The sequence below is a fragment of the Oxalobacteraceae sp. CFBP 8761 genome (genome assembly GCA_014841595.1).
GTDB lineage: Bacteria > Pseudomonadota > Gammaproteobacteria > Burkholderiales > Burkholderiaceae_D > Telluria.
The window spans coordinates 1663834-1721504 of record JACYUE010000001.1; the positions used below are offsets into that span (position 1 = coordinate 1663834).

Annotated in this window: 44 protein-coding genes (2 of these 44 only partly in view); 19 read left to right on the forward strand and 25 right to left on the reverse strand. The window is 65.3% G+C overall.

Annotated features, from left to right (window positions below; translation table 11 throughout):
• Positions 1–261, forward strand: partial view of a hypothetical protein gene (locus IFU00_07430; GenBank protein MBD8542105.1) — the 3' portion only. It extends 126 nt beyond the left edge of the window; only the last 261 of its 387 coding nucleotides appear in the window; the start codon falls outside the window, past its left edge; it ends in the stop codon at positions 259–261.
• Positions 262–321: 60 nt separating this feature from the next.
• On the opposite strand, the gene IFU00_07435 is transcribed toward IFU00_07430, so the two are convergent.
• Together IFU00_07435 and IFU00_07440 are read right to left on the reverse strand one after the other, a co-directional pair.
• Positions 322–3063, reverse strand: a complete 2742-nt coding sequence (locus IFU00_07435) for a TonB-dependent receptor (protein ID MBD8542106.1) — start codon at positions 3061–3063, stop codon at positions 322–324.
• A 169-nt stretch (positions 3064–3232) separates the two neighbouring features.
• The gene (locus IFU00_07440; protein MBD8542107.1) at positions 3233–3685 is read right to left on the reverse strand and encodes an RcnB family protein; all 453 of its coding nucleotides are present in this window, start codon (positions 3683–3685) and stop codon (positions 3233–3235) included.
• Positions 3686–3881: 196 nt separating this feature from the next.
• Here IFU00_07440 and IFU00_07445 point away from each other — a divergent pair, with 196 nt between their 5' ends.
• Complete coding sequence (locus tag IFU00_07445; protein ID MBD8542108.1) at positions 3882–4838, forward strand: hypothetical protein; 957 nt, start codon at positions 3882–3884, stop codon at positions 4836–4838.
• Here IFU00_07445 and IFU00_07450 read toward each other — a convergent pair.
• Positions 4813–6021 (reverse strand): helix-turn-helix domain-containing protein, encoded by a 1209-nt coding sequence (locus IFU00_07450; GenBank protein ID MBD8542109.1) that lies wholly within the window; start codon positions 6019–6021, stop codon positions 4813–4815. The genes IFU00_07445 and IFU00_07450 overlap by 26 nt on opposite strands.
• A gap of 245 nt (positions 6022–6266) precedes the next feature.
• Between IFU00_07450 and IFU00_07455 the strand changes: the two genes are divergently transcribed.
• The gene (locus IFU00_07455; protein MBD8542110.1) at positions 6267–7580 is read left to right on the forward strand and encodes an MFS transporter; all 1314 of its coding nucleotides are present in this window, start codon (positions 6267–6269) and stop codon (positions 7578–7580) included.
• Between the two features lie 12 nt (positions 7581–7592).
• The gene (locus IFU00_07460; protein MBD8542111.1) at positions 7593–8732 is read left to right on the forward strand and encodes a glycerate kinase; all 1140 of its coding nucleotides are present in this window, start codon (positions 7593–7595) and stop codon (positions 8730–8732) included.
• Between the two features lie 275 nt (positions 8733–9007).
• Here the strand turns inward: IFU00_07460 and IFU00_07465 are convergent, their stop codons facing one another.
• On the reverse strand, positions 9008–9937 hold the full coding sequence (locus IFU00_07465) for a LysR family transcriptional regulator (protein ID MBD8542112.1): 930 nt from the start codon (positions 9935–9937) through the stop codon (positions 9008–9010).
• A 179-nt stretch (positions 9938–10116) separates the two neighbouring features.
• Between IFU00_07465 and IFU00_07470 the strand changes: the two genes are divergently transcribed.
• Genes IFU00_07470 through IFU00_07485 form a run of 4 tightly spaced genes read left to right on the forward strand, consistent with a single transcriptional unit; the run spans position 10117 to position 14179 of the window.
• On the forward strand, positions 10117–10914 hold the full coding sequence (locus IFU00_07470) for a CoA ester lyase (GenBank protein MBD8542113.1): 798 nt from the start codon (positions 10117–10119) through the stop codon (positions 10912–10914).
• A gap of 26 nt (positions 10915–10940) precedes the next feature.
• Complete coding sequence (locus tag IFU00_07475) at positions 10941–11783, forward strand: MaoC family dehydratase N-terminal domain-containing protein (GenBank protein ID MBD8542114.1); 843 nt, start codon at positions 10941–10943, stop codon at positions 11781–11783.
• A 29-nt stretch (positions 11784–11812) separates the two neighbouring features.
• On the forward strand, positions 11813–12970 hold the full coding sequence (locus IFU00_07480) for an acyl-CoA/acyl-ACP dehydrogenase (GenBank protein ID MBD8542115.1): 1158 nt from the start codon (positions 11813–11815) through the stop codon (positions 12968–12970).
• Positions 12971–13000: 30 nt separating this feature from the next.
• The gene (locus IFU00_07485; protein MBD8542116.1) at positions 13001–14179 is read left to right on the forward strand and encodes a CoA transferase; all 1179 of its coding nucleotides are present in this window, start codon (positions 13001–13003) and stop codon (positions 14177–14179) included.
• Between the two features lie 65 nt (positions 14180–14244).
• Here the strand turns inward: IFU00_07485 and IFU00_07490 are convergent, their stop codons facing one another.
• Positions 14245–15228 carry a tripartite tricarboxylate transporter substrate binding protein BugD gene (locus tag IFU00_07490; protein MBD8542117.1) on the reverse strand — a complete coding sequence of 328 codons (984 nt, stop codon included), beginning with the start codon at positions 15226–15228 and terminating at the stop codon, positions 14245–14247.
• A gap of 253 nt (positions 15229–15481) precedes the next feature.
• Between IFU00_07490 and IFU00_07495 the strand changes: the two genes are divergently transcribed.
• The 3 genes from IFU00_07495 to IFU00_07505 all read left to right on the forward strand — a co-directional run bounded on the left by IFU00_07495 (position 15482) and on the right by IFU00_07505 (position 20823).
• Positions 15482–17599: a TonB-dependent siderophore receptor gene (locus IFU00_07495; GenBank protein ID MBD8542118.1), complete on the forward strand. Its 2118-nt coding sequence runs from the start codon at positions 15482–15484 to the stop codon at positions 17597–17599.
• Positions 17600–17610: 11 nt separating this feature from the next.
• Positions 17611–20163: a PepSY domain-containing protein gene (locus IFU00_07500; protein ID MBD8542119.1), complete on the forward strand. Its 2553-nt coding sequence runs from the start codon at positions 17611–17613 to the stop codon at positions 20161–20163.
• Between the two features lie 72 nt (positions 20164–20235).
• On the forward strand, positions 20236–20823 hold the full coding sequence (locus IFU00_07505) for a nitroreductase family protein (GenBank protein MBD8542120.1): 588 nt from the start codon (positions 20236–20238) through the stop codon (positions 20821–20823).
• A gap of 202 nt (positions 20824–21025) precedes the next feature.
• On the opposite strand, the gene IFU00_07510 is transcribed toward IFU00_07505, so the two are convergent.
• On the reverse strand, positions 21026–21235 hold the full coding sequence (locus IFU00_07510; protein ID MBD8542121.1) for a cold-shock protein: 210 nt from the start codon (positions 21233–21235) through the stop codon (positions 21026–21028).
• A 214-nt stretch (positions 21236–21449) separates the two neighbouring features.
• Positions 21450–21770 carry a quaternary ammonium compound efflux SMR transporter SugE gene (sugE, locus tag IFU00_07515; protein ID MBD8542122.1) on the reverse strand — a complete coding sequence of 107 codons (321 nt, stop codon included), beginning with the start codon at positions 21768–21770 and terminating at the stop codon, positions 21450–21452.
• Between the two features lie 81 nt (positions 21771–21851).
• Between sugE and IFU00_07520 the strand changes: the two genes are divergently transcribed.
• Both IFU00_07520 and IFU00_07525 read left to right on the forward strand, forming a co-directional pair.
• Complete coding sequence (locus IFU00_07520; GenBank protein MBD8542123.1) at positions 21852–22745, forward strand: LysR family transcriptional regulator; 894 nt, start codon at positions 21852–21854, stop codon at positions 22743–22745.
• A 141-nt stretch (positions 22746–22886) separates the two neighbouring features.
• Entirely contained in the window at positions 22887–25088 is a 2202-nt protein-coding gene (locus tag IFU00_07525; protein MBD8542124.1) for an NADP-dependent malic enzyme, read from the forward strand.
• 90 nt (positions 25089–25178) lie between these two features.
• On the opposite strand, the gene IFU00_07530 is transcribed toward IFU00_07525, so the two are convergent.
• The gene (locus tag IFU00_07530; GenBank protein ID MBD8542125.1) at positions 25179–26072 is read right to left on the reverse strand and encodes a LysR family transcriptional regulator; all 894 of its coding nucleotides are present in this window, start codon (positions 26070–26072) and stop codon (positions 25179–25181) included.
• 96 nt (positions 26073–26168) lie between these two features.
• Here IFU00_07530 and IFU00_07535 point away from each other — a divergent pair, with 96 nt between their 5' ends.
• Positions 26169–27335 (forward strand): mandelate racemase/muconate lactonizing enzyme family protein, encoded by a 1167-nt coding sequence (locus IFU00_07535; protein ID MBD8542126.1) that lies wholly within the window; start codon positions 26169–26171, stop codon positions 27333–27335.
• Here the strand turns inward: IFU00_07535 and IFU00_07540 are convergent, their stop codons facing one another.
• Both IFU00_07540 and IFU00_07545 read right to left on the reverse strand, forming a co-directional pair.
• Entirely contained in the window at positions 27336–27818 is a 483-nt protein-coding gene (locus IFU00_07540) for an RDD family protein (GenBank protein ID MBD8542127.1), read from the reverse strand.
• 63 nt (positions 27819–27881) lie between these two features.
• Positions 27882–28964: a tartrate dehydrogenase gene (locus IFU00_07545; protein MBD8542128.1), complete on the reverse strand. Its 1083-nt coding sequence runs from the start codon at positions 28962–28964 to the stop codon at positions 27882–27884.
• A 94-nt stretch (positions 28965–29058) separates the two neighbouring features.
• On the opposite strand from IFU00_07545, the gene IFU00_07550 reads away from it, so the two are divergent.
• The gene (locus IFU00_07550; protein MBD8542129.1) at positions 29059–29976 is read left to right on the forward strand and encodes a LysR family transcriptional regulator; all 918 of its coding nucleotides are present in this window, start codon (positions 29059–29061) and stop codon (positions 29974–29976) included.
• Positions 29977–30341: 365 nt separating this feature from the next.
• Positions 30342–30980: a YitT family protein gene (locus IFU00_07555; GenBank protein ID MBD8542130.1), complete on the forward strand. Its 639-nt coding sequence runs from the start codon at positions 30342–30344 to the stop codon at positions 30978–30980.
• Between the two features lie 448 nt (positions 30981–31428).
• Here the strand turns inward: IFU00_07555 and tssA are convergent, their stop codons facing one another.
• From tssA to IFU00_07630, 15 genes are all read right to left on the reverse strand, one after another.
• The gene (tssA, locus tag IFU00_07560; GenBank protein ID MBD8542131.1) at positions 31429–32538 is read right to left on the reverse strand and encodes a type VI secretion system protein TssA; all 1110 of its coding nucleotides are present in this window, start codon (positions 32536–32538) and stop codon (positions 31429–31431) included.
• 123 nt (positions 32539–32661) lie between these two features.
• Positions 32662–34035 (reverse strand): HAMP domain-containing protein, encoded by a 1374-nt coding sequence (locus IFU00_07565; GenBank protein MBD8542132.1) that lies wholly within the window; start codon positions 34033–34035, stop codon positions 32662–32664.
• 14 nt (positions 34036–34049) lie between these two features.
• Positions 34050–34730 carry a response regulator transcription factor gene (locus IFU00_07570; GenBank protein MBD8542133.1) on the reverse strand — a complete coding sequence of 227 codons (681 nt, stop codon included), beginning with the start codon at positions 34728–34730 and terminating at the stop codon, positions 34050–34052.
• A gap of 7 nt (positions 34731–34737) precedes the next feature.
• Positions 34738–37911: an efflux RND transporter permease subunit gene (locus tag IFU00_07575; protein ID MBD8542134.1), complete on the reverse strand. Its 3174-nt coding sequence runs from the start codon at positions 37909–37911 to the stop codon at positions 34738–34740.
• Positions 37912–37917: 6 nt separating this feature from the next.
• A complete protein-coding gene (locus IFU00_07580; GenBank protein ID MBD8542135.1) occupies positions 37918–39114 on the reverse strand; it encodes an efflux RND transporter periplasmic adaptor subunit in 1197 nt (398 codons plus the stop codon).
• 121 nt (positions 39115–39235) lie between these two features.
• A complete protein-coding gene (locus IFU00_07585; GenBank protein MBD8542136.1) occupies positions 39236–40081 on the reverse strand; it encodes a CPBP family intramembrane metalloprotease in 846 nt (281 codons plus the stop codon).
• Positions 40078–40554: a MarR family transcriptional regulator gene (locus IFU00_07590; protein ID MBD8542137.1), complete on the reverse strand. Its 477-nt coding sequence runs from the start codon at positions 40552–40554 to the stop codon at positions 40078–40080. The genes IFU00_07585 and IFU00_07590 overlap by 4 nt, the downstream gene beginning before the upstream one ends.
• Positions 40555–41113: 559 nt before the next feature.
• On the reverse strand, positions 41114–42706 hold the full coding sequence (locus IFU00_07595; GenBank protein MBD8542138.1) for a PAS domain S-box protein: 1593 nt from the start codon (positions 42704–42706) through the stop codon (positions 41114–41116).
• A 23-nt stretch (positions 42707–42729) separates the two neighbouring features.
• Positions 42730–43377: a response regulator gene (locus IFU00_07600; protein MBD8542139.1), complete on the reverse strand. Its 648-nt coding sequence runs from the start codon at positions 43375–43377 to the stop codon at positions 42730–42732.
• Positions 43378–43464: 87 nt separating this feature from the next.
• Positions 43465–45087 carry a PAS domain S-box protein gene (locus IFU00_07605; protein MBD8542140.1) on the reverse strand — a complete coding sequence of 541 codons (1623 nt, stop codon included), beginning with the start codon at positions 45085–45087 and terminating at the stop codon, positions 43465–43467.
• A 13-nt stretch (positions 45088–45100) separates the two neighbouring features.
• Complete coding sequence (locus IFU00_07610) at positions 45101–45760, reverse strand: response regulator (protein MBD8542141.1); 660 nt, start codon at positions 45758–45760, stop codon at positions 45101–45103.
• A gap of 227 nt (positions 45761–45987) precedes the next feature.
• Positions 45988–47667, reverse strand: coding sequence for a DUF11 domain-containing protein (locus IFU00_07615; GenBank protein ID MBD8542142.1), 1680 nt, complete (start codon positions 47665–47667; stop codon positions 45988–45990).
• 14 nt (positions 47668–47681) lie between these two features.
• Positions 47682–52505: a DUF11 domain-containing protein gene (locus IFU00_07620; protein ID MBD8542143.1), complete on the reverse strand. Its 4824-nt coding sequence runs from the start codon at positions 52503–52505 to the stop codon at positions 47682–47684.
• Positions 52506–52589: 84 nt separating this feature from the next.
• The gene (locus IFU00_07625) at positions 52590–53900 is read right to left on the reverse strand and encodes a DUF11 domain-containing protein (GenBank protein MBD8542144.1); all 1311 of its coding nucleotides are present in this window, start codon (positions 53898–53900) and stop codon (positions 52590–52592) included.
• Positions 53901–54028: 128 nt separating this feature from the next.
• Positions 54029–54580: a DUF11 domain-containing protein gene (locus IFU00_07630; protein ID MBD8542145.1), complete on the reverse strand. Its 552-nt coding sequence runs from the start codon at positions 54578–54580 to the stop codon at positions 54029–54031.
• Between the two features lie 318 nt (positions 54581–54898).
• On the opposite strand from IFU00_07630, the gene IFU00_07635 reads away from it, so the two are divergent.
• The 3 genes in view from IFU00_07635 to IFU00_07645 are tightly spaced (at most 17 nt apart) and all read left to right on the forward strand, a layout consistent with a single transcriptional unit that may run on beyond the window.
• Positions 54899–56596: a PAS domain-containing methyl-accepting chemotaxis protein gene (locus IFU00_07635; GenBank protein ID MBD8542146.1), complete on the forward strand. Its 1698-nt coding sequence runs from the start codon at positions 54899–54901 to the stop codon at positions 56594–56596.
• Positions 56597–56613: 17 nt separating this feature from the next.
• The gene (locus tag IFU00_07640; protein MBD8542147.1) at positions 56614–57432 is read left to right on the forward strand and encodes a protein-glutamate O-methyltransferase CheR; all 819 of its coding nucleotides are present in this window, start codon (positions 56614–56616) and stop codon (positions 57430–57432) included.
• Positions 57429–57671: the start of a chemotaxis protein CheD gene (locus IFU00_07645; GenBank protein ID MBD8542148.1), read on the forward strand. It continues 249 nt past the right edge of the window; only the first 243 of its 492 coding nucleotides appear in the window; the start codon lies at positions 57429–57431; the stop codon falls past the right edge of the window. The genes IFU00_07640 and IFU00_07645 overlap by 4 nt, the downstream gene beginning before the upstream one ends.

Genomic DNA, 57671 nt, shown 5'->3' on the forward strand with positions numbered 1-57671 from the left:
GACATTTCATTTTTCATTCAGCGATTTTCCAGCGATGAGGCGGTGCAACGCAGCTACACCACGGTCCAGTCGACTGCATTTCCCGTGATGCCTCTGGTGCAGGAGCGCAAGGACAATGCGCTTGTCATGCAATTGGAAGACGTGACGGCATCGAATGCGCGGGTCAGTCTGGCCAACCCCGATACCGATTACCTGGTGTCGTATTATTTCAAGATGGACGATTGCTGGAGACTGGTCCGCATCGAGAACCGGTCTCTCTGACGCCGCCCGTCAAACCCGGATCCCACTGTTTGGTGGAATTCCGGGAAAACCGATCATGCCTTATCTGAACGAGTAATTGGCACTCGCATAAAAACGGCGCCCGCGCGGATCCGTATAGCTTGGATCATATCCCGACAAAAAGTAATACGCCTGGTTCGAATAAGGCGGACTCGTGTCGAACAGATTCTGGATACCGACGCGCAGTTTCAGGTTCGCATTGACCCCATATGCGCCCGACAAATCCCACAGCGAATAATCCTTGACCCGGTTGGCCGCCACCACGCTGCCATTGTCGATATTGATCGCCGTGTTCTGGTCTTCGTAGCCGCTCGAGAACGTATTTTGCAAGCTGGCCGACAGTGGCCCGCGATCCCAGTCAACGCTCACCGTATGGCGCCAGCGCTGGACCACGCCTTTCGTCACGAAGCGGTTCAGATTGCTCACTAACGCATCGCCAGGCGCATTCTGGATTTTCGACGTCAGCACATAAGTGCCGTTCAGACGCCCGCCAAAGCGGCCGATGGCGGTGTCGACGCCGCGTACCGTGAGCGCCAGGTCGAGGCCACGCGCCAGTTGCGCGCCGCGGTTGTCCTTGCGCAGTTCGATGTAGTCGATCAGCCCATCCTCGTCGCGATACACCAGGTCGCCATACTTGGCCAGATTGCCGAGGATGATGTCGTCGCCGATTTCACTGATGAGGTTCGTGCGCTTGATGTTCCAGTAATCGAGCGATGCGCTGACATGTTTGCCGGCGGCGAACACGGCGCCCAGCGAGAACTGGCGGCTGCGCTCGGGTTTCAGCGCGTCGTTGCTGTAGCGGCGCGTGTCCCAGTTGTCGGCGCAGTCCGAGTAATTGTTCTCGACCGTGGCGCAGTAGACAGGATCGGGCAGGGTGGCCGTGCTGCTGTAGACGGTCGGGCGGTACAGCTCCGTCATCGACGGCGCGCGGAAGCCCCGGCCGGCCGAGCCGCGCAGCAGCAGCGCGTCGCTTGGCCGGTAGGTCAGGCCGATCTTCGGACTGGCCGCACCGCCCACGTTTTCGTAATGGTCGTAGCGCGCCGACAGCTGCGCTTCCCACTGTTTTGCGAACGGCACCAGCACTTCGCCGTAGACCGCCGCCACATCGCGGCTGTCGCTGGTGGCACGGCCGCCTTCCGGCGCTGCGTCATTGTTGATGTTGTCGCTCAGGAGCAGGGCCGATGGTGTAAATTGGTTTTTCTCGCGCCGCGCTTCGCCACCGATGGCCACCGCCAGGTCGCCGCCGGCCATCGGCATCAGGGCGCGCGACAACTTGACGTCGACGGCGTCGAGCGTGCCGCGGGCGCGGCGCACGACATCATCGACCTGGATGCTGTCGATCAGCGCCTGGCCTTCCGGGCTCGATGGGCCAAACGGGTTGATGCGGCCGTCGGCGATTCCTTCGAGCAGCTCGTTGTAGAGCAGGTAGCCATGGGTGTCGCGGTCCTTGACCGTATTGACGCTGTGGTTGTAAGCGGTGTCGTAATCCCAGCCGCCCACGGTGCCCGTCACGCCAACGACAAAACGCACGCCTTCGCTGGTGAGGGTGCTGGTGCGCTGGCCCGCTTCGTTCAGGCGCATGCGCAATTCCAGTTCGCCCGGGATGTCGTCGTCCAATTGGTCCAGGCCAGTGCCGGCCAGTTGCGGCACCCGCGAATAATCGATGTAGCCAGCCACGCGCGCCGACGAGCCGGTGTAGTCGGTCTTGGCGCGGCTGAGCGCCACTTCGGCGTAGGCCTGGTGCGAGCCCCCCAGCTTGATGACGGCGCGGCTGAGCACGCTGGCCTTTTCGGACTTCGGATACAGCTCGGTGTCGCCCATATAGTTATAGGTACAGGCGTCGACGCCGCCCGTGCCATCCGGCAGGTACACATTGGCCGGCGGCGCGCAGCCCGGGATCGACAGGTTGATCAGGCGGTTCGTGATCGGCTTGCCATTGAGCGTGAAGCCGATTTCCTGCAAGTGGTCGCGCTGGGCCGAGGTCAGGCGGATATTGGCCGGACTCGTGTAGCTGGAGAGCAGGTGACCGAGGCGCTGCTCGACCTGCAGGCCCGGGATGAAGCTGCGCTGCGATGTGCTCAGGGGATTGGTGCGCTGGAAGTCGGCCACGGCAAACACGTTGTAGCCATCGCGCTCGAGCACGCCCTTGCCGGCGCTGAGACTGGCGGTGCGCTTGCCTGCGCCGCCTTCATCGGTCGTGCCGACGTACACGTTCGCTTCCAGTCCCTGGAAGTCCTTGCGGGTGATGAAGTTGATGACGCCGCCGATGGCATCGGTGCCATACAGCGCCGATGCGCCGTCGAGCAGCACTTCGACGCGCTCGAGGGCAGCCGCCGGAATATTGTTCAGGTCAACGCCGCTGTCGTCGCCGGGCGAAGCGAAGTTGGCCATGCGCCGGCCATTGAGCAGCACCAGCGTCGACGAGGTGCCGATGCCGCGCAGGTTGGCGCTGTTGAAGCCGCGCTGGTCACCGCCGACATTGATGCTGGCGCCGTCGGTCAGGCCGTTGCTGTTGGCCGAGACCCGGCCCATCAGCTCGGCGGCGGTGGTCACGCCGGTTTTCTCGATTTCGGCACGTGAAATCGTTTGCACCGGCAGCGCAGTTTCAGACTGCACGCGGCGGATCGCCGAGCCCGTGACTTCGACGCGCGGCAATTCGACTGCCGGGACTGCTGGCAACGTCTGCGCGGCCAGGGGCAGGCTGGCCAGGGCGATGGTCGTTCCAGCGCATGCCAGGAGCACGCCACGCACGGCGCGGGCGCCTGGTTTCAGATTCAGTTTCATCAATTCTCCGTTATTACATCAAGCATATTGATTGATAGTAAACGTGCGCAGGGTTGAAGGGATGCAACAGTTGGCGAGGGATGAATGAGTGTTGTAAATATGGTACGCGCATGCGTAAAAAAACCGCCACGTCTTTCGACGGGCGGTTTATAGGGGCATCAGCCAGCTTTTAATTCGCAAACAATACCTGGGCAATAATTCCGGTGGCAATCGTCGCCAACACATAATCGTTACCGGTCTGGACCCAGTGATATCCACGGGGTGGCGCGCTCAGGTGGCGACCGCGCCAGTCATTGACCACGTAGCGATCATGGCGGTATTCCTTGTGCAGCTTGCCGCCGCGGCGCAAGTCGTGGCGTGGACCGCCACCGCGGGAATCGTCACGCCGATAATACTGGGCGCTGTCGTTGCGGTGCTTGCCATGATTGGCGCGCGGGCCGTCGTGGCGGTCATTTCGTTTGTCGTCGCGGCGATCATCGTCACGGCGATCATGATGCTGTTGTTGCGAATAGCCGTTGCGGTCGTGATCGCGATCGTTACCGTGATCGCCGCGTTGTGCAAAAGCGCTGCCACTGGCGGTAAAGGTCAATGCAATCAGTGCTGCGATGAACTTCGTTTTCATTATTGTTTCTCCTGGTGGCCGATCCGTTGAATCGATGAGTTCATTAGACTATGGGCGCCGCCTAACATGTTAAGAATTCCAGTAAGCAATGCTACAAAGTGTGTCCGTGCCGGCTGTCGCCATAATGTGTGAGAAATAGCGCATCGGCGCTGGATATACTCGGTTCGATCGATGCATTCAACCGGGAGGCGCTGTGATGGAAAAACGTCTGCAACAATGGCTGGTCGCGGCGCTCGTGGTGGCCGGCATTGGCGCGGCAGGGCTCATGTGGAGCAGCTCGACACGTGAAACGGTCGTCGATGTGGCCGGCGCAACGCCGCCGGATGCGCCACGTGCCGCCGTGCCCGAGCCGGCGCAGGCAGTGTCGGCAGCAGTGCCGGCGTCGGTGCTGGCTGCTGCCGTGAACCCGAACCTGAGCGCGCACGTGGCCGATCTGCTGGCCTCGCACGATCCGAACGATGCCTACGCGGCCTATATGCTCGTGTCGACCTGCGCGTCATTCAACCGGCGGCAGGATCTCGAGGTCCACGACAGCAAACTGGGTGCGAAACGCGCGCTGAACGCCGATGAACGCCGGAACATGACGCGCATGTGCGGCGCGATGACCGAGCGCGAGCGGCTGGCGCGGCTCGATTACCTGGCCACTGCCGTCAAGGCCGGCGTACCGGGCGCGGCCTGGATGCATGCTGTCGAAGGCCCGTTTGGCGATCCGAGTGCGTTGACGACGCGGCCCGACGATCCCCTGGTGCGCGAATGGAAGGCGACGGCGGCCAGCCAGCTCGACACGGCGGCCGAGGCGGGGGACACGACCGCATTGCTGCTGTGGGGGATGCAGAAGCTGACTGGCTCGGATCTGACGGACAAGCATCCCGTGCAGGGGTATGGCTATCTGGTCGCGGTTGGCCTGATCGACGCCCAGGTCGCGCAGCCTGGCGACCGGTCGCCGCAGATCTTCGCCGAGGGCAGCGGATTGCTGACCGCGCTTGGTGGACAACTGACGCAGGAACAGCGTGCGGCGGCGTTGGTGGAAGCGCGTCGCATCGCTGCGGCGGCAAAAGCGCGGCGTGAGCGCAGCGACAACAAGTCGGGCGTCATGCCGGCGTCGTTGGCGACCGGCGGATTGTCGGCTATGCCGGCGGGTCGTCGGGGCTGACCGTCGCGTTCAATATCGGGCTCAGTGTCGGGCTCAGAGTCGGGCTTAACAACGACGACACATACAGCAGCAGCTTGTCTTCGCTCGCGCCGAGGTCGAGGCCCGTGAGCTCGCCGATGCGGCGCAGCCGGTAGTCGAGGGTGTTGCGGTGGATGCCCAGCGCCTTCGCGGTGGCAGCCGAATTTTCGTTCTGCTCAAACCATGCGGACAGTGTCGCGCGCAGCATGGTGCGGCTCTTGTCGTGCGCGAGCCGCGCGATCGGCATGCGCAACTGGTGGGCTTGCCAGCCGCTGTCCAGGCCCGACAGCAGTACCGGCAAGGCCATCTCGTAATAGCTGAAGACCTGCTGCTGCGGATGGCGCGCGCGCCCAAGCCGGCTGGCGGTGCGCGCGCTGCCGTACGAGATCGCGGCGCCGTCGATGCCGGGCAGCGCAATGCCCATCGACAGCGTGAACGGCAGCGTGCATTCTTCGCGCAACAGCTGGGCCAGGGCATCGAGACGGCGCTGCGGCGGTGTCTCGAGTCCTTTGCGGGACGGCTCCCAGGCTTCGAGCAGCACCAGTTCGGCGGGGCCGACGGTGGCGGTGAGGGCATCGTCGCGGCGCGCCAGCAGCCGCATCTGCAGCAGCTGCACGGCGCTCGGCGCATGGTCCACCGCCGCCGGCACCCCCTGCAGTTCGACCAGAAACACGAGCTGCATGCGCTCGATGTCGATCCCGAGACGCTGCGCCCAGCCTTCGAGTTCGGCCCGTGCGCCCGGCTCGTAGCGGATCAGGTTGAGCACGAACGCTTCGCGGTAGCGTGAATGGCTTTGCAGCGTTTGGGTCAAGGCGGCCTGCTCGAGGATCATCTCGGCGCTGAGGCGTACCAGCTCGCCGAACTGGCGCACCGCGTCGGGCGCGCCGGACAAGCCCACCGCCCCGCAGATCTCGCCGCCGACGCACAGAGGCAGATTGATGCCCGGCTGGGCGCCGTGCAGCTTGTGCGCGGCCGCTGCATCGATTTCGGTGGTGAGCTCCTTGGCCAGCGCCAGAAGGGCGCCGGCATGCAGCTCGCCGACCCGCGCCGCGTTGCCGCTGGCGAGGATCACGCCGTGGGCGTCCATCACGTTGACGTTGAACGGGATGATGCGCATGGTGCGGGCGACGATTTCCTGGGCGAGGCCGGTGTCGAGAATGTGCATGGCGATCTCTGGATGGGAAGGGGCGTTTGTGATTATGCACAATTATGCCGGGGCGGTGGGCGATCCGGGCGGGTGGGGTTGGCATGCTGATTGGGTATGTCGACACTGGTTTTGTCATCAACTTGTGCACATGCCTGAAAAAAGGCAGGAATCAGGCGGCTTGAATTGTGCGTGTCGCCGACGCTTGCCAGCCCTTGTTTGGTTGATAATCTCGATGATTACATGACCATATATTCGGAGACAGCATGAGTACCATTGCCAGCACCCCCGGCGCGAGCCTGCTCGAAGGCGCCTATCGCAAGGCCACGTGGCGCCTGATCCCCTTCATCTTCGTCTGCTACTTCTTCAATTACCTGGATCGCGTCAACGTCGGTTTCGCCAAGCTCGAGATGCTCGACGCGCTGCAACTGAGCGAGACCGTGTATGGCCTGGGCGCCGGCATCTTCTTCATCGGCTACGTGACCTTCGGCGTGCCGAGCAATCTCATCCTGCACAAGCTGGGCGCGCGGCGCTGGATCGCGGTGATGATGATGACCTGGGGTGCGCTGTCGGCCTGCATGCTGTTCGTGAGCACGCCGGTTGAATTCTATGTGCTGCGCTTCTTCACCGGTGTGGCCGAGGCAGGCTTCTTCCCGGGCATGGTCCTGTACTTCACCAAGTGGTTCCCGGCGCACAAGCGCGGCCAGGTGATGGCGCTGTTCATGTCGGCCATTCCCGTCTCGGGCCTGATCGGCGGCCCGCTGTCGGGCTGGATGCTGAGTCACTTCTCGGCCGGCCAAGGCGGCATGGATGGCTGGCAGTGGCTGTTCCTGCTGCAGGGCATCCCGACCGTGCTGTTGGGTGTCGCGGTGCTGTTCTACCTGAACGACAGCCTGGCGCAGGCGCCATGGCTGACTGCCGAAGAAAAAACGGCGATGCAGACGGCGCTCGACGAGGACGAGGCGCAGCGCTCGAGCGGCACGCATGCGGTGCATTCGTTTGGCGCCGTGCTGCGCGACTGGCATGTGTGGATGCTCGGCTTTATCTACTTCAGCATCCAGATGGGCGTGTATGCAATTAACTTCTGGCTGCCGTCGATCATCAAGTCGCTGGGCTTCGAAAGCGCCACGACGGTCGGCTGGCTCAGCGCGATTCCTTACCTGTTCGCCGGCGTCTTCATGGTGCTGGTGGGCCGCTCGGCCGACCGCCGGCGCGAACGCCGCTGGCATCTCTCGGCACCGCTGCTGATGGCGCTGGCCGGCCTGCTGCTGGCTGCGAACTTCTCGGATAACGTGGTGCTGGTGATGATCGGCCTGAGTCTGGCGACGATGGGCGCACTGACCGGCCTGCCGATGTTCTGGCCGCTGCCGGCGGCTTTCCTGGGCAGCGCGGCTGCGGCCGCGGGCCTCGCCCTGATCAATTCGATGGGCCAGATCGCCGGCTTCCTCAGCCCGTTTCTGGTGGGCTGGATCAAGGACGCCACCGGCAGCACGGACATGGCGCTGTACATCCTGTCGACCGTGCTGTTCATCGGCGCGATGCTGGTGCTCGTGGTGCCTGCGCGCCTCGTCAATCGTTGATCGGAGCGGACCATGTACATCGTGATCGCCCCCGATTCATTCAAGGAAAGCCTGTCGGCGTTGGAAGCAGCCAGCGCCATCGAGGCGGGTTTCCGTGACATCTTCCCTGACGCCAGCTACGTCAAGATCCCTGTCGCCGATGGCGGCGAAGGCACCGTCGACGCGATGATTGCCGCAACGGCCGGCCGCCGCGTCGACCTGCGCGCCACCGGTCCGCTGGGCACGCCCGTCGATGCCTTCTACGGCCTGACGGGCGGCGACGTCATCGCCGTGATCGAGATGGCGGCCGCCAGCGGCCTGGAACTGGTCCCGCCGGCCGCACGCGACCCGCTGCGCGCGACCAGCCGTGGCACGGGCGAATTGATCCTCGCCGCGCTCGACGCCGGCGCCCGCCGCTTCATCCTCGGCGTGGGCGGCAGCGCCACCAACGACGGCGGCGCCGGGATGCTGCAGGCACTGGGCGTGCAACTGCTCGACGCGCAGGACGCGCCACTGGCGCCAGGCGGCGCGGCGCTGGCCAACCTCGCGCGCATCGATATCACGCAGCTCGACGCACGCGTGCTCGATTCGGTGTTCGAGGTGGCCTGCGACGTCAGCAACCCGCTGGTCGGCGTGAATGGCGCCTCAGCCATCTTCGGCCCACAAAAAGGCGCGACGCCGGCAATGGTCGCCCAGCTCGACGCCAACCTGCGCCACTTCGCCGCCGTCATCGCACGCGATCTGGGCCAGGACGTGGCCGATGTCCCGGGTGCCGGCGCCGGTGGCGGCATCGCCGCTGCAATGCTGGTCTTCCTCAAGGGCCGTCTGCGGCCGGGCAGCGAAATCGTCGCCGACGCGGTCGGCCTGGACGCCGCCGTCGCGCTGGCCGACCTGGTCATCACGGGCGAAGGCCGCATCGACAGCCAGACCGTCAACGGCAAGACCCCGATCGGCGTGGCCCGCGTGGCCGTGCGCCACGGCAAACCAGTGATCGCCATCGGCGGCTGCCTGGGCCACGACGCCAGCGCCGTCCACGCCCACGGCATCGACGCCACCTTCAGCACGATCATGAAAGCCGGCACGGTCGCCGAAGCCCTCGCCAATGCCGAATTCAACCTCCGCACCACAGCCCGCAACGTCGCCGCCACACTCAAACTCGGCCAATCCCTCTGACCCCAACCCCTAATTAGGGTCAGAGTAGAATTATTGAGCAATTGATCCGATTTCTCCACAATGAGGGTCAGAGTCGAATTATTGGGCAATTGCTCGGCACCGCCAACAAGTAGGGTCAGAGTCGATTTATTGGGCAATTCCCAAAAGTTGTCAAACAATTCGACTCTGACCCTAATTGTTACATGGCTGCTGAGTCTGCCTGACAATTAGGGTCAGAGTCGAATTGTTGAGCAATTGTTTTGGCAGCTAGCCCGCCAGTGGCTGCTGCAGTGCGGTTAGCGGCCGATCCAGGCGGCGCCGGGCCAGGCGCCGCTCAGGACCATTTCTTTCATCAGGCTAACCAGTTCTGGCGCGGCTGCCACGCTGACCGGGGACGCACGGCGGGTGGCGGCGCGTGCCAGCACGATGCGGCGTGACAGGTCGGGGGTGCCGACCGGTGCGCCTGACAGCGTGCCGTCGCGCAGTTCGTCGAGGATCGCGGAGCTGGGCAGGATGCTGTAGCCGAAGCCTTTGTTGACCAGCGATTTCTGCAGGTCGAGGGCATTCGTTTCGGCCACCACGTCCACACTGATGCCGGCCACCGCCAGCGCGTGTTCGATGATGCTGCGCAGCCCATGCGGTGCGTTCGGCAGGATCATCGGCCGGTCGCGTAGCTGCTTGAGCGGGAACGGCGTCGATGCGTCGATTTCGCCCGGAGGCCCGATCACGTACAGGCGTTCATCGAGCAGCGCTTCGACCTGCAGGCCGTGCGAGGCGCGCGTGTCGTACAGCAGCGCCAGCTCGACTTCACCGGCTTCCAGCCACTGCACGACATTGCCCGCATAACCGACATTGATGCCGACCGTGACAGCGGGGTGCTTCGCGCGTACGCGCGCCACCAGTTCGGTCGCCAGCAGATTGCTGGTGCTGGCCAGCAGGCCGATCATGAGCCGGCCCGAGATCGCATTGGCGGCCGGGCCGATTTCGGCGCGTGCCTTGTCCAGTTCACGCAGCGCGCGCCGGCCGTATTCGGCCAGCGTGCGGCCGGCGTCGGTCAGCACCATGCCATGGCGCTCGCGCTCGAACAGCAGGGCGCCGCATTCTTCCTCCAGCATCCGGATATGGCGCGACACGGCGGGCTGTACCAGGTGCAGCAGCTCCGCAGCTTTGGTGGCACTGCCCGTTTCGGCAATGGCGATGAGCGTGCGGATCTGCTTGATGTCCATGGTCGTCCTTCAACTGATCGAGCCATCAACATAAGCTATTCCTGAGCTACCTGCAATACCGGGCTGTGATCCTCACCAGCCATGCGTCCACGTGATCGTGGAATCACTTTTTTCTATTTCTGCGTGATACCCATTCAAATTTATGATGGATCTCGATCCCACCACGCGACTGGTTCGTCATGCCTGCCATCCCCCGTTCCTACCTGTTCGTCCCCGGTAACCGCCCCGAGCGTTTTGCCCGCGCGGCAGCCAGCGGCGCCGGCGCCGTCATCGTCGACCTGGAAGATGCCGTCCCGCCCGCAGACAAGGATGCTGCGCGCATGCAGGTGGCAGGGGCGCTCGATCCGTCCATGCCCGTCGTCGCGCGCATCAACGCCGAAGGCACGCCCTGGTTCGAAGACGACCTGGCCCTGTGCCGCCACGCGGGCGTGGCCGCCATCATGCTGCCGAAAGCGGAGTCGGTGGAAAACCTGCAGCGCGTTGCGCAGCTTGGCCTCCCGGTACTGCCGCTGATCGAAACAGCCGCCGGTATGGCGGCGGTCGACGCGCTGGCGCGGATAAAAGGCGTCGCGCGGCTGGCATTCGGCTCGATCGATTTCCAGTTCGACCTAGGCATCGAGGGCGATGACCAGGAACTGTTGTACTTCCGCTCGATGCTGGTGCTGGCCTCGCGCGTGGCCGGCCTGGCGCCCCCCATCGATGGCGTGACTGTGGCGCTGGACGATGAATTCCAGCTGCATGCGGACACCCTGCGCGCCCGCCGCTTCGGCTTCGGCGCCAAGCTGTGCATCCATCCGCGCCAGGTGGCGCCTGTCAACGCAGGCTTCCGGCCCACGGATGCTGAGGTGGCATGGGCCACGCGCGTGCTGGCTGCAGCGCGCGAGGCCAACGGCGCCGCTGTCGCCGTGGACGGCAAGATGGTCGACCGCCCCGTGATCCTTAGGGCGCAGCGCATCGTCGACGATGCAGCCCACTAGAACAAGATAACGACAGGAGATACACCATGGACAATCTGACCGCCTGGCAGGGCCGCACCGAAGAACGCCTCGACGTCATCACCGCGGCGCCGATCGCGGCGATGGCCGCGCTGCTCGACCGCGATGACCCGGCCCCGACCCCTGGCAGCGCCGTGTCGCCGCTGTGGCACTGGCTGTACTTTTTGCCCGTGCACCGGCAATCGCAACTCGGCCCGGACGGCCACGCGCTGCGCGGGGGCTTCCTGCCGCCGGTTGATCTGCCGCGCCGCATGTGGGCTGGCGGGCGCCTGCGCTTCATCGCGCCGCTGCAGGTCGGCGACCAGGCGCGGCGCGTGTCGACCATCGCCGACATCACGAGCAAGGAAGGCCGCAGCGGCAAGTTGGTCTTCGTGCTGGTGCGCCACCTGATCGAAGGTGCAGCCGGCGTGGCGATCGAGGAAGAACACGACATCGTCTACCGCGCCAATCCGCAGCCGGGTGATCCGGCGGCGGCCCCGGTGGCGGCGGACCTTGACCACGACTGGATCCGCGAAATCACGCCCGACCCGGTGCTGCTGTTTCGCTACTCGGCGCTGACCTTCAACGGCCACCGCATCCATTACGACCAGCCCTACGTGACGCAGGTCGAAGGCTATCCCGGCCTGATCGTGCACGGCCCGCTGATTGCGAGCCTGCTGCTCGACCTCGTGCGGCGCGAACGGCCGGCCGCTGTCGTGACCGCGTTTTCATTCCGCGCCGTGCAGCCGCTGTTCGACATCCACCGCTTCAGCGTCTGCGGCCGCGTCGAGCCGGACGGCCACACGATCACGCTGTGGGCCAAGACCCACGACGGCCAGCTGGCCATGCGCGCCGAGGCGCAACTGGCGTAAGCCACCCCAATAAAAACCAGGAGACCGCCATGCACAACGAGCACGATTTTGAAGACATCCGCGACGCGCTGCGCGCCCTGTGCGCCGAATTCCCGGCCGAGTACTTCCGCAAGGTCGACGACGAGCGTGGCTACCCCGAAGCCTTCGTCACTGCGCTGACACAAGCCGGCTGGCTCGCGGCGCTGATCCCGCAGGAATACGGCGGTTCGGGCCTGGGCCTGACCGAAGCCTCGGTCATCATGGAAGAGATCAACCGCTCTGGTGGCAACGCCGGCGCCTGCCACGGCCAGATGTACAATATGGGCACCTTGCTGCGCCATGGCTCCGAAGCGCAGAAGCGCCATTACCTGCCGCGCATCGCCAGCGGCGAACTGCGCCTGCAGTCAATGGCCGTGACCGAGCCCACCACCGGCACCGACACCACCAAGATCAAGACGACGGCCGTGCGCAAGGGCGACCGCTATGTGATCAACGGGCAGAAGGTATGGATCTCGCGCGTGCAGCATTCCGACCTGATGATCCTGCTGGCGCGCACTACGCCCCTTGCCGAGGTCACGAAGAAATCCGAAGGCATGTCGATCTTCCTGGTCGACATCAAGGACGCGATCCAGCAGGGCATGGTCGTGCAACCGATCCAGAACATGGTCAACCACGAGACCAATGAGCTGTTCTTCGAGAACCTGGAAATCCCGGCCGAGAATCTGATCGGCGAAGAAGGCAAGGGCTTCAAGTACATCCTCGATGGCCTGAACGCCGAGCGCACGCTGATCGCCGCCGAATGCATCGGCGACGGCTACTGGTTCATCGACAAGATCAGCAAGTACGTCAACGAGCGCGTCGTGTTCGGGCGCCCCATCGGCCAGAACCAGGGCGTGCAGTTTCCGATTGCGCGCGCCTACATCAACGTCGAAGCGGCGAACCTGATGCGCTTTAAAGCCTGCGCGCTGTTCGATGCGCACAAGCCGTGCGGCGCCGAAGCCAATATGGCCAAGATGCTGGCCGCCGAAGCGTCGTGGGAAGCGGCCAACGCCTGCCTGCAGTTCCACGGCGGCTTCGGTTTCGCGTCCGAGTACGACGTCGAGCGCAAGTTCCGCGAGACGCGCCTGTACCAGGTGGCGCCGATCTCGACGAACCTGATCCTGTCGTACGTCGCCGAGCATGTGCTTGGCCTGCCACGCTCGTTCTGAGGAGGCAGGCACATGACACCCATGACACCCCTGCGACCCCTCGACGGCATCACCGTCGTCACGCTCGAACACGCGATCGCGGCGCCGTTCTGCACACGCCAGCTGGCCGACCTGGGCGCGCGCGTCATCAAGGTCGAGCGACCCGGCAGCGGCGACTTCGCACGCGGCTACGATGAACGCGTGAATGGCCTGGCCTCGCACTTCGTCTGGACCAACCGCTCGAAGGAAAGCCTTACGCTCGACGTCAAGCATGCCGACGCCGATGCTGTGCTGGCGGGCCTGCTGGAACGCGCCGACGTGCTGGTGCAGAATCTCGCGCCCGGCGCGGCCGAGCGCCTTGGTCTGTCGTACGACGCGCTGAAGGCACGCCATCCGCGCCTGATCGTCTGCGACATTTCTGGCTATGGCAGCGACGGTCCGTACCGCGACCGCAAGGCCTACGATCTGCTGATCCAGAGCGAATCGGGCTTCCTGTCGATCACGGGCACGCCGGACGAACCATCGAAGGCCGGCTGCTCCATTGCCGATATCGCGGCCGGCATGTACGCGTACACGAACATCCTGGCTGCACTGCTGCAGCGTGGGCGCACGGGCGAGGGCTGCCGCATCGATGTGTCGATGTTTGAGAGCATGGCCGAGTGGATGAGTTACCCGCTGTACTACGCGTATGACGGCGCGGCGCCGCCGCCGCGCACCGGCGCCTCGCACGCGACCATCTTCCCGTACGGGCCGTTCATGGCCGGCGACGGCAAGTCGGTCATGCTGGGCATCCAGAACGAACGTGAGTGGGCAGCCTTTTGCGCCATCGTGCTGGAGGCGCCCGAACTGGCGACCGATCCGCGCTTCAACGCCAACGCGCGCCGGGTCGCAGCGCGCGATGAACTGGCGGCGCTGATCGTGGCAGCGTTTTCGACGTTGACGGCGCAGCAGGTGCGCGAGCGGCTGGAGCTGGCGCACATCGCCAATGCCCAGGTGAACGACATGCACGAAGTCTGGGACCATCCGCAACTGAAGGCGCGCGGCCGCTGGACCGAGGTGGGCACCGCCAACGGTCGCGTGCCCGCGATGCTGCCGCCCGGATTGCCGCACAACGTCACCCCGCGCATGGACGCCGTGCCGGCGCTCGGTCAGCATACCGATGCGATCCTGGCGGAGCTGGGCTACGACGCGGCGGCCATTGTGGCCATGCACGCGCAAGGCGCTGTCTAGCGATCAGCGATAAAAAAAGCCCGCGCCGCCATGATGGCGACGCGGGCTTTTTTACATTTCATGTATCAGTCGGCGAACGCGCCGTTCTTCTTGTAGATCGGGCCCCACTTGTCGATCTCGGCCTTCAGGTGTGTGCGCAGGCCTTCCGGCGTGGCCTTTGCATCCGACACCGGCTCGGCGCCCAGTTCGGCGAAGCGCGCCTTCACGTTCGGATCATTGAGCGCCTCGCGCAGCGCGACTCCGATGCGTGCTACCACCGCTGGCGGCGTGCCTTTTGGTGCGTACATGCCGTGCCACACATACATCTCGAAACCGGCCATCCCTTGTTCGGCCAGCGTCGGCAGGGCCGGCAGCGACGGGATGCGGGTCTTCGTCGTCGCGCCGTACACTTTCACGCGGTTGGTGCGGATGTAGGACGTCGTCTGCGTCGTCTGGTCGCACAACAGGTCGATCTGGCCGCCCAGCATATCGCTCAACGCCGGCGCCGTGCCCTTGTACGGAACGGTCGTCAGCGGTACGCCGACCGCGCTCAGGAACAGCATGCCGCACTGGTGAGACACGGCGCCCAGGCCCGCATGGCCCATTGTCATCGCGTCCTTTTTCGACTTGATCATCGCGATCAGCTCGGGCAGCGTATTGGCCGCCAGGTCCTTGCGCGCCATGAGCACCATCGGCACGTCGGCCACCTGGCCGATGTATTCGAAATCGGTCATGGGGTTGAAGGCCAGCTTGCGGTACAGCGTGGTGCTGGTGGCCATGCCGTTATGGTGCAGCAGCAGCGTGTAGCCATCCGGCGTGGCGCGCGCGATGCGGCCGGCAGCCAGCGTGCCGCCCGCACCAAGGGCGTTTTCCACGATGATCGATTGCTTGAGTGACTTCGCCATGGTCTGTCCGAGGATCCGGGCCACGACGTCGGTGGGCCCCCCGGCCGAGAACGGGACGACGAGGGTGATGGTTTTTTCCGGATAGTCGGCGGCCAGGGCCGCACTTGATGCGAGCAGGGCGATCGCGGTGGTCATTACCCTGCGTGTGATTGCGTGTGTCGGCATGCGTGTCTCCTGTTATAGGCTTTCGTGCTCGAGGCTGCGCCGCGCGAGGCGTTCGATGCAGGCAAGTCATCATAGAATTGAATGTCATGCACACGTAAATAACGTTTTCTGATGCCTCCATCAAAAAAGGCGATAGGTACTGCCGGTGCACGGTGTGCATCTGCAGCAAGTCTCGGTGTGCATGCAGCCGTCATTGAAAATGATTCTCATTCACGATAGAATCCCGGTTTGCTCCTGATTGCTGCTTCCTCTCATGTCCCTGTCCCTTTCCCTGCGTCCATCGCGCCTCGTTCTTGCCCTGTCCCTGGTGTTTCCTCATGCGTTTCCGGCAGCAGCGATGGCGCAGGAAGCCGATGGTGGCGCCATGCCGGCAGTGCGCGTAACCGCCGTAAAGGCGCAGGGGTTCATGCCCAACACGGTCGAAGCCGGGAGCTTTCGCGGCAGTGACGTGATGGATGTGCCATCGACCGTCAACGTCATCACGCGCGACGTGCTTGAGCTGCAAGGCGCTGCCGGCCTGTATGACGCAGTGCGCAATACGGCTGGCGTGACGCGCCAGCAAAACGGTGGCGACACATGGGACCAGTTGGTCATCCGTGGCATTGCTGTCGAAAACCGCACGAACTACCGCCTCAATGGCTCGCTGCCGATCATGAACTTCGGCCAGGTGTCGATGGAGAACAAGGAGCGCGTCGAGGTGCTCAAGGGCGCGACGGCGCTGTATTACGGCTTCACGTCGCCGGCCGGCGTCGTCAACTTCGTCACCAAACGCGCCGGCAGCACGCCGCTGACGACCGTCGGCGCCCAGGTCGACAGCAACGGGACGGTCGTCGCCACGCTCGACGCTGCGCGCCGCTTTGGTGTTGATGACGCGTTCGGCGTGCGCATCAACGCAGCCGGCGGCACACTTGGTTCGCACCTCGATGGCGTCGGCAACGGCAACCGCGGCTTCGCCTCCGGCGCATTCGACTGGCGCGTGAATGCCCGCGTGCGCGTGCGCGCCGATCTCGAATACGACAAGCGCCGCGTGACCGAGCAGGCCGGCGTCAATCTGCCGCCGGCCGTGGGCGGGGTGATCACGCTGCCGCGCGCGGTCGATCCGCGCCGTCCCGTCGGCCCCGACTGGGCCAGGTTTGAAACGCATGCACGCAACGCGCAGCTGCGCGCAGACATCGCACTGAATGACGCCTGGGCCTTGACGCTCGAAGCGGGCCACGCCGAAACGAAGCGCGACCGCTCGCTGCCGATCTTCCGCTTCAATAATGCGGCGAGCGTCGCGACCGGGGCCGGGCGCATCACCGGCAACCTGCAGCATGCCGACGTCGATTCGCGCATGCTGCGCGCTGAACTGGCGGGCCAGTTGCGCACGGGTTCCCTGACGCACGAGGTGACGCTCGGCGCGAGCGATACCGACAAGGGGCAGGCGCCGATCTTCCAGACCAACTACACGATCCCCGCACAGAACCTGTATGCGCCGCTGCCGGTGACGAACTTCTCGGTCGGTGCGCGGCCGGCGACGCCCACGACGGCGGCCCTCGATTCGCGCGACCAGGGCCTGTACCTTGTCGATCGCATCAGCATGGGCAGCTGGCAGTTCATCGGTGGCGTGCGGCGCGTCGACTACCGCAGCACGCAGGGCGTGAACGACTACGACGCGAGCGAGACGACGCCGATGGCGGCCGTCGTCTACCGCCTGCGTGACGATCTCTCCGTGTATGCATCGGCGGCCGAAGGCCTGGAAGAGGGCGAGGCCGCACCGGCCGGCACTGCGAACGAGGGCACGCGCATGGCGCCGGGCGTAAGCAAGCAACGCGAAGTTGGCGCGCGCTGGCGCACGGCCGGCGGCTTGCTGACGCAGGCGGCATTGTTCGAGATCGAGCGCCCCGGTTATTACACCAACACCGCGAATGTCTTCACCGCCGACGGCGAGCAGCGCTACCGCGGCCTGGAGCTGTCGTCGCAGGGCCGCATCCTGCGCAGTGTGGCCTGGCAGGCGTCGGCCCAGTGGCTCGATCCGGCCTTCCGCAATATCAACGCCGCGTACGACGGCAAGCTGCCCGAAAATGCGGCGCGCCGCACCGCCAGCACGTTCGTGGCCTGGGACCTCGATGCGGTGCCCGGCCTGGCGCTGACCGCCGGCGCGTACTACACGGGCCGCCGGCCCGTGAATGACCTGAACCAGGCCTGGCTGGGCGGCACGACGCTGTTGGGCGTGGGCGCGCGCTACATCGGCCAGTTCGCTGGCAAGCGCACCACGTGGCAACTCAATGTCGACAATGCGGCCGACAAACAGTACTGGGCCGGCGCCGGCACGCGCCTGAGCGCAGGCTTGCCGCGCCTGATCAAGCTGTCGATGAAGGTCGCGCTGTGAGTCGCTGGCGCCTGCCGTCGCTGCGCGCGGTCTGGTTCCAGCTGCACTGGTTCGTCGGCATCACGGCCGGCACGCTGCTGGCTGTCATCGGGCTGACCGGCGCCATCATGGCGTTCGAGGACGAACTGCTGGACGTGTTCAATCCGGGCGTCATGACGGTCGACGCCGAAGCACGTCCGCCCCTGGAACCTGCACAGCTGCTGCAGGCGGCGCAGCGTGCACGTCCCGGGGAGCGTGTGGTGAGCATCGTGCTGGAAGCGGATCCGGGCAGCACGGCGCTGGTGCGCTTTGCCGCACCGCCGGGCGAGCGGCGCGGTCCGGACGTGCGCGTGCACCCGTACAGCGGCGCCGTCTTGCCGTCGCTGCGTTTCGAGGCCGCGTTCAACTGGGTCGAGGAACTGCATCGCTGGCTGCTGCTGCCGCGCGCGCCGGGCCGTCTCGTGCTGGGCATTCTGGCGCTGTGCCTGGTGGGTCTCGCGCTCAGCGGCCTGTATCTGCGCTGGCCGCGCAAACCCGCCAACTGGCGCACGTGGCTGACCTTCAATACCAGCCTGCGGGGCCGCTCGTTCCTGTGGGCGCTGCACGCGATTGCCGGCACCTGGGCGCTGGTGGCTTATCTGATCGTCGGTGGCACTGGCATCTACTGGAGTTTTGACGTCGTGCGCGACACGGTGCAGGGCTGGGCCGGCAACGAGCGCCGGGCCGCGACCGAGACGATGGCGAAGCCACGCGAACGCAAGCGCGCAGCAACGCCGGATGGACCGGCCGCACTCGATCCGGCCTGGAACACCTTCCTCGCGCACGCGCCAAACTGGGCCAGCGCGACGATCCGCCTGCCGGAACGGGGCAGCGGCGCCTACCAGCTGACATGGATTGCGCAGGACGGCCCGCACGAGCGCGCCCGTAACCGCATGTCGCTTCGCGCCAGCGACGGCGCACTGCTCAAGAACGAGACCTACGGCGCGCAAACCCTTGGCCAGCGCGCCTTGACCACGATCCGGCCGCTGCACACGGGCAGCTATTTCGGCTTGCCGGGGCGGGTCATCATGATGCTGGCCAGCCTGGCCTTGCCCGGCTTTGCCATCACCGGCTGGCTGCTGTACCTGGGCCGGCGCCGCCAGCAGCGTGCACTGGCGCGCGAACGGGCGCTTGCCATGACGAGCGAACCCATAACGCCAGGCGCCGGCGCACCGATTCTGCTGGCCTTTGCGACCCAGGGCGGCCAGGCTGAACGGATCGCGCTGCACAGCGCCGCGGCGCTGCGCGCCGGTGGCCGCGCGGTCGATCTGCGTGCGGTGTCGGCGCTCAGTCCGGGCGAACTGGCTGGCTACGACCACGCGCTGTTCGTGGCGGCGACCTTCGGCGACGGCGAGGCGCCGGATGCCGCGCGCCGCTTCACACGCGAGCTGCATGCAGGGCCGCTGGTGCTGGCCGGGTGCAAGTACGCGGTGCTGGCGCTGGGCGACCGCAATTACGCGCGCTACTGCGGTTACGGCATCGCGCTTGACGAGCGCCTCGGGGCGCTGGGCGCCACGGCGCTGTTCCCACGGATCGATGTCGACCAGGGCGACGCTGCGGCGCTGGGCCGCTGGATGCATGCGCTGGGCACACTGGGTGCGGCCGCCGGCACGCAGCCCGCTGCCAATGACCCGGCACCGATGACCGACTGGCGCCTTGTCGCGCGCACGCTGTTGAATCCCGGTAGTCTGGGCGCGCCGCTGTATGAAATCGTGCTGCAGACGACGGCAGATCAGCAGTGGCAGGCCGGCGACCTGCTTGATGTCGCGGCGCGCCACACTTCGGCGACCGTCGACGCCTGGCTGGCGGCCAGCGGCCTGGATGGCGCGGCGCGCGTGACCTGGCAGGGCGAACCCCAGCCGCTGCGCGAGGCGCTGGCCTGGAGCGAACTGCCCGGCGTCGGGCATCCATTCGCATCGACGCAGGAATGCGCCGATGCACTCAAACCGCTGGCGCCGCGCCGTTATTCCATTGCCGGCATCCCGCAGGACGGCGCATTGACGCTGCTCGTGCGCCAGCAGCGCCACGAGCAGGGGATGGGCCTGGCATCCGGCTGGCTGACTGCGCATCTCGCCGTCGGCGGGCTGGTCCGCGCAAGGCTGGCGACGAACCCGGGCTTCCATGGTCCGCAGGATGCGCGGCCCTGCATCTATATCGGCAACGGCTCGGGCATGGCCGGCCTGCGCGCGCACCTGCGCAGCCGCGTGCTGGCCGGGCAGCACCGCAACTGGCTGCTGTTCGGCGAACGTCAGCGCGCCTTCGACAGCCTGTGCATCGGCGAGATCGCCGCGTGGCGCGCCGCCGGCGCGCTGCCGGAATGCGATCTGGTATTTTCGCGCGACGACGCGCCCGAGTATGTGCAGGACCGCCTGCGCGCACGCGCCGACACGCTGTACGAATGGGTCGAGCGCGATGCGGTCATCCATGTCTGCGGCAGCCTGCAGGGTATGGCGGGGGAGGTCGATGCGGCGCTCGCGGCGATTCTCGGCGAGACCGGGCGCGATCGCCTCATCGACGCAGGGCGTTACCGGCGCGACGTGTACTGAGCGTGAATTCTCTGCGCACCGTCAGTTCGTCCCATCCCGGCGAATCGGCGGCGCTGTCGCTATACTGGCGCCATGCAAACCGAGTATCCGGCTGGCGCCGACGATTTCCTGACCATCCTGGCCGCGCGGCGCAACTATACGCTGCGCCGTCTCGTTGCGCCCGGCCCGGACGATGCGGATCTGCGGCACATCGTCGAAGCCGGCGCGCAGGCGCCCGACCATGGCCTGCTGCGACCGTGGCGCTTCATCCTGATCCCGCAGCACAAGCGGCATCTGCTGGGTGACGTGTTTGCCGCCGCCGTGCTGGCGCGCGATCCGGCCTGCGGCGACGAGGCGCTCGCCACGGCGCACGACAAGGCCCTGCGCGCGCCATGCCTGCTGGTGGCGGTGCTGCGCGACGAAGCGGGCACCATCATCCCGACACACGAAAAACTCGTTTCGCTTGGTTGCGCGATCCAGAACATGCTGGTGGCTGGTCAACTGCTTGGCTTTGCAAGTGGCCTGGCCAGCGGCGCAGCGATGGATTTTGCGGGCATGCGCACGTTGCTTGGGCTGGATGCGCACGAGCAGGCCATCTGCTTCATTGGCCTTGGCACCGCTTCGACCATCAAGGCGCCGCGCGCGCGGCCGGATGTGAGCCAATTCCTCAGCAGTTTATGAGGGTGATTGAACGCGTGGACGGCGGAGCCGTCCACCCTATGAGCAGACATCGGTAGGGTGGACGGGTTTCCCGTCCACGCGTTCAACGACCCCCGAACGCCCAGACAGCAAAAAGCCCGCCAACAGGCGGGCTTTTCAGTGTGCGCTGCGGCTGCGCCCACGCTATCTGCGTGGTGCGCGCTGCGGCGTCACGACAGCAGCATCAGATTGCGCAGATGTTGCCGGCTTTTTCGCCTTTAGGGCCGGTCGAGCGCTCGAACGACACGCGCTGATTTTCGGCCAGGCTCTTGAAGCCTTCCGATTGAATATCCTGGAAGTGCGCAAACAGATCGTCGCCGCCGCCATCAGGCGTGATGAAGCCGAAGCCTTTTGCGTCGTTGAACCATTTTACGGTGCCGGTTTGGGTAGTCATGTTGAATTCCTTTGCAGTGACATGGGCAAAATCGCCCAATACGCACGTTCAACCAAGAGAAGATAAAAGCGGGGGAATCAAACTGGACTGCCGGAGGAGGCGAGGCGGGAGAGAAAAGCCAACAATAACAACGACTTGATGTGGTGCATCGTTGAAGATACACGGCTTTTCAAGAATGTCCTAGTCATTTCTTGATTGATTCCCCGAATCGATCTCAATGTGAAGAAACGAGCTTGAGCCCGACGATGCCCGCCGCGATCATGCCGATGCACGCCAGCCGCGCCGGTGACGCCGATTCGCCAAGCACGATGATGCCCACCAGCGCCGTGCCGACGGCGCCGATTCCCGTCCAGATCGCGTAGGCGGTACCGATCGGCAGCGTCTTGAGCACGTGGGCCAACAGGCCAAAACTGACGATCATGGCGGCGACCGTGCCGACTGTTGGCCACAGACGCGTGAAGCCTTCCGTGTATTTCAGGCCAACGGCCCAGACAATTTCAAACAGTCCTGCGAGGACCAGGAGTATCCAGACCATATTGCCTCCGATTGGGTGAGGCCCGATACTATGTCGAATCCGGTGATGAAAAAAGTCAGTACCTATCAATGGAATTGAACGATGGCGTTTGACCTCGACAACGTAAGAGCCTTCCTGGCAGCGATCGACCACGGCTCGTTTTCCGCGGCCGCACGCGCACTTGGTCGCGTGCCGTCGGCCGTCAGCATGGCGATCGCGAATCTGGAAGCGCAGCTTGACGTGCAGCTGTTCGACCGTACGGGCCGCAACCCGACACCGACCGCGCAGGCACTGGCGCTGCTGCCCCAGGCGCGCCTGCTGGCTGAGGGTTTGCAGCGCCTGAACGTGCATGCGCTGTCACTGAGCCGGGGCCTGGAAGCGTCGGTCACGCTGGCGCTCGTGCCCGAACTCCAGGACACCGTGCCATGGAGCGCCGCGCTGCATGCGCTGGCGCTCGAGCATCCGCTGCTGCAGGTCGAGGTGCTGACCGCGCCGCAGGCCGATGCGCTGGCCATGGTGCGCAGCGGGCGCGCCGACCTGGCACTTGTCTTTGAGCGATATGGCGCGGCGCCCTATCAGGCATTCCAGGAAGTAGCCGAGGAGCGCCTGGTAGCGGTCGCGGCGCGCTCCCATCCGATGTTCAAGGGGGGCGAGCAGGCGCAGGTGCGCGACACCGATCTGCTGCTGCAGCGCCAGATCGTCGTGGCGGGACGCGACACCGACCAGGTGGACCAGCGCATCGCAATGTCGTCGCTGCAGTGGAAGACCGATAGCCCGATCGCCGCGCTGGCACTGGTCAAGGCGGGCCTGGGCTGGGCGTGGCTGCCATCGAGCCAGGTGCGCGAGGCCGTGCAGGGCGGTGAGCTGGTCGAGATCCCCATGGCCAATCTCACCAACGTGCTGCGCTTTTTCGTCGACATCGTGTGGACTGAAGAACGGCCGCTGGGCATGGCAGCAACGCGCTTCATCGAACTCTTGAACGAGCAGAAAATGTGAACGATCGTGCGAGAACCGGTCGCGCACGCGATGGTGTCGGTTCGGCTAGAATGTTTGCCCAACAATGGGAGGATCGTTGCGCGCGCGCCTTGTGGCGGCCCCGTCTCCCACACCGCATCACCCAATAAGCATAGGAAGAACATGAGCACCGACAGTACGCTGAACGAAGCACAGAACACCCAACTGCGGATCGACGCGCTGGAATACCACCGCAGCCCCACCCGCGGCAAGATCGAAGTGATCGCCACCAAACCGCTGTCGAACCAGCGCGACCTGTCGCTTGCCTATTCGCCGGGCGTGGCCTACGCCTGCGAAGAAATCGCCGCCGATCCGGCCACCGCGTTCGATTACACGTCGCGCGGCAACCTGGTGGCCGTGATCACCAACGGCACCGCGGTGCTGGGCCTGGGGAATATCGGTCCGCTGGCCGCCAAGCCGGTCATGGAAGGCAAGGGCTGCCTGTTCAAGAAATTTGCCGGTGTCGACGTGTTCGACCTGGAACTGGACGAACTCGATCCGGACAAGCTGATCGACGCCATCGCGATGCTCGAACCGACTGTCGGCGGCATTAACCTCGAAGACATCAAGGCGCCGGAATGCTTCTACATCGAGAAGAAGCTGCGCGAGCGCATGAACATCCCGGTCTTCCACGACGACCAGCACGGCACCGCGATCATCTCGACCGCGGCGCTGCTCAATGCGATGAAAGTCGTCGGCAAGGACATCGGCCAGATCAAGCTGGTCGCCTCCGGCGCCGGCGCGGCGGCGATTGCCTGCCTGGACATGATGGTGCTGCTGGGCGTCAAGCAGGAGAACATCTACGTCGTCGACTCGCGCGGTGTGATCTGGCAGGGCCGCGACGCCAATATGGAAGAAAACAAGGCGCGCTATGCGCAGGCAACGGATGCGCGCGTGCTGGCCGATGTCGTCAAGGGCGCCGACGTGTTCCTGGGCTGCTCGACCGCCGGCGTGCTGACGGGCGAGATGGTCAAGACGATGGCCGACAAGCCGGTCATCTTGGCGCTGGCCAATCCCGAACCTGAGATCCGTCCTGAAGTGGCCAAGGCCGCGCGTCCGGACGTCATCATCGCCACGGGCCGTTCGGACTACCCGAACCAGGTCAACAACGTGCTGTGCTTCCCGTACATCTTCCGCGGCGCGCTCGATTGCGGCGCCACGCGCATCACCGACGAAATGAAGCTCGCCTGCGTGACCGCGATCGCCGAACTGGCCGAAGCCGAAGCGAGCGACGTCGTGGCGCTGGCCTACGAAGGCCAGGACCTGGCCTTTGGCCCCGAGTACATCATTCCGAAGCCGTTCGATCCGCGCCTGCTCGGCGCGATCGCGCCACGCGTGGCCGAAGCGGCCGCCGCATCGGGCGTGGCAACGCGCCCGATCACCGACATGGACGCCTACCGCGACAAGCTTGGTCAGATGATCTATCACACCGGGTTCTTCATGAAGCCGGTGTTCGACAAGGCGCGCGCCGATGTGCGCAAGGTGGCCTACGCCGAAGCGACCGAGCCGCGCGTGCTGCGCGCAGTGCAAGCAGTGGTCGATGAGGGCATCGCCCATCCGGTGCTGATCGGCGACACGTCGGTCCTGCAGCGCGCCATCAAGGACGCGGGCCTGCGCCTGCGCGAAGGCGCCGACTACACCGTCATTGCGGCCGAAGCCGATACGACGCTGCAGGGCACGCGCCTGCTGGCGGCGGGCACGGTCGACGCGCTGATCTGCGGCATGACCGGCTGCTACGACGACCATCTGGAGCACGTGCGCAGCGAGATCGGCGTGGCGCCAGGTGCCGAAGTGCTGGCCGCGATGAATGCGCTGGTGCTCGACAAGTTCACGCTGTTCATCACCGACACGTATGTCAACGAGCAGCCGAGCGCCCAGGAGCTGGCCGCCATCACGCGCCTTGCAGCCGAGACGCTGCAGCACTTCGGCCTCGAGCCGAAGGCCGCGCTGGTGTCGCACTCGTCGCAGGGTTCGTCCGAGCGGCCGTCCGCCAAGCGCATGCGCGAAGCGCGCGCGCTGCTGGCCGAGCAGTCGCCCGAACTGGCTGTGGTCGGCGAGATCCACGGCGACGCTGCGCTGTCGGAAGAAATCCGTGATCTGTACAAGATCGACGCAGGCTATTCGGGCAGCGCGAACCTGCTGGTGATGCCGTCGCTGGATGCGGCCAACATCCTGTTCAACGTGCTCAAGGTCGCCGCAGGCAAGGGCGTGACGGTGGGTCCGATCCTGCTGGGCGCGGCCAAGCCGGTACACATCCTGAGCCCGAGCGCCACCGTGCGCCGCATCGTCAACATGACGGCGCTGGCAGCGGCGGCCGTGAAGTAAGGGCGATCACCGGGGCTGGGCCCTGGCCCTGGTGTATTGTCAGCAAAACGGCCCCGATCGGGGCCGTTTTTGCGTCCGCTCAGCGCCACGTCAGGCCCCGAAGTGCGCCACCAGAAAATCGATGAAGGCGCGTGCCCGCGCCGATTGCCGGCGCTTGTTCGGATAGACGACGAACAGGTCGGCCTCGGGCTGCACATACCCGGGCAGCACGATGCGCAGCCGGCCGCTGTCGACGTACTTCGCCAGATCCCATTCCGAGCGCACCAGGATGCCGTGGCCATCGAGCGCCCAGCCCAGCACGATGTCGCCATCGTTGCTCGACAGCGCACCCTGCACCTTGACCGACACTGCGCGGCCTTCATGTTCCAGGCGCCAGACCCCATGCGCCTCGTCGTTCTGCCGGTGCACGATGCAGCGGTGGTTGGCCAGATCCGCCAGGCTGGCGGGCATGCCATGCCGTTCGAGGTAGCGCGGCGACGCGCACAGGAGGCGCCGGTTCGACATGATGCGGCGCGCGACCAGCCGCTGGTCGGGCAACTCGCCGAAGCGGATCGCCAGGTCGATGCCGCTCGCGACGAGGTCCACCGGCCGGTCGGTGACGTCGAGCTGCACCTCCACCTGCGGATAGCGCTGCGCGAAGGTGGACACCAGCGGGGCAATCGCCGTGCGCCCGAAGCCGAGCGACGCATTCACGCGCAGCAGGCCGCGCGGCACGGCGCGCGTGCTCGATACGGCTTCTTCCATCTCGTGCAGGTCGGCCAGGATGCGGGTCGCGTAGTGCAGATAGGTTTCGCCCTCGGGCGTGAGGCTGCTGGTGCGTGTGGTGCGATTGACGAGCCGCACGCCGAGGCGCGCTTCGAGCTGCGCCAGGCGCTTGGTGGCGGCCGGCGGCGTGAGGTCGAGCGCGCGTGCCGCGGCGCTCAGGCTGCCGTGGCGGGCCAGCAGCACGAAGAATTCGAGATGCGAGGCGAGGTCATTATTCACTTTGGGTGAAGAATCTTATGAATGGGATTCAATCATAACCGCCTTCGCAGCGAATAATCTGGTGTCTCGTTCAACCAGTACATGAGAGACACCACCATGAGAATCGTCGACATCCGCGAGCAGACCGTTCCGATCAGCTCCCCGATCCGCAATGCCTACATTGATTTCAGCAAGATGACGCTGAGCGTGGTCGCCGTGGTGACCGACGTGATCCGCGATGGCAAGCCCGTGATCGGCTACGGCTTCAACTCCAACGGTCGCTATGGCCAGGGCACGCTGATGCGCGAGCGCTTCATCCCGCGCATCCTCGAGGCCGATCCGACGTCGCTGCAGGACGACACGGGTGCGAACCTCGACCCGCACAAGATCTGGCAGACGATGTTCACCAACGAAAAGCCGGGTGGTCACGGCGAGCGCTCGGTGGCCATCGGCACCATCGACATGGCCGTGTGGGATGCGACTGCCAAGATCGCGGGCGTGCCGCTGTTTCAGTTGCTGGCCGACCGCTATGGCAATGGCCAGCCGGAGCGCCGCGTGTTCGTGTATGCAGCCGGTGGTTATTACTATCCGGGGCAGGATCACGGCAAGCTGAAAGACGAGATGCGCAGCTATCTCGATCGCGGCTACACGGTGGTCAAGAAGAAGATCGGCGGGGACTCGCTCGACGAAGACCTGCGCCGCATCGACTCGATCCTGAGCGTGCTGGGTGACGGGCAGAAGCTGGCGGTCGATGCGAACGGCCGCTTCGATCTGGACACGGCGATCCGCTACGCCAAGGCGCTGTCGCAGTACGATCTGTTCTGGTACGAAGAAGCGGGCGACCCGCTTGACTACGAGCTGCAGGCGACGCTGCGCAACTATTACCGCAATCCGATGGCCACCGGCGAGAACCTGTTCTCGATGCAGGATGCGCGCAACCTGATCCGCCATGGCGGCATGCGCGCCGACCGCGACTGGCTGCAATTCGATTGCGCGCTCAGTTACGGCCTGGTGGAGTATCTGCGCACGCTCGACATGCTGAAGGAGCACGGCTGGTCGGCCAAGCGCTGCATCCCGCATGGCGGGCACCAGATGTCACTGAATATCGCGGCCGGTCTGGGACTGGGCGGGAACGAATCGTATCCCGACCTGTTCCAGCCCTACGGCGGCTTCCCGGATGGCGTGAAGGTCGAGAATGGCCACATCACGATGCCCGATCTGCCGGGGATCGGCTTCGAAGGAAAAGCCGATCTGATTGCGCAGATGCGCAGGCTGACCGACTGATCAGGCGCGGTCGGCGGCGTCGAATTTGACGGGTTGCGTCACGCCGCCCTTGCGCCGCACGACGACGGTGCCGGCCATCTTGTCGTGCCAGCCCTGCTTGCGCGCGTCGAAGCCGACCCACAAAATGCCCAGCATCAGCGGGATCATCGAGACGTAGTAGCCCAGGTAGCGGATGATGAACTGGCGCGTGCTTGGCTTGCCACCGGTGCGCGCATCGACAATGATTGCGCCAACGGCCATCTTGCCCGGCGTGGCCGAGAGCTTGATCCATAGCGCGAGTACAAAGGCGGCCGGCAGGAGCCAGTTGATGATGAAGTCGGCCGGGCCCATGACCATCTCTGTGCTGTCCCAATACGCGGCGCCATAGATGGCAGTGAGCAGCGGCAGCGCGACGATCATCACCAAAATGCTGTCGATGAGCGCCGCGCCGGTGCGCGCCCAGAAGCCAACGTATTCCAGTTCGGTCGATTCGTGCGGTTGCATGGTGGCCCCGGGTGATTGTGCTGTCAGGACCCACACAATAACACTGGCCAACCGCGGCGTGGTTTAAGCCTCGAGGTAGCGCGTGACTGCCTTGCCGACTTCGGTGGTGTTGGCCGTGCCACCCATGTCGGGCGTGCGCGGGCCCTCGACCAGGCAGCGCTCGATCGCGCCGAGCATGGCGTCATGCGCAGCCGTGTAGTTGGCGTCGCCCTGGCCCAGGAACTCGAGCATCATGGCGCCCGACCAGATCATCGCGATCGGGTTGGCGATGTTCTTGCCGTAGATGTCGGGGGCCGAACCGTGTACTGGCTCGAACAGCGACGGGAAGGTGCGGTCCGGATTCAGGTTGGCCGACGGCGCGATGCCGATCGTGCCGGTGCAGGCCGGGCCGAGGTCCGACAGAATGTCGCCGAACAGGTTCGACGCCACGACGACGTCGAAGCGTTCGGGCGAGATCACGAAGCGTGCGCACAGGATGTCGATGTGGTACTTGTCCCATTTGACATCGGCGTACTGCTCGCCCATGGCGGCCACGCGCTCGTCCCAGTACGGCATCGAGATGGAGATGCCGTTCGATTTGGTGGCGGCGGTCAGGTGCTTCTTGGGGCGACTCTGGGCCAGGTCGAACGCATACTTGAGAATGCGGTCGGTGCCGTGGCGCGTAAAGACCGATTCCTGCAGCACGAATTCGCGCTCGGTCCCTTCGAACATCTTGCCGCCGACCGACGAGTATTCACCCTCGGTGTTTTCGCGCACGACGTAGAAGTCGATGTCGCCCGGCTTCTTGTTGGCGAGCGGGCAGGGCACGCCGGGCATCAGGCGCACCGGGCGCAGATTGACGTACTGATCGAACTCGCGCCGGAACTTGAGCAGGGAGCCCCACAGCGAGATGTGGTCGGGGACGATGTCGGGCATGCCAACCGCGCCGAAGAAAATGGCCTCGAAGCCCGAAAGTTGCGCACGCCAGTCGTCCGGCATCATCTTGCCGTGCTTGACGTAGTAGTCGCAGTCAGCCCATTCAAACGTAGTGAATTCGAGATGGATGCCGAAGCGTTTGGCGGTCGCGTCCAGCGCGCGCAGGCCTTCGGGCATGACTTCCTTGCCGATGCCGTCGCCGGCGATCACGGCGATCTTGTGGGTTTTCATGGGTGTCTCCTGTGAGCTGATCTGAATGCTTCAAGAATAAGCCAAAACGGCTTGTTTATAATGCTGGTTCTTGTGGTGTTAAGGAACACGCGGCGTGAATAATCTGTTGGAGAATGCTGATTTGCGGGTGTTCGTGACCGTGGCGCGTCAGGGATCGTTTGCGGGCGCGGCGCAGGCGCTGGGCATGTCGGCCGCGTATGTCAGCAAACGGATCGGGGTGCTCGAGGCCGCGCTGGGCGTGCGGCTGTTCCAGCGCACGACGCGGCGCGTCGTCATCACCGAGGACGGCGCGCAGGCGTTTGAACGGGCGCAGGCGATTCTCGACAGCCTGGATGACCTGATCGAGGAATCGGCCGAGCGGCGGCGGGCGCCCAGCGGCCAGCTGCGCGTGTGCAGCAGCTTCGGCTTCGGCCGCCAGGTCGTCGCACCGGCCATTGCCCGGCTCGCGCGCGCCTATCCGGCGCTGCAGATCCGGTTCGAGGTGTTCGACCGGCTGGTCGATCCGGTGGCCGAAGGGTTCGATCTGGATGTGCGGATCGGCGACGAGATCGCGCCGCAGCTGATCGCGCGGCGCCTGATGGTCAATCACCGCATCCTGTGCGCGGCGCCCGCGTATCTGGCGCAGCACGGGACCCCGCGCACGCTGCAGGATCTGGCGGGCCACCAGTGCCTGGTGATCAAGGAGCGCGATCATCCGTTCGGCGTGTGGCGGCTGCGCGCGAAAGGCGGTGAGGAGACGGTGAAGGTGTCGGGCGCGCTGTCGACCAATCATGGAGAAGTCGCGCTGCGCTGGGCGCTGGACGGCGCCGGGATCGTGCTGCGCTCGCGCTGGCATGCGCAGCCGCTGCTGGCGTCCGGGCAGCTGGTGCAGATCCTGCCCGAGTACGCGCAGGAGGCCAACGTGTGGGCCGTGTATCCGCAGCGGCTGGGCAATTCGGCGAAGGTGCGGGTGTGCGTTGAATTTCTCGAGCGCGAACTGGCTGCGGGTGGGGCACCGGATGCTGGCGCGTAGCGCACCGCAGCGGCGCAATGGGCGGTGTTCGTGCACCGTCAAGGTGCAGCGCACCATCCATTCGCTCATTCGCGACATGGGGCGTTCGTGCGGCTCGACACTGCGCCGCAACATGGGCGATAATGGCGGGCTGTAGCGCGCCATAACCTGCGTGTTTGCGTCTTCGACCAGACCTGCGCCGCCTGCAGCTTCTCTTACCCATCCGATCATCCGAGGACCATGAACTCTAGCCCGACGCTTGCCGATTCCGTGTGCGCAGCTCCGCGCCGCCACTTTCCCGCTCGCGTGGTGATAGCGCTCGCGCTGACGTGCGCATCGCGGTCCGGTCCTGCATGCGCGATGGTGCGCGCGTGAGTCAGTCTGTCATGTATCCAGGCTCTCCCAGCAAGCCATCGCGACCGATCATCGAGGTCAAGCCGCATTCGACGCTCGATGACGTCTACGGTATCGTCGTCGGCGTGCTGTTCGTCGTGATAGGCATCGTGCTGCTGCACGCAGCCGGCCTGCTCACCGGCGGCGTTGCTGGCATCGCCTTGCTGACGTCGTACTCGACCGGGGTGCCGGTCGGTACGCTGTTCATGATGATCAACGTGCCGTTCTTCCTGTTTGGTTACTTCTTCATGGGCGCGCGCTTCACGATCAAGTCGTTGGCCGGCAGCGCGATGATCATGGGCCTGCTCAAGATCATGCCGTTCGTGCTGGTCATCGACCGCGTGCATCCGGCCGTGGCAGCCCTGGGCGGCGGTACCTTCTGCGGCATGGGCATCCTGGCACTCGCGCGCCACGGTGCCGGCGTCGGCGGAACGGGCATCGTCACACTGTGGCTGCAAAAGCAGTACAACATCAACGCCGGCCGCACCCAGATCATGATCGACAGCGTCATCCTGGCACTGGCACTGCTGCTGGTCGCCCCCCACCAGGTCGCCTGGTCCGCCCTGAGCGCCGTCGCCATGAGCGGCATGGTCATGGCCTGGCACCGCGCCGGCCGCTACTTCGGCAGCTAACCCCAACAATTAGGGTCAGAGTAGAATTATTGGGTAATAGCCTTTAGCAAACGGCCATATTCGAGCCCCTACAGATGAGCTCGTAAAACGTTGCATAAAAATTAGGGTCAGAGTCGAATTGTTTTTCAATTGATTTATAAAAATTGACAAACAATTCGACTCTGACCCTCATTATTTTTTGCTGTTGGTAGCGCTACCTCGTACTAGGCAAATCCTCTCGTGCATTTAATTTCACAAGAGCATTCATAGACCCCTAAAAATCATTCTGAACAATTAGGGTCAGAGTCGAATTAATGGGAAATTACCCAAAGTTGTCAAACAAATCGACTCCGACCCTAAGCTCGGCAGTTAATCTTGCAAATCAATCGGGGTCAGAGTCGAATTAATAAACAATTGATTCATTGAAGTTGGCAAACAATTCGACTCTGACCCTAATTGTTATTTGGGGTTATTGGGGTGGGATGGGTTTTTGCGGGGTGGGGAGCATGTCGGTGCCGACCATGTCGAAGATGCTCAGTTGGCCGCCCAGGCGGATGAAGAGTTCCTGGTAGAGGGCGCCGGCGTTCATATTGCCCCATTCGACGGCGCGCTTGATGAGGTAGGGCGTGGGACTGTGTGGCTCGAGGTGGGCGAGGTAGGTGGCGGCGGCGGCCAGGCAGGCGTAGGCGTCGGCGCGGTCGCGGAATTGGTGGGGCTCGGTTGTATTTGTCGTGGGCGCAGTGGCTGGTGTTTCGGTCTGTTCTGACGGTGCTTCGGTTGGCACGTCCGCTGGCGCTGGTGCTGGGACTCGTACGGCGCGTTCGTTGTGGAGTGCTGAGAGGATGGCGTGTACCTGGTCGGCCAGGGCCCTCAGGCACGGTGCGGTGGTGGTTTGCGGGGTGTTGGAGGTGCCGTGGAGCAGGGCGATCGTGGCGTGCGCGTCTTCCAGTGCGGTGATGCGCTCGGTCAGGATTGCTGGTGGCATGGCTGCCAGCGTACTGCGGGTCGTGGCATCGACATCACGCTCTTGTGCGGTTTGTTCGCAGTCGGCCCACGTCGTGGCGCAGCCGTCTTCCGTTGTGAATAGCGGTGACTGGCGCAGCGTCGGGGCCAGCTTCTGGTCCAGCCAGCGCAGGATGTTCGCACGGGCTTCGGTGTCGTCGGTTTCCAGTTGCGGATGCAGGGCGGTCGGGTAACGCTCGCACAGCGTGTGCGCCAGCAGCAGGCAGGGAGCCAGCGCGCCGAGGCCATGTTCGTGGACCTGGGACTCGCACAGCCACGCCGCCAGTTGCAGGTCCTTGCCCTGGGTGCGCAAGGCACCAGCGGCCAGGTTGCTGACGTGCGGCCAATCCGAGCGCTTTGGTTGCCGCTGCCAGACCCCGCGCGGCTGGATATCTTCATCGCCCTGGCGCGCTTCGATGATGGCGCGGTAGACACTCGTTGCGCGGGCCGGCAGGCCTGTCGGATTGGCGGGATCCACCGGCGCTGCCAGCGCCTCGAAGCCGATGCCGAGGTGGCGCAGGAAGTGGTCGTCGGCGCGCCTTGTCAGGTCGCCGTTGGGTGGAACTGGTTCAGGCATGAGGCTCTCCCGTGAATGTGGCCCGACAGAGTGGGGCGCCAATAAAGGCCACACTGTAGCGCAAATGCAGCCGGCAGGGCAGGTGCCGGGAACCTGAGCCGAAGCGCAATCCGATGCTGACGCCTACACCGACGCCGTCATGGCGCCGATACGCAGCGTGGCCCGCAGACCGGGATGGTTGTCCTCCAGTGTCAGCGTACCGCCATGCAGCCGCGCCACCGCCGAGACCACGCTCAGGCCCAGCCCCACGCCGGGCGTGCCGCGGCCCGCGTCCACCCGGTAGAAGCGCTCGATGACGCGCGTGCGTTCGTGCGCGGGGATGCCGGGGCCATTGTCGGCCACGACGATCTGCACCGTGTCGGCATCGATGCGCCGCGCGGAGATCGCGATCGCGCCGCGCACCGGCGCGTACTTGAGCGCATTGTCGACCATATTGCCCAGCGCCTGCGCCAGCAGCACGGGGTCGCCCACCACGTGCAGGTCGTCCGGGCCGTCAAAGCCCAGCGCGATGTCCTTCAGTTCGGCGACCGGTGCATAAAATTCGGTCACCTCTGCGCTCAGTGCTGCCAGGTCGACATCGACAAAACCGGCGCGCCGGCTGCCGCTGTCGATTTCTGCCAGCCGCAGCAACGCATTGAAGATGCCCATCACACGGTCGACGTCATCGATCGCCGCGTCGATCTCGACGAAGGTTTCGTCCGGCGCAGGCCGCGCCACCGACAACTCCTCGAGCCGCGCGCGCAGCTCGGACAGCGGCGTGCGCAGGTCGTGCGCGATCGCGTTCGAGACATCCTGCACGCCGGTCACCAGATGCTCGATCTGGTCGAGCATGCGGTTCACGGTGCGCGTCAGTTGCTGCAGCTCGTCGCCATCGCCCGGTTCGACCAGGCGGTGCGACAGCTTGCCCTCGATGATCGAAGCGGTGGTGTCGCTGATGCCCTGCATGCGGCCCAGCAGCGCGCGACGGATCATGATGCCGCCCAGCGCGGCGCTGAGCAGCACCGTGATCGCGCATCCCAGCAAGCCATATCCAAACAGGCGCTCGAGCTTCTGGAAGCGATTCAGGTTACTGGCCACGAGCAGCCGGTAGCCGTCTTCCAGCGTCACGCGCACCAGCTCCACGTTGCGCGGCACGTCGTCGACCACGATCGTCACCCGGCACAAGCCATCGCGATCCGGCACGCCTTCGGGCCAAGCCTGCAGGTTACCTGCCAGCTTGGTGCCATCGGGCGCGACGAACAGCATGATCTTGCGCACGCCGTCGTTTACGCCGTGGACCTGGCTGTCGATCGCAGCGGCCAGCGCGGGCGGGCCCTGGCGGATGAACAGGTTGCTCAGGTGCTGCGCGTCGGATTTGAGCAGCTGGCTGCGCACCTCGCCGATATTGGTGTGCCACGCGTACCACAGTGGCCCGGCGAACATCGCCAGCACCAGCAGCGTCACGAGGCCATAACCGATGGCGATCGTGCGGGCGGAGAAACTGGGGAGCCTGAGCATCGTATGCGCTTCGCTCAAGGCTGGTCGGTCAGCATGTAGCCAGCATTGCGCACCGTGCGCAGAAGGGCCGAAGGAAAGCCGGCGTCGATTTTTTGCCGCAGCTTGCTGATGTGGACATCGATGACATTGGTCTGCGGGTCGAAGTGGTAGTCCCACACGTTCTCGAGCAGCATCGTGCGCGTGACGACCTGGTTCGCATGACGCAGCAGATAGGCCAGCAACTTGAATTCGCGCGGCTGCAGCGCCAGGGTCTTGCCGGCGCGGGTGACGCGGTGCGCCAGCATGTCGACACTCAGGTCGCCCAGCGTCATGACGGTTTCGACGGCTTGGCTTTGCGAGCGGCGCAGCAGCGCGTCCAGGCGCGCGAGCAGTTCGCCGAACGCGAACGGCTTGGTCAGATAGTCGTCGCCGCCGGCGCGCAGGCCGCGGATGCGGTCGTCCACGCCATCGAGGGCGCTGAGGATCAGGATCGGCACCCGGTTACCTTGCTGGCGCAGCGTTTCGATGAGCGCCAGGCCGTCGATCCCACCGGGCAGCATGCGGTCCATGACAATGGCGTCATACGGCTCGGTGATGGCGTAGACCATGCCGTCGCGGCCATTGTCCGCATGGTCGACCGTGTGCCCGGCTTCACTGAGGCCTTTGGTAACGAAGCGCGCGACGCGTTCGTTGTCTTCGATGAGGAGCAGTTTCACGGCGACCTCAATGCGCTTGCGGCTGCGGTTCAGACGTTTCCGCGGCCGCCTCGCCGTCGGCCGGCGTGTCATCGATATGCGTCGGCGTCTTGGCACGCGACGCGACGATCACGTAGAACAGCGGAATCAGGAACGTGGCCAGGAACGTCGCCGTCAGCATGCCGCCGATGACGCCGATGCCCAGCGCATTCTGGCTACCCGAACCGGCGCCGCTCGACAACGCCAGCGGCAGCACGCCCAGGATGAACGCCATCGACGTCATGATGATCGGGCGCAGCCGCACCTTGGCCGATTCGAGCGCCGCTTCGACAATGCCCATCCCCTGCATCTGCAGTTCACGTGCGAATTCGACGATCAGGATCGCGTTCTTGGCCGACAGGCCGATGGTGGTCAAGAGGCCCACCTGGAAGAATACGTCGTTCTCCATGCCGAAGGCCGTCGCTGCACTCAGGGCGCCGAGGATACCGACCGGCACCACCATGATGACCGAGATCGGGATCGCCCAGCTTTCATAGAGCGCGGCCAGGCACAGGAACACGACCAGGATCGACAGCGCGTACAAGAGCGGCGCCTGCGAGCCGGCCTGCGATTCCTGCAGCGAGATGCCGCTCCACTCGAAGCCGATGCCGTCCGGGAGTTCGCCCACCAGGCGCTCCATGATCGCCATCGCCTCGCCGGAACTGAAACCCGGCGCCGGCTGACCGAGGATTTCGGCCGACTCGATGCCGTTGTAGCGCGCCATCGCTGGCGAACCCCAGGCCCAGCGCGCACTGGCGAAGCTCGAAAACGGCACCATCTCGCCGGCGCTATTGCGCGCATAGAGCAGCTTGATGTCGTCCGGGTTCATGCGGAACTGGGCATCGGCCTGCACGTACACGCGCTTGATGCGGTTGTCCGTGTCGAGGAAGTTGTTGATGTAGCGCGAGCCCCAGGCCGTGGAGAAGGTCTGGTCGACTTCGGTCAGGTTCACGCCCAGCGCGGCGGCCTTTTCGCGGTCGATGTCGATCTTGTAGGTGGCGTTGTCGGCCTGTCCCGTGAAGCGCACGCGCTGCAGGTTCGGTTCCTTGCGCGCCAGTTCGAGCAACTGGTCGCGTGCCTTGGCCAGCGCATCGTGCCCCAAACCACCGCGATCCTGCAGCTGCAGCGAGAAGCCGTTGGCCGATCCCAGGCCGCGGATCGAGGGCGGTTCGACTGTGTTGATGGTCGCGCCCTGGTAGTTGGCGTAGCGCGCTGCGATGCGGTTGGCCAGCGCCGACACACCCAGCGCTTCGTCCTTGCGCTCGTCCCAGGTCTTCAGGCGCACGAACAGGCGGCCCTGGTTCTGGCCGCGCTGCGGCTGGCTCGCGCCATTGGTCATGAAAGTGGCTTCGACCACTGCCGATTCTTCTTTCAGCAGGTACTGGCTGATTTCTTCCAGCACGCGGCCCGTCGTTTCCTGGGTACTGCCGGCCGGCGTCTGCACCTGGACGAACATGTAGCCCTGGTCTTCCTTCGGCAGGAAGCCGCCCGGCAGGCGCAGGAAGAGGGCAATGACGGCGCCGATCAGCACCAGGTACACGACCATCCACAGCGCGCGCCGGCCCAGGATGCGCGTCACGCCACCCAGGTAGCGGTCGCGGGTTGCATCGAACGAGCGGTTGAACCAGCCGAAGAAACCCTTCTTTTCATGGTGTTCCGGGTCGACCGGCTTGAGCATCGTGGCGCACAGCGCCGGCGTGAGCGTCAGCGCGATGAATGCCGACAGCAGCATCGAGGCCACGACCGTCAGCGAGAATTCGCGGTAGATCGCGCCCACCGTGCCGCTCGAGAAGGCCACCGGCACGAACACGGCCGACAGCACGAGGGCCACGCCGATCAGCGCGCTGGTGATCTGGCTCATGGCCTTGATCGTCGCTTCTTTCGGCGGCAAGCCGTCTTCGTGCATCACGCGCTCGACGTTTTCCACCACCACGATCGCATCGTCGACCAGCAGGCCAATGGACAGCACGAGGCCGAACATCGACAGCGTATTGATCGTAAAGCCCAGCGCTGACATGATGCCGAACGTGCCCAGCAACACCACCGGCACCGTGATCGACGGGATCAGGGTGGCACGGAAGTTTTGCAGGAACAGGTACATCACCAGGAACACCAGCACGATGCCCTCGATCAGCGTGTGGGTCACGCCCTTGATCGACGTTTCGATGAAGGGCGTGACGTCGTTCGGATACACGGTGCGCAGGCCCGGCGGGAAGAATTCGCCCAGCTCTTTCAAACGCGCACGCACGGCTTCTGCGGTATCGAGCGCATTGGCGTTCGGCGCGAGCTGGATGCCCAGGCCCGATGCCGACTTGCCGTTGTAGCGCACGTCGACGTTGTAGTTTTCGGGGCCCAGCGCCACGCGTGCAACGTCGCCGATGCGCACGGACGAGCCATCCGGCTGGACCTTGACCAGGATGCGCTTGAATTCCTCGGGCGTGCGCAGCATCGTCGCCTGGTTGATCGTGGCGCTCAGGGTCTGGCCCTGGACCGCCGGCGTGCCGCCCAGCTGGCCGCCCGAGATCTGCACGTTCTGCGCGCGGATCGCGTCCGTCACGTCGAGCGGTGTGAGTGCAAAACTCGTCAGCTTGACCGGGTCGAGCCAGATACGCATCGCGTACTGGGTGCCGAACAGGTTCATGCTGCCCACGCCCGGCATGCGCGAGAGCGGGTCCTGGATGTTCGAGGCGACGTAGTTGGCGATGTCGAACTTGGTCATGCTGTCGTCGTCGGAAACGAACGCCGCCACCATCAGGAAGTCGGACGTCGACTTGGTCACGCGCAGGCCAGATTGCTGGACCTCGCTCGGCAGGCGCGGAACCGCCGCCTGGAGCTTGTTCTGCACCTGGACCTGGGCGATGTCGGGATCGGTGCCGGCGGCGAACGTCAGCGACGTCGTCGACTGGCCCGTGTCATCGCTGGTCGACTGCATGTACAGCAGGTTGTCGATCGCCGTCATCTGCTGCTCGATCACCTGGATCACGGTGTTCTGCATGGTCTCGGCCGACGCGCCGGGGAAGGTCGCCTGGATCTGCACCGATGGCGGCGAGACCGGCGGATACTGCTCGATCGGCATCTTGAGCAGCGCGATGCCGCCGACCAGCATGATCAGCAGCGAGATGACGATCGCGAAGATCGGACGGTTGATGAAGTACTTTGGCATCTTGGATTATTCCTGACGCGCTGTAGTGGCTGCGGCAGGCGCCGCGGCTGCTGGCGCCGCTGCCGCTGGCGCCGCGGCGACCTTGACCACGGTGCCGGGCCGCAGCTTCTGCACACCGCTGACGATCACGCGTTCGCCGGCCTTCAGGCCGTCATCGACCAGCCAGAAACCATCGACCAGCGCGCCGGTGCGCACGGTGCGCAGTGCGACCTTGTTGTCCTGGCCGACGACCATCACGGTGGCCGTGCCCTGCGGCGTGCGTGTCACGGCAGTCGCGGGCACGCGCATGACCCCCTGGCGCACGCCCTGGCTGACGCTCGCGCGCACGAACATGCCAGGCAACAGCAGCTTGTCGGGGTTCGGGAAGCGCGCGCGCAGCGTGACCGAGCCGGTGGCCTGGTCAACCGTCACGCCCGAAAACGCGAGCGTGCCGCTGCGGCTGTAGGTGCTGCCGTCTTCCAGTTGCAGGCTGACCTTGGCCGCATCGGTACCTTCCATGCGCACGCGACCGGCGGCGATCTCGCGCCGCAGCGCCAGACCTTCGCTGCTCGACTGCTGCAGGTCGACGTACATCGGGTCGATCTGCTGGATCGTCGTCATCAGGGTGGCGGCGCTGCCTTGCACATACGCGCCTTGGGTCACGGCCGACACGCTGCTGCGGCCCGCGATCGGCGCGGTCACGGTGGTGTAGCCAAGGTTGATGCGGGCCACCTCCAGGGCCGCCTTGGCGGCGGCGACATCGGCCGCCGCTTCGAGCTGCGCTGCTTCGGCGGTTTCGAATTCCTGCTTGCTCACCGCATTTTCTTTCACCAGCACGCGGTTGCGGTTCAGTTGCGACACATTGCTGGCCAGCGTCGCCTGCGCCCGTTGCAGCTCGGCTTCGGCGCTCTTGACGGCGGCGCGATACGGCGCCGGATCGATCAGGTACAGCGGCTCGCCCTTGCGCACGTCGGCGCCCTCGGTGAAGCGGCGTTCCTGCACGATCCCGTCGACCCGGGCCCGTACCTCGGCCAGCAGGAACGGCGCCGTGCGGCCGGGCAGGGCGATGTTCAGCGCCACGTTCGTGGTGGCCATGGTCAGTATGGCGACTTCGGGCACCGCAGGCGGGGCAGGCTTGGGGTCGTTGCCGCAGGCGGAGAGCAGCGCGGCGGCCGTTATGGCGGTCGCCAGCGCCAGGCGGCGCGGAAGGGTCATCGAGGGCATGGGTGTCGGATCCGTTTGCAAGGTGGAGAGCGTATTGTTCCCTACCTTCGACTATGCCCGGCGCAGGCTTAAGCGGGGGTGGTTAATTCGTTAAATATCGTTAATGTTGGCGCTGCCAGCCTCAGCGCCAGTGCCCACGTCGGTATGCGATCGCGAGCAGCGCGATGGCAGCCATGGACCAGGTGATGCCGGTGACGATGGAACCTTCAACGCCGTAATCCCCGCCGGACAGCCATGCTGGACCGCTTGTGGATACCTGAAGCCAGCCGCGAGCGGGGTGGCCGGAGACAGAGACTGCGAACACGGCATCACACAAAAAATTCCATGCGAAATGCAGGCCGATCGGCAGCCACAGACGGCCAGAGAGCAGATAGGCGCCGGAGAGGGCAAGCGATGCCACCGCCGTCATCGCCGCGCCCAGCACGTTGAAACCTCCGTTCGGCATGTGGGCGACAACAAAAATCACGGTCGACACGCCCAACGCAATTTTCGTGCCCCAGAATTTTTGTAGCATGCCGAAGACAATGGCGCGGAACACGATTTCCTCGAAGATGGCCACCATGACTTGTTCAGGAAAAGGCTTCAGCAGCACACCCGGCGCTACTGCGCCAGTGATGATGAAGGCGCCACTGGCCAGCAACACCGAATACGTCGCCACGACGAGCAGCACGCCGATGCCGAGTCCGCGCCATAGTTCACGTCCCGCACCAGCCAGAGCCAGCTCAGTGACCGGGCGGCGCTCCAGGCGCATGACAAACCAGCGATAGCCAGCTACCGCGACAGCAGCCGACAGCAGCATGGGCCAGCCGAGGCGCAGCGGTTTCGGCACGATTTCGGTAAGCCCCAGCGTGACAAACATCGGCGCGATTGTCGCCAGGATGCCCACGATCGCCAGGATCAAAGGATATCGCAGGATGCGTGTGCGCAGCGGAAGTGCGGATGGTACGGCATATTGCTGGGTACTCATGACGGCTCCTCGTGGTTGGTTTGCTCGCGCGCGGCATGGATCCGTGCGCCGAACGGTCGTGCTTCCAGCGCAGCAATTGCTTGCGCCAATACTTCCGACAGCGGGTATGCCAGATCTGCATCCAGCGTCGCAGCGGCCGCAGTCGTCGCCGCCCAGCAGGACTGCAGTTGCGGCAGCAGCGCGCGCCCTTGCTCCGACAACCCGATCAGCTTTTGCCGTCCATCTTCGGATGACATGCGGATGACCAGTTCTTCCTTCAGCATCAATGCAACGGTCTGCGTTGCCGCCGGCTGCGTGATGCCAGCACTTGCGGCAATGTCGCCAATAGTGCGCGGCTCACGTACCGCCAGTGCGCGCATGACGGGGGTATAGCGCGGGCGGTAACTCAGGCCGGCCTCCGTATAGGAAGCAGCCACTGCGCCGTCGAGCAGCTCGATAAGATGGCGCAACTTGGTGCCGAGTCCTTGTTTCATGGATTTGATCATACACTTATTTGTATAAGCGCTTATATAAATTTTGCAAGCTGCCTTTTGACGAGGCAAAATTAAAGGGGCTCATGAAAAACGTGTAGCGGCGCACAGCCGGACCAGGCAAGATGGGACGTTCAGCGCTTGAATCAGCAATCAGGAGACACTGACGTGCCTTTTTCCGTTTTATTCGTTCTTCTATTCATGCTTTGCGCTGTCATCAGTCCGTTGGTAGCAGCGGGAGTCATCTGGGCGCGATGCACACCGCGGTGGTGTCACCTGGGAAGGCGGGCGAGCACAATGGGAATTATCCTGGCTGCGCTATCTATTGCGATATATTTCACGCTTCACGCGCTGCTGGGAGAAGACATTCCCCTTAAACCACTGACCGTTGCAATCGCTGGTGGCGCCGGTTTCACGGCTGGGGTATTCGGTATCTGCGCATGGATATGGGCGAGGCGCCGCAAAGACTTGGCGACAGCCGACCGCGCACTGCACGCAGACTGAGGCCAGTCAGCCATCGCAGGCCGGCCTGGCCTGGCCTGGCCCACCAGAATCCGGTGCATCAGACTGCTGCTGCATCCCCAACACCAGCACGCGCCGGCAGCCACAACGCAACTTCAGTCCCATCACCCGGCGACGACACGATCTCGATCACGCCGCCATGCGCGGTCACGATCTCGCGCACGATGGTCATGCCCAGGCCGTTGCCAGGCACGTCGGGCAGGGCGTTGGCGCGCCAGAAGGCGTCATACACCTGTTTGCGCTGCTCCGGCGTCATGCCCACGCCCTGGTCGCGCACCCGCACTGCGGCGCCGGCTTGCCCGGCGCGTTCCTGCTGCGAGATGCTGACATCGACGATGCTGTCCGGCGCCGAGTAGGCGAGCGCATTGCTGACGATATTGCCCAGCGCCTGCTGCACGCGCGCGGCGTCGGCTGTCACGGGCGGCAGGCCGGGCGCCACGGCCAGCGCGATCCGTGCGGCATGCGCGTCGTTGGCCAGCGCGCCCTGGATCTTGGCCATCATGTCGGCCAGGTCGAGCAAGGTCGGTTGCAACTGGGCCGCGCCGCCTGCATCGATGCGCGCCAGGTCGAGCATCTGGTTCACCAGGCCGATCAGGCGCGTGGCCTGGCGGTGGATGATGTCGATCAGCTCGCGCCCGGTGGCCGGGTCGAACTCGCGCTTGAGGAGCAGCTCCGAAAACCCGAGGATGCTGGCCATCGGCGTGCGCAATTCGTGGCTGGCGGTGCGAAAGTAATCGTGACGCCGCTGGTTGGCGGCGCGTACCCGTTCGCGTTCCGCGCGCAGGCCGCCCACGTCGCGCACGGTGGCCACCAGGTGCACATGCCCGTCGAGCGTCATGTTGGCAATCGAGATTTCGGCCGCAAAGCTGCTGCCATCGACGCGGCGGGCATTGCCCTCGTGGCGCGAGACCACCTGCGGCGCCATGCCGATCAGCGTGGCCGACGAGCGGCCCGCCAGGTCGGGATTGGGCGCGCCGAACAACTGCTCGGCAGCCGGATTGCATGACAGGATCCGGCCTCCCGCGTCCAGCAACAGCACGGCGTCGGGCAGGTGCTCGAGCAGCGTGCGCAGTGAGCGTGCGCTGCTGCGCTCACGCTCGCACGCGGCGCGCAGTTCAATGGTGGCGATTTCACCCGCCACCATGCCCGCCAGGTCACGCAGCATCGCGCGGTCGGTGTCGGAAAACTCGCGCGGTACGCTGTCGATGATGCACAGCGTCCCAATCCGTATGCCGTCCCCGACATCGATCGGTGAACCGGCGTAAAAGCGCGCCGCTGTCTCGCCGTGTACCAGCGGATTGTCGGCAAAGCGCGCGTCGGCGCGCGCATCGCGCACGACCATCACGTCGTCCTGCAGGATGGCGTGCGCGCAAAATGACACCGAGCGCGGCGTCTCGGTCAGCGCCACGCCGATGCGCGACTTGAACCACTGGCGGTCGGTGTCGACCAGGCTCACGAGCGCGATCGGCACCTTGAACAGGTGCGTGGCCATGCGCGTGATGCGGTCGAACGACGCTTGCGGCGGCGTGTCGAGCAGGTTCAGGTCGAGCAGCACCTCGTGGCGCCGGGATTCATCCGGCGGCAGGGGGGCTGAAGTGGGTGCGGGGTACTGGTTCGGTGGCGTCTCGTTCATTATCGGGTCCTGCGGGATCGGTCTCAGGGAGCCGGTGGCAGCGCCGATGTCACTGCGGCGCGCAGGGCCGCGAGCGGCGCCGGCTTGGTCAGGTAAGGTACATCGTCCGGCAGACCCATGGCCAGCACGGTCGGCTTGTCCATGCCGCTGATGACCACCATCGGCATCGACGCGGTGGCCGGATTGTCGCGCAGGCTGCGGATCATGCCAAAGCCGTCCATGCCCGGCATGTGCAGGTCGCTCACCAGGACATCGGGGCGCGCCTGGCCGATGCACATCATCGCCTCGAGGCCGTTGCTCGCCTTGCGCACGGCGAGATCCATGCCCCAGGTTCCGATTTCCAGTTCGTACAGGCGCAGCAGCGTCGCGTCGTCGTCGACGATCAGCACCGTGCGCGCGGGGCCCAGCGGCAGGATCGGGCGGGCGCTGCTTGCCAAGACGGGCGGCGCGGCAAGCACGGCGCGACGCCCGTCGAGCAGGCGCTCGACCGAGGCATTGGTGATGCGGCGATGGCCGCCCGCCGTTTTCCATGCCTGCAGCGCGCCATTCTCGACCCACATCTGCACCGTGCGCGGCGAAACGCCGATCCGCTCGGCCGCTTGCCGGGTGGTGCAAAAGGCCGACCGGTCACAGGCGGGCTCAGCAATATCTTGACGGTCGGCAATTTTCATATTTTGCTGATTTTACCGGTTCACATTGGACTGTCAAGGCAAACCGCAAGGTCTCGTCGGCACTGACGGGCACTTGCAACACTCGCCTCAGCGACGGGCCGATGCCGGGCCGTCATCGGCATTCGCCACCGGCAGATAGAGGGTGACTTCAGTGCCGACGCCGGCCTCGGATTCGAGCGCAATGCGTCCGCCGTGCAGATCGACGATTTCCTTGAGGATCGTCAGCCCCAGGCCACTGCCTGGCGCTGCCGAATCGCTGTCGACGCGATAAAAGGCGTCAAAGACCTGGGCCTGCTGCTGGGGTGTCATGCCGATGCCGCGGTCGCGCACCCGAATCGCCACCATCGGCCGGTCGCCCCACCGTTCGGGCGCGGCGCGCAGCGAAATCGGCGTGCCGGGAGCGGAATATTTGATGCTGTTGCTGACGATATTGGTCAGCGCCTGCTGCATCTTCTGGGCGTCGGCCGCCAGTGGCGGCAGCCCGGGCGCGATGTCGGTGCTGACGCGGTGCGCCTGGCCGAGACCTTCGAGGGACGCCAGCGTCCTGCTGACCAGATCGCCCACGGGAACAGCGTCGATCTTCAGGTCGTCCCGTCCGCCCGCTTCAATCCGGGCCAGGTCGAGCATCTGGTTGACCAGGCCGACCAGGCGGCCGGATTCACGGTGGATGATTTCCACAAGTTCACGGCTGACGGCGGGATCGAATTCGCGCTTGAGCAGCAATTCGGAAAAGCCCAGCACGCTCGACATTGGCGTTCGCAGTTCGTGGGTCGCGGTGGCGAAGTGGCGCCGGCGCCGCTCGTCAGTGGCGCGGTTGCGTTCTTCGGCGGCGCGCCGCTGCGAAATGTCCCGCACCGTCACGGCGAACTTCGGCCGCGCCGCCCACATCATGCGGCAATACGAAAACTCGACCGGGAAGCGGCTGCCGTCCAGGCGCCGCGCGAGCGCCTCGTAGCGCGCGCCTTCGCGCAACTGGCCCGTGCGGCGCATCCGCAGCAGGTCTTCATCCATCAATTCGCGCAGCGGCCGACCGGCCAGCAGCGGGCCGGATGCGCCGAACAGCCTTTCGGCTGCCGGGTTCGCGGCCACGATATTGCCTTGTGCATTGAGCATCAGGATGCCGTCGGGCAGGTGGCCCACCAGTGCCTTTTCCCAGCCTTCGGGCGCGGGGCGACCAGCCGGCCGCGCACGCAATTCGTCGCCGGCGATGGCGGCCAGGTCGCGCAGCGTGGCCATCTGGTCGTCGTCGAAATGGCGTACCTCGCGGTCGATCACGCACAGCGCGCCGACCCGGCTGCCGTCCGGCGCAGCCAGCGGAATGCCGGCATAGAAGCGCACGTCCGGCGCACCGGTTACGAACGGGTTATGGGCAAAGCGGGGATCGAGACGCGCGTCGTCGATCACCAGGCCGTTCTCGTGCTCGATCGTGTGCGTGCAGAACGAGGTCACGCGCGTGGTTTCGTGCAGATCGATGCCCACGCGCGACTTGAACCACTGGCGGTCGGTGTCGACCAGCGCGATCAGTGAAATGGGCACGCCCAGCAAACGGCAGGCCAGGCGCGTGATGCGGTCGAACCGTTCTTCGGGCGGGGTGTCGAGCAGGGCGAGTTCGTGCAGTGCGCTGACGCGGGCCTGGTCGGACTGGGGAATGGATTGCGGGGCAGGCAAAGTCGGGGCAACAAAGGGGTGTCGGTCCGGCTCGGAATGCATGATGTCGATCCTGTCAGTCGGGCGCAGCCGCCGCGTCGATGTCACTGAAAATGCGTTCGATCCGGGCGCGCAGTTCAGGGAAGCGCACCGGTTTGGCAAATACCGGAATGTCATCGGGCAGCCCCATCGACTTGATGGTTGCAGGGTCGAGGCCGCTGATGACGATGATTGCCATATTGCCATAGCGCGGGTCAGCGCGCAGTGTACGTACCATGCGGAAACCATCCATGCCCGGCATATTCAGGTCGCTGATCAGGAGGTCGGGCCGCGCTTCGCCGATCCGGATCAGCGCATCGAAGCCGTCGCGCGCCTTGATCAGCTGCGCGTCGAGGCCCCAGCCCGACATTTCCAGCTCGTACAGGCGCAGCAGGGTCGCGTCGTCGTCGGCCATCACGATGCGCCGGCCGGCCGGCATCGACCTGGCAGGGGGCGCCGGCGCTGGTTGGCCGCCGGTGACTGCGTGATTGCGCTGCGCGACCAGGCGGTGTACCGAGGTAAGCAGGATACGGCGGTGGCCGCCGGCGGTTTTCCAGGCTTGCAGCACACCGCTTTCGACCCAGAGCTGCACGGTCCGGTGCGAGACGCCAAGCAGGCTCGCGGCCTCCTTGGTCGAGCAGACTTCTGCGGAAGCGGGGTCGGTCGGCGCGGGCGCTGAACTGCTGTGCGATATCATGAAATAGAATTGTGCTGGTAGTTAAAAGCCTCCCGACCGGGGGCCGACGACCCACCCCGTCGCGTGTCGTCAGGGTGACAGCGCGTCGGAACAGACGGATCAAGCCACCTGGATGCGTAACAATACGCATAGGCAAGTCAACAATCTATCAAATTATCACAAATTACGATAGTGAAACGTGATAACTCGTTTCTGTATTGTAACTTGCGGTCATGAACAGCGGCGCATTATTGTACTTTTACCGTCACGGTGACGGTGCCACTGGCCCCTGGTGCCAACGTGCCGGTGATGCCCCATTCGATCTTGCCATTGGCGCCCACATCGGGTTTGGCGGCGACTGCGCAGGCCAGGCCAGAGGGCAGCGTACCGCAGCTGCTGTCGGCATAGGTCGTGAAGGCCGGCGTGGTGTCTTCGATCTTCAATTGGGTCAGCGTGGTGGTCCCGCTATTCTCGAACGTGATCGTATACAGGATCGTGCTGCCCGGCGTTGCATTGGCCTTGTCGACTGCCTTGGTCAGCTTGAAGTCGTCGCAGGTCTGGCAAATGCCTTCGACCGTGACGACGATTTCGCCCAGGCCGATGCCCAGCAGCTTGAGCAGCGGGTCGGCCACGCCCCTGAGCACCGGCGCGATCAGCGGGCTGACCACGTTCTTGACCAGCGTCTTGACGAGTGGTTCGACCGCCCCCTGCAACAGCCCCAGGGCCGGCATGCTGCGGATCTGCAGATTCGTCACCAGGCTGTTGGCCGCATTCGTGATGAAGGTCGTGCTCGAACTCACGGTGCGCGTCTGCGGGAACGTGCCCGTCATCGTCACGCTCGTCGAGAACGGCGCCTGGCCACGCACGATGCTCTTGATGTCGAGCGCAATATCGACCGGCAGCAGCCCCAGCGCGGCGGCCCGCAGCGACCCGATGGTGCCGAAGTCGACGTCCGAGTCGAGAATCGCGCGGCTGCGATTGAAGAACACGCTGTCGTCGATCTTGCCGATGAAGATGTCGGACACGCCCGGCGCCACCTGCAGCGTGACGGCCTTGGTCGCAGCACTCACGGCGGAGAGGCTGCCCTGGCCGCGCGCGACTTCCACGTATACGTCCAGCTTGCCGATGCCGACCGATGCGCTTTGCAGCAGTCCCGTACCGACCAGCGAATCGGTGGCCGGCGTCAGTGACACCAGGTCCATCTTGAGCTTGAGGCGGATCGCCGCCGAATGGAAGGTCGAACCGGTCGGCCCGCACACGTACACCGGCGGCTCGATCACCTGCGCATACAGTTGCAGGCTGTTGACCACGCCGGTCGCGCCCAGGAGGCCACCCGAAATCCCGACCGGCTGCGGCGTGGTCAGCACGTTGCGGCGGTTGTACAGCTGGACCAGTCCGGTGAACATGTCAAGCGCGTTGACCGTGCTGGTGCCGAGCGAACCGGTGTCGGCCGTGACCTTGACCAGGTCGCCCAGGCGCACGGTGCCGCCCACGCCATTGAGTTGCGAGGCCAGGCTGGACAACGCACCGGCCAGTTGCGGCTTGGCCTCAGCCTGCGCCTCGACTGCCAGCGCGTTGGCGATCTGCACCAGCGTGACGTTGGCGCTCAGTGCCTGCGCCGGGGTCGATACGCTCAGGTCCGTCTTGAGCACGTTCAGGAAATTCAGCAGGTTCAGGTTGCCGCCGGCCAGCGCGTTCCAGTCGACCGCACTCAGCGAGGTACCGGTGCCGAGCATGCCGCCCAGCAGCGGGCCGAGCAGGGCGCTCTTGCCCGTGTCGACGCTGGCCAGGCGCGGGCCGGCGGTGATGCAGGCGCCGGTCACCGTGCAGTCGGCCTTGGCCGGCAGGGCGCCAAGCAGGCAGGCGAGGGCCACGAAGACGCGCAGCCAGGCATGGCTAAGGCGGGACGAGAGCAGTGCGAAAGTCATGTCGGTATCCTTGATTACTTGAGCAGGTCGCCCGAGAGCAGGCCTTGCAGCGTGTTCTCGTCGAACTTCATGCGTACCCGGAAGTACACGCCCTTGGCCGTGGCATCGGCGCCGGCCAGGTCGCGTTCCTTGAAGCCGAGCAGGTTGTAGCCAGCCGAGACCCACATATTGCGTTGCAGCTGGTAGCCCGCCTCGATGCCGGCCGCGTACTGGCGGCCGCGCGTGTCGCGGTCCATCAGCATCTGCGCCGTGGCGCCGATGTCCCAGTCGGCATTGATCTCGTGCGTCACGCGGCCGGCCACCAGGTGGCTGACCGTGCGGTTCGACAGGCCGCTCGACTGGTCCATGGCCATCTTGGCGGCGTAGCGGGCGCTGACGGTGGTATCAAGGCGCAGCTGCCAGTTGGCGCCGACCGAGACGGCGTGCACGGCGCGCTTGAGGTCCGCCAGGCCGTCGTCGCGTTCGAGCTTGTACTCGTACTTGGCCAGGCCGTTTACGCCGATCGATTGCAGCGCGCGGTAGGCCACGCCGCTTTGCAGCAGCTCGGTCACGCGCATGGTCTTGCTGGCATTCGAGCGGGTGGCGGCCAGCGTGTTCTTGCCCAGGAAGGTCCAGCTGTCGTCGATCTTGTAGGCCAGGCCCAGCGTCGAGAGCAGGCCGTCGCTGTCGGCGCCGTGGCGCAGTTCGAGGCGGGCGTTGCCGGTCCAGGTCGGATGGCGGCTCACTTCGATGGCGCCGGTCAGCGCGATCGCTTCGTTGTTGTTGGCGCCCGAGAGCACCTTGACGCGCTCGAAGCTGGTGTTGGCGCGCACGCCGTCGCCCAGCGTCCACAGATTGCGCAGGCCCAGAGCTGCTTCGGCCTGGCGCTCGCCGGTCACGGTGCCCGCTGGCGACGTGCCGCCGGCGCGGTATTCCGAGAACACACGGCCGTCGTGCATGTAGTCGGTATCGACGCCAAACACGGTGGCGTGGCGCTGCTGGCCCTGATTGAGCGCATAGGTCGAGCCCAGGCTGCTGATCAGTTCATGGCGGCCGTACACGCGGCTGCCGCCGGCGAAGCGGTAGTCGCCGCCCAGCGCCACCATGCGGCGGCCATTGTCGTGGATATCCTGTTCGCCTTCGACGAACACGCCGGCCTGCGGCAGGCCAGGGATCTGCATGCCCAGCTTGGCGCGCACGCTGGTCAGGTCGGGCTGGGCCACGATGACCCCGGCGCCGCCTTCTTCACGTGCATGGCGCATGCCGACTTCGGCTTGCAGGCCATTGTCGAACGCGTAGCCGGCGAAGAGCTGCACGCCATTGCGGGTGGCGTCGGTGGTCAGGTCGGCCGTGTGCAGGCCTTCCAGGCCGACGCTGGTGCGCTCGGTGAAGCGATAGCGCACATTGGCGCCGCCTTCGGTGCGGCCCTTCGGCAGGTTGGCCGATGGATTGTCGAAGTTGGCGTCGGCGCGGCCCAGGAACAGGTGGCTTTCGAGCTTGCCGTCGGTGCGGTTCGCGTCAAAGCGTGCGGCGCGACCCGACAGGCCGGCTTTTTCCATCTGCGCCGCTTCGACGATGACGACGGTTTTTTCATCCGGCTTGACGCTGGCATTGACGCTCACCAGGCGGGTCGGGGCGGCCGGGTTGCGGTCTTCGACGGCGCTGGCGCCGAATTCGACGTGGCTGCCGATCTGGTACTGGGCGGCCACACCGCCAACCAGGAAGCGCGCGCCGTTCTGGTCCACTTCGTACGCCAGGCGCAGGCTGACCGGGTTCAGGTTCTCGTCCAGGCTCGGCACCGGGGCGCGCAGCAGGATGCGGCCGCTGAGCGGATCGATGTCGTAGTCGACGTAGCGCACCAGGGCGCGGCGCGACAGGATTACGCCGGTCTGGTCGCGGTCACGCACGATGATTTCGATGCGCTCGCTGTTGATGACCATCAGGCCGCCGCCGGTGAGGAACGGGCCCGAGGTGCCGTTGGCGGCGAATTCTTCGACCATCTGACGGGTGCTGTCGTAGCTGAGGAACGAGTCGACTGTCAGGCCATCGAGTTCGGCGTGCTGGCGCAGGCCCGTCAGGTTGCGGTTGTAGGCGCCCAGGTTGCGCGCCGGGGTCACACCTGGCGGCACGAAGTCGCCGAACATCACGTACGAGCGGTTGCGCTCGGCCTTGACGTACAGGCGGCCGGCCGATTGCGCCTCGAAGCCGCGGCGCGCATCGTCGCCATAGGTCGGGTAGAACGCAAACGGGTTGATATCGCGGAACATCTTCGGCTCGGTGTCCTTGTCCGAGTCGTACGACATCGTCAGCAGCGTATCGGCGCCGATCTGGCCTTTGGCGAACATCGCGGCGCGGGCGCCGGCATTGACGGTCTCGCCCCCGGCCACATGGCGCAGGCGGTCTTCGAAGCCGTCGAAATCGCGCAGCGGGGTCGCGGTATTGCCGCGGCTGCGGTTCAGGCTGAACGCGCCTTCGACGACGCCGGCCGCTACCATCGGGCGCAGGGCCGGCAGGAAGCGCAGGGTGTTTTTGGCGCGCAGCAGGCCGCTGGTGGCTTGCAGGCGGGCTTCGCCGGCGTCCGGCGCGCTGCGCAGCGCGAATTCGGCGCTGCCGCCTTCGACGAAGACCTGGTGGCCAGGCTCACGTGGATCGAGGTCCGGCTGGTCCCACTGGCCGGCGCTGGCCTCCAGCGTGACCGGGGTGCGTTCGGCGATCAGCACGCCGTTCGCGTCTTCGAGGCGTACGGCGACCATCGCCAGCGAGCGGCCATCGGCCGGGGCCGATTCGGCGAGTGGGGCGACCGACAGGCGCGCCAGGGTGCCCGGCACGACCACGTCGACGACGCTGCTGCCGCGCGGGTTGCCGAAGCTGTCGGTTTCGCGCACTTCGATCAGGTTGTGGCCGGGTTTCAGGGTCACGCCAACATAGTCGCGCAGCTCGAGCGCCTGGGCTGCGACCGTGTCCTGCTTGCCGATATGGCTGTCGTCCACGGCCACGCCATCGACGAGCAGCGTGAAGCTCGAACCGGCGCCGCCCTTGACGCGGATGGTCGGCTGGGCGTGCGGCAGGATGGCGCCGTCGGCCAGGCCAATGAAGCCCAGGTGGTTGGTCACCGTGGCCAGGTCCAGCTCGGGCGCTGCCTTCGCGGCGACCGGGCTTGGGGCGGTCAGCACGGCGGCCGAGGCCAGCACGGCGCGCAGACGGGCAGCCCGGGCCTTGATCGCTTCCAGCACGTCGGGATTGCAGCCGCTCAGCGCGAAGTCGGCGCGCGCCAGTTCGCCGTCCTTGAGGTCGACGAAGCGGCTGCCGGCGTCGCCCGCATTCCGGTTCGACAGCACGGCCAGCTGGCCGGCCACCATCGTGCTCAGGTCGACTTTCGCCACGTGGGTGCGCGGGGCAACGTCGGCGAAGCTGTAGCGGCCATCGGCATCGGTCTGCGAGAAGCTGCCGTCTTCCAGGTAGATGCGCACGTCGGGGATGCCAGGCTCGCCCGGGTCGCGCTGGCCATTGACATTGCAGTCGGCGAACACGTCGCCCAGGATGAAGCCCTTGCTGCTGAAGATGCCGGCTTCGACCTTGACCTTGGCCGCGGCCACCGACGAGACCAGCGCCAGCGGGGCGCCGCTGGTAGCCTGGGCGCGATTGATGCCGTCGCCCTGCAGCGCGCCGCCGCCAATGCGCACGCGGTAGCGCAGTACGCGGTTCGATCTGGCGGCCAGCGTATCGAGGGGAATGCGCAGCGTCGGGCCGCGGTTCTCGAACCGGTCGGTTACGAGCGCGCCATCGATGCGCAGCGTGCCTGGCACGAAACTGAAACCGGCCGGCAGGCGGTCTTCGACCATCACGTCCACCAGCGCCTGCTCGGCGGTGTTATGCACGCGCACCGTGTAATCGAGCACGTCGCCCACTTCGACGATGGCGCGCGACGCATTCTTTTCGACGTACAGCACGCCCGGGATCGGGTCGAGCGGCACGTCGATCGTGACCACGCCCGAGGTTTCGCTGACGATGAATTCACCGCCGAACGAACCGTACAGGTTGGTGGTGCGGCCAGGCGGCAGTTCGCCGATGTCGCGCTTCGACGGGAAGCCGTAGTTCGACGGCGGGGTCACCTGCAGACGGTACAGGCTCGGTGCCACCAGCGGAAACTGATACATGCCGCCGCCATCGGTGATGACGGTGCTGGGTGCCGGCGTGACGCCATCCACGCCGAATACGCGGGCCGGTGCACCTGGCGCGCCGCCGTTGCCCGCGCCGCTGATGTCGATCAGGGTCACGGTTGCGCCCGGCAGCGGCAGGTTGCTGCGGCTGTCGTAGACGATGCCGATCGGGTCGACCAGGATCGCGGTCTGGATCATGCCGCTGCCGCAGCCTTCGACGCTGGCCAGCAGGGTGTCGTTCTTCATGACTTCGATGATGCCGTCGGCAGCGTCGTCCTCATGGTCTTCGTCGTCGCGGTAGCTCGCGGCGACGGCGCTGAAGCGGTATTCGCCCGTGTCGGCGCCGGTTTCGCGCGCCGGGAAGGCTTGCCGGTCGCCCGTCAGCGTGGAAGTCAGCGTCACGCTGACCTGTTCGGCAACATTTTTGTCGATGTTGCACTCGGCAGCATCGACCTGAAGAAACAGGTTGCCATTGAGTTCGGCTGCGCGCGCCACGCGGCTGTAGGCGGCCGACGTGAAATAGGTGATCGCGTCGGGGCGCGTTGCGCGCACGGTGTTCGATTCGATGGTGATGCTGTTGCCGGCCGCGCCGACGAAGGTCGCGCTGGCACGGTTGTTGATGGCGGCGCCCGCGTCGCAGGCCAACCACAGGACAAGGCTCATGCAGAGAAATACGAGGTGTCGGAGGAGGGTGGTCATGGCGCGCGCGGGAGTCTGGGAATTCGAAGGCAGCGCCGCCGGAGCGGCGCTGCGTTGGGGTAGCGATGGATTACGTTGCTGTGCTTAGTCGATCTTCACGCCGAAGGCCATCGTGTTCGACTGGCCCGGGGCCAGGTTGCCGACACTGGCCGAGACGCTGCCAACGAGGCCGGCGGCCGGCGCCAGGATCGAGCCCAGCAGCGTGTTGGCCGGAGCGCCGGCATGGTAGGTCGTGTTGGCCGGGATCGTGTCGGTCATGACCATGGCGTTGATGGTGGTCACACCCTTGTTGGTACCGACGATCTGGTAGCGGATGCAGGCACCCGGTACGGCGCCGGCCGTGATCGGTGCGTTGCTGAATGCGGTATCGGCGGTGCCGTCGCAGTTGGCGTCCAGCGCCTGGGTCTTGACCAGCTCGACGAGCGAATCGGCAGCGGCAACGGTGACGGCTTCATGGATGCGGTCGGCCACGCCGGTGGTGCCCGAAATCGCGCGGAAGTACAGGTCGGTCGTACCTGGCGCGGTGCCGGCCGGCGGCGTCACTTCGGCCGTCACGCGCACGTTGGCGCCGGCGGCGACGGTGGCGTTGGTGATGACCGCGCCGTTCGCGTCCTTGAAGACGACGGTCCAGCCCGTTGGCAGGACTTGCGTGCCGAACGTGCCATCAGTGCTCGCCTGCAGATTGAAGGTGTCGGGGCTGCCACCGGTGTTGTTCAGGAACAGGACGAACGAGGTCATCGTGCCGGCCGTCGTCGTCTTGGTTTCTACGGCAGCAGCTTCGACGCCAGGCCCGGCACCCGGTGCGCCGGCGCCGGCCGAGTTGGCAGTGATGTCGATCACGGCGCCGGCCGAGACGGTGGTGGTGTCGATGCTGGCGGCGGTGACCGCGCCGTTGAAGCCGCTGGTGGCGCGGACGGTCAGCGCATTGGTGGTGCCGTTGGCGGCGCCGGCCGGCAGGGAAGCGACGGCCACGAAGCGGAAGGTGGCGCCGGCAGCCAGCGGGCCGGTGCTGGTGATCGGAGTCGCATTGTCGGCCACGCCGTCACCGTTGGCGTCCGCATAGAACACGACGCCGGTCATGTTCAGCGTGCCAGTGTTGGTTTGCGACAGGGCGAAGGTATCGCTGCCATTACCGGTGTTGGTCACGCTGTGGGCGTAGGTGACCGAGGTGCCGGCGCCGGCGTTCTTGGCGGTACCGGCCGGCATGGTCAGGCTGGCGACCTGCTGCACGGTCGTGATCACGGTGTTCGACTGGACCGTCTTGGTGCCGGTGGAATCGTTATAGGTGGCGGTGGCCTGGTTGGTGATCTGGGTACCGGCCGCAGTGGCGGCGTAGGCGCCGTTGGCGGTTGCCAGCAGCGCTGCTGCGGCGACGAGCTTGAGATGGGTTTTCATGGCTGCTTCCTTGTAATGGGACTTGCGTGAGTCAGAATCGAACAGGGTGATCGGGTGTTATGTTAATAAAAAGGCAACTATTGGCGCAGTGTTGCAGAGCGACGCCGAAACGTCAGGAAATCAAATGGTCAGGAGCGTGCGAGCCTGGACGACGGCGGGACACCGACACGCATGCGCGATGTCACGGTGGCGGCCTTGCCGGGCGCGAGATCGCCCAGTTCCCAGCGCAGGAAGCGGTATTGCTCGGGTGGTACCGGTTCGATTGTCCGGCGACCGTTGCGATTGACTTCACGGGTCAGGGGCAGGGGACTGAACTGTTTGCCGTCGAGACTGGCCTGGACCGCTTTCGGGGCAGCGCTGCCGTCGAGGTAGACCATCGCGCCTTCCGGTACCGGCAGCGTTGCCGCCACTGCCTTTGCGATCGACTTGCCGTGGTTCTGGTAGGTCACCTGGTATTCGATGGTGTCGCCAGGGTTCGCTTCGGTAGCAGGCACCAGCTTTTCGCCGCCCTTGTCCTGGGTCACGACCTGGAACGCTTGCAGGCGGACATCGACCGCCTGCGCATCGGCAGCGAACACCTTCGTGCCGGCCAGGACCGTGATCCAGAACAGCAGGATCATCACGATGCGCATCAGCAGGGGATTCGTTGCAGTCAAACGGTATTGGTTGGAAGTGGTCATGGTTTCGTTTTTACTGGATTGTTGATGTGAGGAATTTTATCGTCTTTGCTGAATTTCTCAAGAAAAATATTTCGTTTTGACTGGTTTGGTTGCGCCGAAGGAACATGTTGAACATGATTTTTGTCCCCGTGCTGGTGCGAAAAATGGGGAGCGCTAACCTGAAATAGCTTTTGCCGTTGTTTTGAGGCAACAAAATTCAGGCCGAATCAATACTCTGACTTTGCTGGATTTACTGTTTGTGCGAAATGACGCATGATGGAGACATGCACCCGTTGCGTCGTCGCCCGCAGCGTCTTATCCACCTATCTCACTGAATTTATGGAAACGATCTATCTGGAATCGCCTGATGCGCTGCAAGACCTGCGTGCGATCTATTCGGCGCTCGACGGCGCCCAGGCCATCGTCGAATTCGATTTGAATGGCAACATCCTGCGCGCCAACGACAACTTCCTGAGCGTGACGGGCTATACGGACGCCGAGCTGGCGGGGCGTCATCACTCGATGTTCTGCGAGCGCGAGCTGATCGATTCGCCGGCCTATGCCCGTTTCTGGCAAGACCTGGGCGCCGGCAAGGCGGACCGCGCCGAATACAAGCGCATCGCCAAGGGCGGGCGCGAATTCTGGATCAATGCATCCTACAATCCGGTCAAGGACAGCTCGGGGCGCGTCGCCAAGATCATCAAGTTCGCCACCGACATCACGGCCGAGAAAATCCGCGCTGCTGAAACCACCGGCCTCGTGTCGGCAATCGGCCGCGCGCAGGCCGTGGTCGAATTCGACATGAGCGGGGTCCTGCTCGATGCCAATGCCAACTTCCTCGACCTGCTCGACTACGCGCTGGAGGACGTGCGCGGCGAACACCACCGCGTGTTCTGTGACGACGAATACGCGTCGAGCGCGGCCTATCGCCGCTTCTGGGGCAAGCTCAATCGCGGCGAATTCGACGCCGGCCGCTACAAGCGCCACGGCAACAACGGCAAGACCGTGTGGATCCAGGCGACCTACAACCCGATCTTCGACGCCAACGGCAAGCCGGTCAAAGTCGTCAAATTTGCCACCGACATCACCGCGCAGGTGCTGCTCGAAGAAGCTGCCGTCCAGCGCGCCGAAGACGAGCGCCGCAAGGTCGGTCTGCTGCTCGAACAGGTGGCGCGCGCCTCGGCCGGCGACCTGACCGGCACGATCGATACCAGTGGCACCGAGCCGCTAGACGAACTGGGGCGCGGCGTGATGAAGATGATCGGCGACCTGCGCAGCGTGATCGGCGATGCCGTCTCGGCCGCCGGCAAGCTCAATGTGTCGTCGCGCACGATCGCCGAGCGCTCCAACACGGTGGCTGCCAGCGCCCAGGCACTGGGCGCGACGGTCGAACAGATGAACGCGTCGGTCGACGGCTTGACCGCCTCGATCAACACGATCGCCCGCAGCACGCAGGAAGCCAACAGCCTGGCCCAGTCGACCCGTGACGAAGCCGAGATCGGCGCCAAGGCGATTGCCCGCTCGATCGAAGCGATGGCGATGATCAACCAGTCGTCCGAAGACATTGGCGAGATCGTCAAGGTCATCGGCGAGATCGCCGGCCAGACCAATATGCTCGCCTTCAATGCGGCCATCGAAGCAGCGCGCGCCGGTGAGCACGGCCTGGGCTTTTCGGTCGTGGCCGACGAAGTGCGCAAGCTGGCCGAGCGTTCGTCGCAGGCGACCAAGGAAATCTCGAAGCTGATCAACGAATCGGTGCGCCGCGTGGCGCAGGGCAGCGAAATCTCGCGCCAGGCCAGCGAAGCGTTCGACCGCATCACCAGCGGCGTCGGCAAGACCTCGCTGGCGATTGCCGAGATCTCCGACAGCGCCAGCGAGCAGTCGCTCACGGCCAAGGAAGTCTCGGCCGCGATCCTCTACATCGCCCAGGAGACCGAGCGGTCGGCCGGTTCGTGCGACAGCATCGCCCGTTCGACCGAGGGCCTGAACGAGCACGCCACTCACCTGAACAACACTGTCGCCCGCTTCGTGGTCTGAAGCACGAGGAAACGGCCATGGAACTGCGCGACGACCATCTCTCCGCCCTGATCGCCCTGGTGCGCCAGCACACGGGCATCGCGATGAACGAGCACAAGCGCGTCCTGCTGCAGGGGCGCCTGCTGCCGCGCCTGCGCGCGCTGGGCATCGCCTCGTGGGCCGGCTATATCGAGCGCCTGGCCAGCGATCGCACCGAGGTCACTTCGTTCATCGACTCGGTGACCACCAACGACACGGTGTTCTTCCGCACGCCTGCTGTCTGGGCCTGGCTGTCGGAGACGTTCCTGCCGGCGTTCGCGGCGCAGAACTTCGCCGCGCCGCTGCGCATCTGGTCGGCCGCTGCAGCCACCGGTGAAGAAGCCTATTCGCTGGCCATGAGCTGCCTCGAATACCAGGCGCATGCACCCGGCCTGCGCTTCGAGATCCTGGGCACCGACATCTCGCATGCGGCGCTGGCCACGGCGCGCGCCGGCGCCTACCGCGGCCGCAGCGTGGAACGCTTCGAGGCCGATCGCCCGGCCCTGTTTCGCAAGTACCTGGTCGCGCATGGCGATGGCGTGAAAGTCGATCCGGCAGTCGCGCAGCACGTGCGCTTCGACCAGCACAATCTGCTGGGCCGCCCGCCACAGGGCGCCGCGTTCGACCTCGTCATGCTGCGCAATGTGCTGATCTATTTCGACGCCGAGCACCAGCAGCAGGTGCTGGCCGGCGCCCGGGCCGCGATGCGGCCCGACGCCCGCCTGGTCCTGGGTGAACAGGAATCCATCACCCGCCTGCAGACCGCGTTCGCGTTCGAGCAGGCCCATGTTTATCGTATTGGCGGAGAACCATCATGAGTATGCAAAGCCTGAGCCACATGTCGCATGTCTTGTCCGGCCAGATGCAGATCGGCCACGGCCACCAGGTTCTGACCGCGCTGCTCGGCTCCTGCGTCGGGATCGGCATGATCTGGCGCAAGCAGGGCCGCTGCGGCCTGGCGCACTGCTTCCTGCCCGATGGCGTGGAAGCCGGGGAGGGCTCGGCCCGTTACGTCAGCGCGGCCGTGCCGCGTCTGCTGGCAATGATGGGCGTGCGG

What these genes read in the sequence shown, in the direction of transcription:
- IFU00_07435 (MBD8542106.1), bottom strand. Translation starts at nt 3,063, where the DNA reads ATGAAACTGAATCTGAAACCAGGCGCCCGCGCCGTGCGTGGCGTGCTC.
- IFU00_07440 (MBD8542107.1), bottom strand. Translation starts at nt 3,685, where the DNA reads ATGAAAACGAAGTTCATCGCAGCACTGATTGCATTGACCTTTACCGCC.
- IFU00_07445 (MBD8542108.1), top strand. Translation starts at nt 3,882, where the DNA reads ATGGAAAAACGTCTGCAACAATGGCTGGTCGCGGCGCTCGTGGTGGCC.
- IFU00_07450 (MBD8542109.1), bottom strand. Translation starts at nt 6,021, where the DNA reads ATGCACATTCTCGACACCGGCCTCGCCCAGGAAATCGTCGCCCGCACC.
- IFU00_07455 (MBD8542110.1), top strand. Translation starts at nt 6,267, where the DNA reads ATGAGTACCATTGCCAGCACCCCCGGCGCGAGCCTGCTCGAAGGCGCC.
- IFU00_07460 (MBD8542111.1), top strand. Translation starts at nt 7,593, where the DNA reads ATGTACATCGTGATCGCCCCCGATTCATTCAAGGAAAGCCTGTCGGCG.
- IFU00_07465 (MBD8542112.1), bottom strand. Translation starts at nt 9,937, where the DNA reads ATGGACATCAAGCAGATCCGCACGCTCATCGCCATTGCCGAAACGGGC.
- IFU00_07470 (MBD8542113.1), top strand. Translation starts at nt 10,117, where the DNA reads ATGCCTGCCATCCCCCGTTCCTACCTGTTCGTCCCCGGTAACCGCCCC.
- IFU00_07475 (MBD8542114.1), top strand. Translation starts at nt 10,941, where the DNA reads ATGGACAATCTGACCGCCTGGCAGGGCCGCACCGAAGAACGCCTCGAC.
- IFU00_07480 (MBD8542115.1), top strand. Translation starts at nt 11,813, where the DNA reads ATGCACAACGAGCACGATTTTGAAGACATCCGCGACGCGCTGCGCGCC.
- IFU00_07490 (MBD8542117.1), bottom strand. Translation starts at nt 15,228, where the DNA reads ATGCCGACACACGCAATCACACGCAGGGTAATGACCACCGCGATCGCC.
- IFU00_07495 (MBD8542118.1), top strand. Translation starts at nt 15,482, where the DNA reads ATGTCCCTGTCCCTTTCCCTGCGTCCATCGCGCCTCGTTCTTGCCCTG.
- IFU00_07505 (MBD8542120.1), top strand. Translation starts at nt 20,236, where the DNA reads ATGCAAACCGAGTATCCGGCTGGCGCCGACGATTTCCTGACCATCCTG.
- IFU00_07510 (MBD8542121.1), bottom strand. Translation starts at nt 21,235, where the DNA reads ATGACTACCCAAACCGGCACCGTAAAATGGTTCAACGACGCAAAAGGC.
- sugE (MBD8542122.1), bottom strand. Translation starts at nt 21,770, where the DNA reads ATGGTCTGGATACTCCTGGTCCTCGCAGGACTGTTTGAAATTGTCTGG.
- IFU00_07520 (MBD8542123.1), top strand. Translation starts at nt 21,852, where the DNA reads ATGGCGTTTGACCTCGACAACGTAAGAGCCTTCCTGGCAGCGATCGAC.
- IFU00_07525 (MBD8542124.1), top strand. Translation starts at nt 22,887, where the DNA reads ATGAGCACCGACAGTACGCTGAACGAAGCACAGAACACCCAACTGCGG.
- IFU00_07535 (MBD8542126.1), top strand. Translation starts at nt 26,169, where the DNA reads ATGAGAATCGTCGACATCCGCGAGCAGACCGTTCCGATCAGCTCCCCG.
- IFU00_07540 (MBD8542127.1), bottom strand. Translation starts at nt 27,818, where the DNA reads ATGCAACCGCACGAATCGACCGAACTGGAATACGTTGGCTTCTGGGCG.
- IFU00_07545 (MBD8542128.1), bottom strand. Translation starts at nt 28,964, where the DNA reads ATGAAAACCCACAAGATCGCCGTGATCGCCGGCGACGGCATCGGCAAG.
- IFU00_07555 (MBD8542130.1), top strand. Translation starts at nt 30,342, where the DNA reads ATGTATCCAGGCTCTCCCAGCAAGCCATCGCGACCGATCATCGAGGTC.
- tssA (MBD8542131.1), bottom strand. Translation starts at nt 32,538, where the DNA reads ATGCCTGAACCAGTTCCACCCAACGGCGACCTGACAAGGCGCGCCGAC.
- IFU00_07565 (MBD8542132.1), bottom strand. Translation starts at nt 34,035, where the DNA reads ATGCTCAGGCTCCCCAGTTTCTCCGCCCGCACGATCGCCATCGGTTAT.
- IFU00_07575 (MBD8542134.1), bottom strand. Translation starts at nt 37,911, where the DNA reads ATGCCAAAGTACTTCATCAACCGTCCGATCTTCGCGATCGTCATCTCG.
- IFU00_07580 (MBD8542135.1), bottom strand. Translation starts at nt 39,114, where the DNA reads ATGCCCTCGATGACCCTTCCGCGCCGCCTGGCGCTGGCGACCGCCATA.
- IFU00_07585 (MBD8542136.1), bottom strand. Translation starts at nt 40,081, where the DNA reads ATGAGTACCCAGCAATATGCCGTACCATCCGCACTTCCGCTGCGCACA.
- IFU00_07590 (MBD8542137.1), bottom strand. Translation starts at nt 40,554, where the DNA reads ATGAAACAAGGACTCGGCACCAAGTTGCGCCATCTTATCGAGCTGCTC.
- IFU00_07595 (MBD8542138.1), bottom strand. Translation starts at nt 42,706, where the DNA reads ATGAACGAGACGCCACCGAACCAGTACCCCGCACCCACTTCAGCCCCC.
- IFU00_07600 (MBD8542139.1), bottom strand. Translation starts at nt 43,377, where the DNA reads ATGAAAATTGCCGACCGTCAAGATATTGCTGAGCCCGCCTGTGACCGG.
- IFU00_07605 (MBD8542140.1), bottom strand. Translation starts at nt 45,087, where the DNA reads ATGCATTCCGAGCCGGACCGACACCCCTTTGTTGCCCCGACTTTGCCT.
- IFU00_07610 (MBD8542141.1), bottom strand. Translation starts at nt 45,760, where the DNA reads ATGATATCGCACAGCAGTTCAGCGCCCGCGCCGACCGACCCCGCTTCC.
- IFU00_07615 (MBD8542142.1), bottom strand. Translation starts at nt 47,667, where the DNA reads ATGACTTTCGCACTGCTCTCGTCCCGCCTTAGCCATGCCTGGCTGCGC.
- IFU00_07620 (MBD8542143.1), bottom strand. Translation starts at nt 52,505, where the DNA reads ATGACCACCCTCCTCCGACACCTCGTATTTCTCTGCATGAGCCTTGTC.
- IFU00_07625 (MBD8542144.1), bottom strand. Translation starts at nt 53,900, where the DNA reads ATGAAAACCCATCTCAAGCTCGTCGCCGCAGCAGCGCTGCTGGCAACC.
- IFU00_07630 (MBD8542145.1), bottom strand. Translation starts at nt 54,580, where the DNA reads ATGACCACTTCCAACCAATACCGTTTGACTGCAACGAATCCCCTGCTG.
- IFU00_07635 (MBD8542146.1), top strand. Translation starts at nt 54,899, where the DNA reads ATGGAAACGATCTATCTGGAATCGCCTGATGCGCTGCAAGACCTGCGT.
- IFU00_07640 (MBD8542147.1), top strand. Translation starts at nt 56,614, where the DNA reads ATGGAACTGCGCGACGACCATCTCTCCGCCCTGATCGCCCTGGTGCGC.